Below are 56,990 nucleotides of genomic sequence, written 5' to 3'. Positions count from 1 at the left end.
TGGGGAAGTCGCGCGACTTCACATCCTGAATGTAGCGCTGCACCGCGTCGTGCATCAGGTCGCCCAGCTCGGCGTAGCGGCGCAGGAAGCGGGGTTTAAACTCCTTGGTGATGCCCAGCATATCGTGCACTACCAGCACCTGCCCGTCCACATCGGGACCAGCGCCGATGCCGATAACCGGAATAGTCAGCTTTTCGGCTACCTGCTTGGCCAAGGCTGAGGGAATTTTCTCCAGTACCAGCGCAAAACACCCGATTTCCTGCAGCAACAGGGCGTCCTCAATCAACTTCTGGGCTTCGGCTTCTTCCTTGGCCCGCACGGTGTAGGTGCCAAATTTATAAATACTTTGGGGAGTAAGCCCCAAGTGGCCCATTACAGGAATGCCGGCCGTCAGAATCCGGGTAATACTGTCTTTGATTTCAGCGCCGCCTTCCAGCTTGATACCGTGCCCGCCCGATTCCTTCATGATGCGGATGGCGGAGCGCAGCGCTTCGGAGGAGTTGCCTTGGTAGGAACCAAAGGGCATATCCACTACCACGAAGGCTCGCTTCACGGCCCGTACCACGCTCTGGGCGTGGTAAATCATCTGGTCGAGAGTGATGGGCAGGGTGGTTTCGTGGCCGGCCATGACGTTGGAGGCCGAGTCGCCGACGAGCAGCACATCCACGCCGGCCCCGTCCAGAATCTGGGCCATCGAGAAGTCGTAGGCGGTGAGCATGGATATTTTTTCGCCGCGTTGCTTCATGGCCAGCAACTGGTGCGTGGTCACGAGCTTGACTTCTTTGTGTTGGGACATGGTATTTAGGGACTTGGGGACTTAGGAACCTGGGGACTTGGATTTCGGATGGCTATCCGAGGTCCCGAACGTGAGGCCAAAGCTGCGGAATTTTTCAGAAAAGAACTCTGCAAGGCAACCTGAAGGCTGCTACACCCCAAGGCCCTAGTAATTCAGGAAGGTGCGGTTGCGGCTGAGCTTGAGGCTCTGCAACAGTGCCGACTTAGCTGCTATCGTCACGAAATAGCCCCGGGTAGCCCCAAAAGGTCGCCAGTTGCCGGTAATCTGCCAGCAGTGCAGGTCCTTGGTTATATCCAGGTTGGTGAAGGCCGGCGCCCGGTTGATGAAATCGTAGTTGGTGCTGAAGCCGAAGCGCAGGGTTTCGGTAAGCTTCACCGAGCCGTTCAGGTTGAGCGAAGCGGCCGTGTACGGGGCTTTGCGGGGCCGGGACCGAAGCTCAGGCAAGGGCCCCTGGTTGGCGTAGGAAGCCGTAAAGCTGGTATTCAACTCCCAGGGAATCGAGAAGTCCACGTAGTCCTCGTAGGGGTTGATGACGCGCGGGGAGCCCAACTGCGGGTCATTCACCGGGGCAGCGTCACGCGAGATGGTAGACTTCTTCTTGCCCTGGCTGGGGTTGAATTGGTAGGAGAGAGAAGCATTGGCCGTAGAGAGGCGGGCCAGCTTGATTTTCTTGTTGTTCTGCCACAGAAAATCATCCTTCAGCGTGCCGGTGGAGTCGCGCTGGTAGAATTCAAAGTTGGCGTTCAGGGTCACGTTCAGCTTGCGCGCTACCTGCGTGCGGAACGTGGACGACAGCGGAGCCAGCTTCAGGCGCTGGGCAGCAAAGTTGTAGCCCGTGCTGAAATCCAGGCCGTCAATCAGGCTCACCTTATTGAACGGCGTGTTGCCGGTGGTGTCGTTGGAGTTGCGCACTTTCATTTCTACGGCGTTCTGCAGCGAGAAGCTCAGCTGGCTGACTTCGGTAGAAGTAGGGTAGCCATAGAGGAAGCCGTTGTACTGAGGTAGCAGAAAGCCCTGATTATCAATATACGTCTGTCCCTCGGAATATAAGCGGCCGGTAGAGGGGTCGCGCAGGCCGGGGGTGGCAATGCGTTCCAGCCCCGAGTTGCGGGCCGAGCTGGTGGGAGTATAGTTGTAGATAAGGCTGGGCGTGATTTTGTGACGCAGCGCCTGAATTTTGTGCGTGCCTTTCCGCACGAGGGTACCATACAAGTTGGTGCTCATGCTGATGCCCGCGTTGTAGCTAGACAGGCGGTTGAAGCCCGCAATGGTATCTACCTGAATGGCGCGGGCCGTTTCGTTGTAAGAGTAATCCAGCTTCTTGAAATACCAGATTTCGTTGTAGGAAACCGTGGGGCTGAAGTTAAGGTGAGCGAAGTTGTAGCTACCCAGGCTGATGCCGAAATTGTGGCGCATGCCCGTTTGGGAGTTACGCAGCAGCTTATTGATATTGTTCAGCTTCACAGGCATCACAAACGCTGCCGAAGAGCCGCCCAGCAGCGGCACCGAGCCACCATTGATTTGGCGGGCGGCAATGTTGTTGGAAAGCTTGTTCTGGAAGGTCAGGTCGTAGGAAAACGCGAGCTGCTCGTAGATCTTTCGAGGTCTGATTTTGAGGATATCGTACACGTATTGCCGGGCCAGCTGCGCCGAAACGTCGGGCAGGGTGAAATCCATGGTACCGGTTTGCGTGTTCTGGCTCTGGCTCAGGTTGATGCTGTAGTTGATGGGCGCGTACCGGAGCTGCTTGGAGTAGGAAACCGTGGACTGGAACGCCGACGACAGGTAGTTGCGCGGGTTGTAAGAGTTCTGCCGGTAATAGGAGCCGTTGCTGCTGCTGATGTTAACGTTAGCCGAAAACCGCCCCCCGTTGGGCCGGGGTACCGGCGTGTGCGTCCAGAGCAGGGCGAAGGTTTTCGCCGAACGGGGTACGTTGTAGGTGGGGTTGGTATTGGCATCTGTAGTACCCAGCAACCGCTCGGTGGGCTGGGAACTGTAATTGAACGTGAACAGGCCCTGGTAGCGGTACCGGGTGATGTACTGCATTTCGGCCGTACCACGCCAGCCCCCAAACCGGTCAGCGTTGCCCGAGTAGATGTCGCCGGTGAGGCGTACACCAATGTGCTCGTTGGCGGCCCAGTAGTAGCCGCCGTTGCGTAGGAAAAAGCCCCGGTCGGCGGCCTGCCCAAACGTGGGGATGATGAGACCCGAAGAGCGGCGCTTGTTTTTGGGCGACGGGAAATACCCGAACAGAAAGCCCAGCGGCGTGGGAATATCCCCAATAACCAGGTTAAACGGGCCCGTAATTACACTCTGGCCCGGTATCACCTTCATCCTGGTGGCATTGATATAGAAATGGGGGTTCTCAAGGTTGCAGGTAGTGTAGCGCCCATGCACCCCGAACATCTCGTTCAGCTCGTTCTTCTTGATGGTTTCGGCGTGGATATAGCCTTCACCCTGCTGGGTTACCACGTCGGTGATGCGGCCCCGCTTGCTCTTGATATTATAGTCGATGCGGCCGGCCTGGTAGGTTTCGGCACCCTGCTTGAACACGGGCTTGTCCTGCACTTTGCCCGTGGAGTCAGCGGCGCCCTCGGCGGTTACCAGGTTTTTGCTGTAGTCAACGGTAATCAGGGCGGCTTTCAGGTTCATCTCGCCATAATCCACGTTGGCTTTGTCGTAGAGAATGGCGCGCTTGTTCTGCACCTCAAACCGGATGGAATCCTGCGCCTTATACTTGACGGTAGTTTCCACGGCTCCCTTGCGGCCCCCAGCGGCCACCCGCAACGAGTCGGGCGTGCCGGTTACCAGCCCAGTAGTGTCTCGTACGGGGCCAGCAGGAGCCGGCGGGTTCAGAATCTGGGGTTGCGGCCGCACATCGGCCGGCACATTGGTAGTGCGGGGGCGCTGTTGGGCGTGCAGCGGCCCAAGTACTCCTAGGGTGAGTACTAGCAGGCCAACAAGCCACCGCAAGGGCCAGAATGCACGTACAACAAGATGGAACACAGGCGCGGGTAAGGCCACGTAGTTTTTATCGTTTATTTTGTGGCGGTTTGCAAAGGTAGCGGGTCGCTGCCCCAACTAACGAACTCCGTGCGGAATATTGTCGCTCTGGGCGCGGCGGCCCTGTTTTCACTCGCCGGCTTTGCTTTTCCTCAACACTCGGAACCAGTTGCGGCTCCGATGCGGTATCGGCTACGTACAGTAGTGCTGGATGCGGGGCATGGCGGTAAGGATAGAGGCTGCGCCGGCGTGAAAGCCCGCGAAGCCGATGTAGCACTGAAAATTATATTGGCCCTGGGCCGGCAGATAGAAGAGAATATGCCGGACGTAAAGGTTGTATACACCCGCAAGACCGACGTATTTGTGGAGCTGGCCGACCGGGCTGGCATTGCCAACAAGAACAATGCCGACCTGTTTATTTCGGTGCATTGTAATGCCTCCGCGGCCTCGGCCAATGGTACCGAAGTGTGGACGATGGGCCCGCATAAAACCGACGCTAATTTGGCCGTGGCTAAGCGCGAAAACTCGGTAATTCTGCAGGAAGACAACTACCAGGAACGGTACAACGGCTTCGACCCGACCTCGCCCCAGAGTCATATTTTGTTTTCGCTCTACCAGAGCGCCCATATTGTAAATAGTATTCGGTTTGCCCAGAAGGTAGACCGGCAGCTGCGCACCACCGTGGGCCGACCTTCGCGCGGGGTGAAGCAGGCGGGTTTTCTGGTACTCTGGAAATCCACTATGCCAGCCGTGCTGATTGAGTCCGGCTTCCTGACCAACCGGCAGGAAGAGGAGTATCTGAACGATAAGACTAATCAGACGTATATGGCCTCGGGCATTTACCGGGCCTTCCGCGACTATAAAAATGAGCTGGAAGCAACCTCGGGCGAGTAGCCCCGCCGGGCTGTGCAACTCGGCCCCCGACTTTCTGACTCTCCCTCCAACTAACTGCTGACCCCCGTGTCGAAAGAAATCAAAGTAGCCTTGCTGGGTATTGTGGCGGTAGCCCTGCTCATCTTCGGCTTCAACTTCCTGAAAGGGAGCAACCTGCTGTCATCGGACCGCACCTACTACGCCAAGTACGACAACGTGGACGGCCTGAACGTGGGTAACCCCGTGGTGCTGAATGGTATTAAAGTAGGCCAAGTAAAAGAAATGACCCTGCTGCCCCAGGAAGGCAACCGCGTGAAAGTGGCCTTGGAACTGCAAAAAAGCGTAACCGTGGGCGACTCCACCGTGGCCAGCCTCAGTGGTTCGCTATTGGGCTCCAAAACCATTACCCTGTTTCTGGGCAAAGACAGCAAGGTGTACGACGGGGGCGAAACCCTGAAATCATACACCGTGGCCAGCATTACGGATGCCTTCCAGGCCAAAGCCCTGCCCGTGCTGGGTACCGTCGATTCGACCCTGATTAAGGTGAATGGTTTCCTGAACAAGGATGCCAAAGTGAGCCTGCAGGCTACGCTGCTCAATGCCCAGGGCAGCACTGAGGCGCTGAAAAACCTGCTACTGATGAACCAGCGCAATATCAACCAGATTACCACCAACATGGCCCGCCTCACGGCCGACCTGAACAAAACCAGCGCGAAGTTCGACCGGATTGCCGCCAATTTCTCCACCCTCAGCGACTCGCTGAAGGGCGCTCCGGTGGGCCCGGCCATGCGCAAGCTCAACGCCACCATGGGCGAGGCCCAGCAAACCATGACCACGCTGAACCGCTCTTTGTCGGACCAGCAAGGTTCACTGGGCAAGCTCCTGCGTGACTCCACGCTCTACAATAACCTCAACGCCACGGCCGCCAGCTCCAACGCCCTGCTTCAGGACCTGAAAGCCAACCCCAAAAACTACGTGCATTTTTCGGTATTCGGGGGCGGGGGTAAGGCCAAGAAGGAAACCGAAACCACTACCGTGAAGCCCAACGGCACCACCACCGAAACCGAAGTGAAAACCACTGTGAAGTAAGTAGCTCACGCTTCGGCTTCGCGCTACTTTCCTACCTTTGAATCCGCCCCACCCAGGGCGGATTTTTTTTGCCGCTTTCCCACCCACTCCCACCCATGAACCTCGAATTCAACAAGAACGAAGACAGCATTAAGCAACTCAACTTCCAGCTGAAAAAGCGGCTGGAGAAAGTGCAGCTCGGCGGCGGCGAAAAGCGCATTGCTGCCCATAAAGCCAAAGGCAAGCTCACGGCCCGGGAGCGGATTGAGTACCTGATTGACAAAGGCTCGGAAACCGTTGAAATCGGCGCCTTTGCCGGGGAGGGCATGTACCCGCAGGAAGGCGGCTGCCCCTCGGGCGGCGTGGTGGTAGTGATTGGCTACGTGCAGGGCCGGCAGTGCGTGATTGTGGCCAATGACGCCACGGTGAAGGCCGGCGCTTGGTTCCCGATTACGGCCAAAAAGAACCTGCGCGCTCAGGAAATCAGCATCGAAAACAAGCTGCCGATTATCTACCTCGTGGACTCGGCCGGGGTGTACCTGCCGATGCAGGACGAAATCTTTCCTGATAAGGAGCACTTCGGCCGCATCTTCCGCAACAACGCGGTGATGAGCAGCATGGGTATCGTGCAGCTGGCGGCCATCATGGGCCCCTGCGTGGCCGGCGGGGCCTACCTACCGATTATGTCCGACGAGGCCATGATTGTGGACGGCACCGGCTCGGTATTCCTGGCGGGCTCGTACCTGGTGAAGTCGGCTATTGGGGAAAGTATTGACAACGAAACGCTGGGCGGGGCCACCACCCACTCCGAAATTTCGGGTGTGACGGACTACAAGTTCAGCAGCGACGAGGAGTGCCTGGACCACATCCGCAACATTTTCGATAAGATGGGCGGGCAAGCTACGGCCGGTTTCTCGCGCAAAGCACCCCAGGCGCCGGCCAAGGATGAAAAGGAAATCTACGGCCTGCTGCCCTCGGACCGGGTGAAGCCCTATGACATGATGGACATCATCGAGCGGCTGGTCGATAACTCGGAGTTCGAGCCCTACAAGGACCTCTACGGACAGAGCCTGATTTGCGGGCTGGCCCGCATTGACGGCTGGGCGGTGGGCATTGTGGCCAACCAGCGCAAAATCGTGAAGACCAAGAAGGGGGCTATGCAGATGGGCGGCGTCATCTACTCCGACTCGGCAGACAAGGCGGCGCGCTTCATCATGAACTGCAACCAGAAGAAGATTCCGCTGGTGTTTCTGCACGACGTGTCGGGCTTCATGGTGGGCTCGCAGAGTGAGCACGGCGGCATCATCAAGGACGGAGCGAAGATGGTGAATGCTATGGCCAACTCCGTGGTGCCCAAGTTCTCGGTTATCGTGGGTAACAGCTACGGGGCCGGCAACTACGCCATGTGCGGCAAGGCTTACGACCCCCGCCTGATTGTGGCCTGGCCCACCGCTCAACTGGCCGTAATGAGCGGGGCCGCCGCGGCCAACACGCTGCTGCAGATTCAGGTGGCCGCCGCCGAGGGCAAGGGCGAAAAGCTGACGGATGAAGCCAAAAAGGAAATGTTCGACAACATCAAGGCCCGCTACGACGAGCAACTCTCACCCTACTACGCCGCCGCCCGCCTCTGGGTCGACGCCATTATCGACCCATTGGAAACCCGCAAACTGATTTCCCAGGGCATTTCAATGGCCAACCACGCGCCGATTGAAAAGGCGTATAATGTGGGGGTGATTCAGGTGTGAGAAAACGAACAGGCATCTAGTACTTATGGATATTGAAATGGGGCATGGCAAGACTGTTGTCATGAAAGCATTGCATCAAGCTGGTACTTATTCGGGTCTGCTCGAAGGGCTGCCAACTACTAGGATGAACAAGGAGATATTGCGCAGGGTAAAAGATTCTGCAAGAAGAATTTTCTATGCACAGGATATATTCCTGATAGAACCTGTGCAAAAATTACTCAAGCGGGAAAAATGGTATGTCTTCGGCAAACCGGCAATACTGCCTAAAATTCAATGTATTGCGGAGTTATATCATCCTCAACCAGCGAGAAACCACGATATGCATTTCTCTGCCCTAACCGTTATATGGTATCAGGATAGCTATGCATTACCTATCTATCCTGAAGTAGTAAGGAAATTAAAAGAACTGCCTTGGGATGACATAGCAGGCGATTTTGAGTACTAATTCGTTTGTTTAAATTAACGAATACTGAATCAAGGGCCCGTCGCACCAAACAGGAGCGGCGGGCCGTTATTTTTCCTGAAATAGGTAGGCGGAAAATTCAGCCGGGTGGCGTAATTCGCAGATATATTCCTAATCACCCTATGCGAGAGTATATTCTGCTACTAGCTCTGTGTACTGCGTCCGTTAATGGGCTGGCTCAGAGCTCTACTAAACCTGCTGAGGTAATGGTAGTCGGCTGCGACCATCTGACCCAAATTTACAAACCCGACAAGCCCGCCACCGATGTACTGACGCCCCAGGGACAGCAGCGTATCAGCCGCTTTACGGCCGCCATCGGCAAATACCGCCCCGATATGCTGGTGGTGGAAGCCCTTCCCGCGGAGCAGCCCCGCCTCGACAGCCTCTACGCCCTGTACCGCCAGGATAAGCTGGACCTGGCTGCTCTGCCCGGTGGCCGCAGTGAGATTTATCAGGTAGCCTTTCGGCTGGGTAAGCAGCTGCAACTCCCCAAAATTTACTGTGTGAATGCCCCGGGCGGTACGTCGCAGGGTATTTTGCGCACCGGCCAGAACATTGAGTTGTACCAGCAGGCCGGCGCGGAACTAAGTAAAGTGGCCGGTGCCAAGAGAGCCGCGTTGGAAGATGGCAGCCTGCCTCTGGACCGGTACCTGGCCGCCATCAACCAGCCGGAGCTGTACAACCTAGTGTACCGGCTGCGCTATGTGACGCCGGCCCGGGTAACGAACAGCCGCTTCACCAACCCCGACGCGGCCGTGGACACGGCCTTCGTAGACCCCCGGTACATTGGGGCGGAGCTGATTTCGGTGTTCAAGAACCGGGACTATAAAATCTATTCGAACATCGTCACGCAGGCTTTGCAAACCCGGCCGCAGCGGGTGCTGGCCTTATTTGGGGCTGCTCATATCGGCTCTTTGCAAAGTATCTTCGCCGCTGATCCGGAGTTTCGGGTGGTAGAGTCGCGGAAGTATCTGAAGAAGTAGGTGGCTTTGGAAGGAAACGAATTGAAAGAGCGTATCTTCTAGCACAGGTTTCTGTTCTTCAGCGTTCTTCTAAGCCCGGATGATATGCAACTGTCGGCCCGGATTACCAGCCAGTATCAACAGCACGAAGTACAAGTGCGCACCGATGAGGTAGTTAAAACCTTGACAGTTCCGGTGAAACCAACGGGGCTGGGCTCGGCCGTGAATGGGGGCGAGCTGTTGCTGCTGGCGCTGGCCACGTGTTGCTGCAATGATATATACCGTGAAGCCGCTAAACGGCAGATAACAGTCTCGGGAATAGAGGTAACCGTGAGCGGAGAGTTTGGGGCGGAAGGTGAGCCGGGCCGAAACTTTACGTACACTGCTACAGTGAAGGCTGATGCTTCCGCAGAAGAAGTTGCCGCGTTGATTCAGCACGTGGATAAGGTAGCGGAAGTGCACAATACGCTGCGGCAGGGCCTTCCCATTGTGCTGCAACCCTAACGGAGCTCCGCCATAAAACCAGAAGTTGCCGTATAGCCTCCGGATGTAAACCCGAAGACGATGGCAAAGAAGACAGTAGCGGAAATACTGGTAGATACCCTGGTAGCAGCCGGCGTGCGGCGCGTGTACGGCGTGGTGGGCGACTCGCTCAACGGCATTACCGACGAAATCAGGGGGCGCGACGATATTGAGTGGGTGCACGTGCGCAATGAAGAGGCCGGGGCCTTTGCTGCCGGCGCCGAAGCCCACCTCACCGGCTCCTTGGCCGTGTGTGCCGGTTCCTGCGGCCCCGGCAACACCCACCTCATCAACGGCCTCTACGACTGCCACCGCAGCCGCGTGCCGGTGCTGGCCATTGCGGCTCAGATTCCGAGTATCGAAATAGGGACCGGCTACTTTCAGGAAACCCACCCCGAAACCACTTTCAAGGAATGCAGCGCGTATTGCGAGCTGCTGGGCAACCCTGGCCAGGCCGTGCGCATGATAGAAGCCGCCGTGCAAACGGCTCTCACGCAGCGGGCCGTATCCGTGCTGGTAATTCCCGGCGACATCAACTTTGAGGAAACCGAAGCGCCCGAACCCCGGGTGCCGGCCCTGCGCAGCAAGGCCACGTTGGTGCCAGCCCTAGAGGATTTGCGCGCCGCCGCCGACCTGCTGAATACCGCTGATAAAGTGACCATTCTGGCCGGGGCTGGGTGCGCCCAGGCCCATGCCGAGCTGCTGCAGGTGGCCGAAGCCCTGGGTGCTCCCGTGGTGCACGCCCTGCGCGGCAAGGAGTACGTGGAGGGAAATAACCCTTACGACGTGGGCATGAGCGGGCTGCTAGGCTTCACCTCCGGCTACGCAGCTCTGATGGACGCCGATGCGTTGCTGATGCTGGGCACCGACTTCCCATACACGCAGTTTCTGCCCCAGGAAACCCGCACCGTACAAGTAGATCTGCGCGGGGAGCACATCGGCCGCCGCACCCGGGTGGAGGTGGGCTTGGTAGGTGACGTGTCGGCTACGCTGCAGGCCCTGCTGCCCATCCTCAACCACAAGCAGAACCGCCGCCACCTCGAGAAAGCCCTGGACCATTACCAAGAAGCCCGCCAGGATCTGGACGAGTTGGCCACTGGCGAGGCCGGCGACACCAGCATGCACCCGCAGTACGTGGCCCGGCTGCTGAACGAGCAGGCCGCCGAGGATGCCATCTTCACCTGCGACGTAGGCACGCCTACTATCTGGGCGGCCCGCTACCTGCGCATGAACGGCCGGCGGCGGCTGCTGGGCTCTTTCAACCACGGCAGCATGGCCAACGCCATGCCCCAGGCTCTGGGCGCGCAGCTGGCCAGCCCCGGCCGGCAGGTAATTGCCCTGGCCGGCGACGGAGGTTTTGCCATGCTGATGGGGGAGCTGCTGACGCTGAAACAGCTGAAAGTGCCCGCCAAAATCGTCATCTTCAACAACGCCAGCCTGGCCTTTGTGGAGTTGGAAATGAAGGCTGCCGGCCTGCTGGAATACGGTACTGAGTTGGACAACCCCAACTTTGCCGCTCTGGCTGAGGCCGCCGGCGTGCGGGGCATCCGCGTGACGGACCCCGCCGACCTGCCCGCCGCCATTGCCGCCATGCTGGCCCACCCCGGCCCGGTAGTGCTGGATGCCGTGGTAAAGCGCACCGAACTGTCGATGCCGCCCACCATTCAGGCCGCGCAGGTGAAAGGCTTCAGTCTCTACGCCCTCAAGGCCATCATGAGCGGCCGGGGTGATGAAGTGCTGGAACTGGCAAAAACCAACCTGCTGCGGTAAGGCAAGGAAACTAAACCGTCCTTCCAAGCATGTGGCGCATCAAGCCGGTGTCTGAGAAATTTCGCGTGCTGATGTTGCAATGGTACTGTCATTCCGAGCGCAGCCGAGGAATCTCGCGTGCTGATGTTGGATTACTCTTGCAACGTCAGCACGCGAGATTCCTCGGCTGCGCTCGGAATGACGGTTTAATTGCCTCCTAAGCGAACCGCCGGATGAACAAAAAACGCTCTGCAGGCTGTTATTTCCTGATACGTCTGCGGGCTAAGCCGCGCGGGTTGTGTTTATTTGCTTCTTCTGCTCAGCGCGGCCCCGGCCGCCCCTCTGCCGTTCTATGACCAACAAAGAAATCAAAGCCCTCATCTCCCTGCTCGACGACCCCGAAGTTGCCCCGCAGATTCAGGAGAAGATCCAGACGCTGGGCGAAACCATTATTCCGTTTCTGGAAGAAAGCTGGGAGGAAAGCCTCGACCCCCAGCAGCAGCAGCGCCTCGAAGACCTGATTCATCACCTGCAGTTTGAGGGCTTGCAGCAACGCCTGCGCGTGTGGCGCGACTCGGGCGGCGAGAACCTGCTGGAAGGCATGTGGCTGCTGAACTCTTACCAGTACCCCGACGCTGATTTTCAGGTGCTGAACCGGGCCATTGAGCAGCTGCGCTTTGAAGTGTGGACGCTGCTACAGCCCGAAATGCACCCCGCCGACCAGGTACAGGCGCTTAACCACGTGCTATTCCGCACCCATAAGTTTGCCGCCAACACCCAAAACTTCCACTCGCCGGCCAACTCCATGCTGCACCGGGTGCTGGAAACCCGCCGCGGCAATCCGCTCACACTCTGCGTGATTTATTTACTAGTGGCCCAGCGGCTGAAATTGCCGGTGTTTGGCGTGAACCTGCCCAACCTGTTTGTGCTCACGTACCGGCAAGAGCCGCCGCTGGAGTCGTTCTACATCAACTGCTACAACCGCGGGCTGGTGCTGTCGCGCACTGATATTGAGCATTACATTCACCAGCTCAACCTCACGCCCAACGAAATCTTCTTTGAGCCCTGCTCGCACCTGGATATTGTGCGCCGGGCCCTGCGCAACCTGCAACTGAGCTTCGAGAAGCTGCAGGAGCCCGCCAAAGCCGCCGAAGTAGGCCAATTGCTGGCCATTCTCACGGTTGAAATGGTAGCCGATAATTCTGACGCCTCCCCCGACGAGGAGTAGGCTGAAGAACTGAGAAAATAGAAATAAGCCGTCTGTCATTGCGAGGAGGCACGACGAAGCAATCCTTCCTTTTCAAGTCTGAAATCTTAATACGAAAAGCCCCTGACGCCAGCACGGACGTTAGGGGCTTTTTGAATAGGTCAGAATTGCGAGCTTAGAGCAGGAAAGATTGCTTCGTCGTGCTTCCTCGCAATGACAATTTTCTTACTGCTCAGTTCTCTACTTAAAACTTCTTAATCAGGCAGCCGGCGGCGCGTTTGTCGGCTGTGGCGGCGGGGCGGCCGGCCAGCAGGTTGTCCAGTACCTGCTCCACGTATTTTTCCTTCACGTAGGCCTCTACCTGCGGGTTATCGTCGATAGCACCCTTATAGCGCACGGCAAATCCGTCGCCCACGGGCTGCAATACCACGGCTTCGGGGGTTTTACTGGCTCCCAGCAGGTTGCTCACTTTCTGGCCTTCATCGGTGAGCAGCGGCAAGTCGGCTCCGGTGGTTTTTACTTTCAGCTTTTCAGCTTCGGCGGCGTCGGTGCTGGCTTCCAGGTTGATGGGGGCATTCACAAACAGGAACTGCACGCCCTTGGCGCTATACTCAGAGCTGAGGGCGCTGAGCCGACCTTGGTACAGCTTGGAAAATGCGCAGCTGGGGTTCAGGAAAACCACCACCACGGCTTTGTTGCCAGCGTAGCTTTTCAGGGCCACTTCGGCATTGGAGGCGTTTTTCAGGCTGAAATCGGCCACGGAGCGGCTGCCCTGGGCGCGGGCCACACTCACGGCAACCGTGCAAAACAGCAGGGCGGCGGCAGCAACAATAGAAATTCGGCGTAGAGACATGCGGAGCGGAGAACTGGTGAGTTGGTGGTACAGAGTGCGTATCACTACGCGAATGGATGCTACGGAATGCAGCGGCCGAAACCACTGCTGTTAGGCATTCTCTGTTTCACCGATTGTGTACGTGAGAATGTAGTCGGGTTGCGGGTGCAGGTAGTGAATCTGGTGTTGGCTGCGGGAGTTTTCGAGCAGCAGGTGTCCCGTCAGCACACCGGCCTCCCGCAGCTCAAACGGGCTGAGCAATAACTGCTCTTTGAACACCAGGCCCCGGCGGCTATGCAACTTGTACAGCGTTTCCTTGGCACTCCAATAGAGGCAATACTTCGTTGCGTTGCTGCCAGCGTCGGCTAACTCAGATTCCGCTAGAACCCGGGGAGCCAACTTTTTAGCTTTGGGACGGACCAGTTCAATATCTATGCCAACCGGCTCCTGAGTGGAGAGAACCGCCGCTACCCACTCCCCGGAGTGCGACAGGGAAATACCGTAGGCGGGCAATTCCTGAAAATAGGGCCGGCCGTTTTCATCGTTGTGCAGGGCCGCAGGGGCATCGTTCAGCTCCCGCAACAGGTGATGGGCCAGCACCCGCCCGGCCAGCCACTGCCGGGCGCGTAGCTCGTCGCGCCCCTGCGGGAAGCGGGCCAGGTAGTGCGGCTGGGCCGGCAGATGGTCCCAGAGCACCTCGGCCGGTTCGGTGAGGTGCCACAGGCCCAGTACAGCCGTTTGGGAAATAGGGGAGAGGGAGTGGAGAGGCAAGCGGTGAGCTGGTGAATGGTGATGGGTGAAGGTACGTAAGAACCAGTACCCCGGAGCGGTGCTCCGGCCCGCGCAAGTAGGCAGCGGCATTTCGGGGGGAATGAATAGGCACACGCGAGCCGGAGCACAACTGCGGTGTACAAGTTCTTGCGGTATCTTCGCCCGTTCTCACATTTGCCCATTCTCGCCTTGTCCACGCGTCCTCAGGTTCACAAACTAGCTTCCCTCACTGGCCACCGCGACTGTGTGTACGCCTTAGCCGGCGTGCAGGGGCAGCACACGGTATTTTCGTCGGGGGCGGATGGCTTGGTGGTGGCCTGGCAGGCCGATGCGCCCGAGCAGGATGGGGAGCTGATAGCCCGCGTCGAAAACTCCGTGTACGCGTTGCTGCACCTGCCGGAGCGCAACCTGCTGGTGCTGGGGCACAATTTTCAGGGGGTGCAGGTGCTGGAACTGAGTACCAAAACGCTGTTGCATGCCACGGCCCTGCCACCCGTAGCCATTTTTGATCTGGCGTATTCCGAGGCGCACAACCGTCTGTACGTGGCCCTGGCCGATGGCACGCTGGCCGTGCTGCGTGGCACCGATTTTACGGTGGAAAAACTGCTGCGCCTCTCCGATAAAAGCCTGCGCTGCCTGGCCCTGCACGCCCAGCGTGGGGAGTTGGCCGTGGGCGGCTCCGACCACCGGGTGCGCATCCTGGACGCCGCCACTCTGGAAATAAAGTACACGCTCGAGGGTGCCACCAACTCGGTATTCACCTGCGCCTACTCGCCCGATGGCCGCTACCTACTCACCGCCGGCCGCGACGCGCACCTGCGCATCTGGGACGTGGAAGCCGGTTACCAGGCGCACCGCAGCATTGTGGCCCACATGTTTACTATCAACCACCTGGCTTTCTCGCCCGATGCCCGCCTGCTGGCCACCTGCAGCATGGACAAGAGCATCAAGCTCTGGGACGCGGAAACCTGGCAGCTGCTGCGCGTGGTAGACAGGGCGCGGCATGCCGGCCACGGCACCTCCGTAAACAAGTTATTTTGGCCGGGCAGCGGGAAACGGCTAGTTTCGTGTAGCGACGACCGGAGCCTGGCGGTGTGGGAGCTTACTTAGCTGTTAGCTAATGGCTGTTTGCTGTTAGCGCTTGAATTTGACAACTAGGAAAGTAACCCGCACCTGTGCGGATGCGCGGTTGTGGCCGATTTTCCTATCAGTAGCCGTTGGCGGCCAACAGCCAACAGCTAACAGCTAACAGCAAAAATGAAAATTACCGCCCTCGATATTCGGCAGAAAACCTTTGAAAAAGCCTTTCGGGGGCTGGATAAGGATGAAGTACAGGCCTTTTTGCTGACCCTCTCGCAACAGTGGGAGCGGATGGGCGACGAAAACCGGGAGCTGCGCCTGAAGCTCGACCATGCCACTCAGGAGGTAAGCAAGATGCGGGAGGTGGAAACCAGCCTGTACCGCACCCTCAAAACCGCCGAGGACACCGGCAACAGCATTACCGAGCAGGCCCAGCGCGACGCCCAGCTCCGCATTCGTGAAGCCCAATTGCAAGCGGAGCAATTACTGGCCGATGCCCGCCAGAAAGCCCGTTCGGTGGTGGAAGAAGCTTACCAGCAGGCCGAGCGCACCGTAGCCGACATGCAGAAGGAGGTAAACGGCTTAGGTCAGGAGTGCCAGCGCCTGGAAAATCTGCTCGACGGCCTCACCCGTGACTTACACAATTTGGCTTCGGAAGCCCTGGATAAAGTGGAAAAAGCCCGCAGCCGGCCCAAAGCCAGCACGGCGGCCATCCTTTCGCGGGCGGCCAGCGTAAAAGTGAATCGGCCGCAGTCCGCGGACCAATCACCTAAACCTGACCCCGCCATGTACGTTTCCACTTCTGCTACTTCCTCGGCCGCTGCCGTAGCTGGCGGCGCTGCCGCTTTCCACGGAGGCTCATCGGCTGAGGCCGCAGAGCGCCGCCCTATTGGCTACAACCCCAAGCCCGGCCAGCAACCCGACCCCAACCAACCTGGGCGGCCCGAGCCCGAAATTGAGCGTCCCGGCGCCCCAATTCCCGGTGCACCCAACCCCGATATACAACCCGGTCAGCCAAGCCAGCCCGGCCAACCCGACCGCCCGGAAATTCCGCAGCCCGTGCCCCCCTCACACCCCGGCCAGTCGGACCAGCCCAGCATGCAAACCGCCAATCTAGGTGAGAAATCGTTCTTCGACGAAATCTAAACCGCGGATTTTGCGGATTGAGCAGATTTCACGGATTTTGTGAATATCCACTGTACGAAGCCTGCCTATTGGGGCGGGCTTCGTTTTTTTGTGCCCGCGCCAGGGCGTTCCTCCCTATTTCACCATTTTATTATTTCACCGCATGGGCCAGATTGCACTGGAAGGCATGGAGTTTTTCGCCTTTCACGGATACTACGACGAGGAACAGAAAATCGGTAACAAGTACGGCGTGGACCTCTACATCGACACGGACTTGCACGCGGCGGGACAGTCGGACCAACTGCGCGAAACGGTGAACTACGAGGTATTGTACCGGGTAGTAGCCGAAGAAATGCAGGCTCCGGCCCGGCTACTAGAGCACCTGGGCCACCGGGTGCTGGACCGGGTGTTGGAAGAGTTTCCCTACATCAACGGGGTGCGGGTGAGCGTGTCGAAATTCAATCCCCCGCTGGGCGGCATCTGCCACCGGGCCCGGGTTACGCTGGAGCGTCGGCGGTAATTCCGATACTGAGCAAAACCATCTTCGCCTGCTACGGGCACACGCCTGGGAGTATCCCAATGTGTGCCCGTAGCAGGCTTTTTTGTGCCTTTTAGTATTAGTAGACAAGAGGTTGAAATATTATACGAAAAAAATCGTAGATTAAACTTGTATCTACGACATGCTTCGTATATGTTTGATGTACGAACTGGTTCGTAGCGTTCTGGCTGGGCTTCTCCTGCGCGTGGGCAGAGGCTGGCAGGCAACGGTTGCGGGTGGTTCGGTAGTCATTCATTCAGTGCCTTAGGTTTTTCTTATGAGTAAATCATCCATTCCCAAACCCACCGAATCGGAGCTGGAAATCCTGCAGGTGCTCTGGCAGCACGGGCCCAGCACCGTTCGGTTCGTGAACGACGAGCTAAACCAGCGGCGGGAGGTAGGGTACACCACTTCGCTGAAGCTGCTGCAGCTGATGCTGGACAAAGGCCTGGTGCTGCGCGACGACAACAGCAAAACTCACGTGTACCGGGCTGCCGTGCGCGAGGAGGAAACTCAGGGCCTGCTGCTCGACCGGTTCGTGGATTCCACCTTTGGAGGCTCGGCCATGAAGCTGGTGATGCAGGCCCTGGGCAACCGCCGCACCTCCCGCGAGGAGCTGGCCCAAATCCGGCGCCTGCTCAACGACATTGAAATTCAGAACGACACCACTCCACCCTCAACCGACGACGCGCAATGAACTGGCTGGAAACCTTTTTGCCCCCCGCGCTGGTGCGCGCCCTGGGCTGGACGTTGGTGCACTCCCTCTGGCAGGGAGCCGTGGTAGCGTTGGCCCTGGCGGGCTTGCTGCTGCTGCTGCGCCAGCATAGCGCCGAAGTCCGCTACCGTACCTCGGCGGCGGCCTTGCTGGTGCTGCTCACGCTGGCCAGCATCACCTTTGCCCGGTACTACACCGCCGCGCCGCCTGCGGCTTCGTCGGCCACTGCCGGTTTCACGGTAGGCAATGATGCCGCCGTACGTGCCGATGGTAGTACGCCTACAACTGCCACGGTAGCTACGGCAACCGTGCAGGCGGCTCCGGTAGCCGTGGAGCCGGCCGCGCCTACCGGTCTGCAGGCCTGGCTTACCTACTTCGATAACAACCTGCCGGTGCTGGTAGCTGCCTGGCTACTGGGGTTGCTGGCCATGACGCTCCGCCTGCTTGGGGGGCTGGCCTATGTGCAGCGCCTGCGCCGTTACCGGGTGCAGCCCCTGGCCGAGGAGTGGCAGCAGCGCCTGCAGGCCCTGGCCGATAAAGCCAACCTGAAGCAGCCGGTGCAACTGCTGGAATCGGCGCTGGTGCGGGTGCCGGTAGTGGTGGGTCACCTGAGCCCCGTAATTCTGCTGCCGCTGGGCACCGTTTCGGGCCTCAGCGCGGCATATCTGGAGGCCATTCTGGCCCACGAGCTGGCCCATGTGCAGCGCCGCGACTACCTCATGAACCTGGTGCAATCGGTAGCCGAAACCCTGTTTTTCTACCACCCGGCCGTGTGGTTTATTACGGCCTGCCTGCGCACGGAGCGTGAAAACTGCTGCGACGATGCCGCCACTGCCCTGGTAGGCGGCAATGCCCTCACCGTAGCCCGCGCCCTGGCCGCGCTAGCCGAGCTGACCGCCGCCCCCGAACCCGCCGAAACCCGCCTGGCCATGTCGGCCCTGGGCCCCGATGGCTCGGTGCTGGGCCGCATCCGGCGGCTGGTGCAGGGCCGCACGGCCCCCACGTTCACGGAGGGCTTTATGGCCGCCTGCGTTGTATTGAGCGGTTTAGTGCTGCTGACCTCGGCCGTAGCCATGGCTGACCCCCGGCCCGCCAATTCCTCATCACTGGGCAGCACTTTGAAACAACTGCCCTTCCTGAACACGGAACCTGATACCACGCAGAAAAAATCGGTAAGCCTGGCACCCGGTGCCCCAGCTACACTGCCGCCCGTTGCCGGTGAGGATGATCTGGCCGCGCTTAACGCCCCCGTGGCTACCAGCCCGGAAGCAGCTCCTGCTACTTCCTTCAATCACACGTTTAGCTCCAACGAGGCTACCGATGCCGCGGGTGGCGACGATGACGAAGGCAAGAAGCGCAAGCGCGCCCGCCAGCAGGTGGTGGTAATGCAAGGGCCCGGCCGCAGCCGCCCCGGTACTGTAGTCATTGAGAAAGACAAAAAAGGCCGTATTACCAGCCTCACGGTAGATGGCCAGCCCGTGGAAACGGCCAGTACCGGCAAACAGAAAAGCAAAAAAGCCGCCAGCCAGGTAGAGGTGATTCAGTTGCCGGCCGGCCGGCAGGCCTGGGCCAGCGGCCGGAGCTTCAATTACAACTTCGACGACAAGTTTGCCCAAGGCTTCCGTTTCCAGGGGCCGGGGCTGAGCGCCGCCGATGTGGCCCGCATCAAGGCTGATGCCCAGCGCGCCACCGCCGACGCCCGCCGCCAGCTGCGCGAAAATCCGCAGTGGCGCGTGGAGATGAACCGTGGGGCCGATGTCTGGATGGATCAGGCCGCCAAGGGCCGCCTCCAGGGGCTGAAAAACCGTCTACAGGCGCTGCAGGGCGCTGAAAACTCGCTCCGTAGCACGCTCACCGATGAGGATCTGAATGAGGAGCAGCGCGCCCAGATTGAGGAACAGCTGGAGAATATCCGGGAGCAGCAGCAGGATGCCCGTGACGATTTCCGGGAAGACCTGCGCGACCGGATGGAGGATGCTGAGGACCGTAGCCGCAACGGTGGCAACGACGATGCAACCCGCCGCCGGCTGGAAGCCGAAATGCGCCGCCACGAGGCCGAGATGCGCCGACTGGAAGCCGATATGCGTCGACATGAGAGTGATATGCGCCGCAACGAAGCCGACTTGCGCCGCTCGGAGGCTGAACTACGCCGTTCCGATGCCGACCTGCGCCGCCGTGAGGGGCGGGACTCCGAAGAAGCCTTGCTGCGCGAGTTGCGCAAGGATGGCCTCATCAAAAGCTCCAACAACGTACAGATGAGCCTAAGCCCCACCAGCTTCACGGTGAATGGCAAAAAGCAGTCGGCCGCTATGCGCGACAAATACCTGAAGCTGGTTGAAAAGCAAACCGGCCGCAAGCTGACCAAGGGTTCATTTGTGATGAACCGTCAGACCTCTGGCAGCACGGTGGACTTCCGTGGCCCCGACGCCCCGGCCGCGCCGCCAACTCCTCCTGCTCCGCCAGCAGTGGGTGCTCCCGCTCCGCCGCCACCGCCCCGGGTTCCTCGCGCCCCCCGTGCCCCCCGCTTCAACTCCGACAACATCCGGGCTGAGCTGCGCAAGGATGGAGTAATTGGCGCCAACGAAAAGAGCTTCCAGTTTCAGCTGAACGACGAAGGCCTGATCGTCAATGGCAAAAAGCAGTCGGATGCTTTGGCTAATAAGTACCGCAAGCTGGTGGATGAATCGGACGGCAATGGCCGTAATACCCACCGCAACGTGCAGATTTCGATAAGTGAATAGCTGAGTGAAAGGCTACCATCGGCCGCCGCTGCAACGGCGGCCGATTTTTTTAGTGTGAAGTATTCGTGAACAGGCAACGGTTAGGGGCCGCGCTGCATCTATTGCAGCATTCCGGCCAGCACTGGCCGGCAAAACAGACCTCCGGTACTGGCACCACCCCACGTTTTCCGCCCCGGTTGCCGGGCAATTTCATCCCCTCTACCACCTTCTGCTTGTTGTACTTTTTCTCTCGTCGTTGCGTCGTGAACTGTTGTCGTGTGCTCCTGCTACTGGTTGGCTGGCTCTGGTTGGCTGGCGCAGCACAAGCCCAAACCACCCCCGAAACGCCCGGCAATGCCGCCGTGCCCGCTCCTAAGCGCCAGCTGCAGGCCGTGCGCATCACCGAAGCCATTAAGCTGGATGGCGACCTGAACGAGGCCGCCTGGCAGCAGGCGCCCATTGCCACCGACTTCATCCAGAACCGCCCCAACCCCGGCCCCCACGAAAAGCACAAAACTGAGGTGCGCATCCTCTATGATGATGCCAACCTGTACGTGGGTGCCCTCATGCACGACGTAAGCCAGGACTCGATTATGCGGGAGCTGTCGGGGCGCGACAACATGGGCAACACCGACTTCTTCGGGATTTTCCTGGATACCTACCACGATAAAATCAACGGCTACGGCTTCTTCGTGACTACCGGTGGCGTGCAGGCCGATGCCCGCTACTCCCCGGCCGGGGGCGAGGATTTCAACTGGAATGCCGTGTGGGATTCGCGCACTGCCCTGCGCGGCACCGATTGGGTGTGCGAAATGCGGATTCCGTACTCGGCCATCCGCTTCAGCAAAGCCCCCGAGCAGCTGTGGGGCGTGAACTTCATGCGCCAGCGCAAAAAGGAAAACCAGGGCTTTTTCTGGAATGAAGTGCGCCCCGCCGTGGATGGCTTCGTGAACCAGTGGGGCGAGCTACAAGGTATTAAGGATGTGCAGCCTCCGTTGCGCCTCTCGCTTACGCCCTACATATCGGCCTACGCCAACCACTACCCCTACAACGTGCAGGGCACCCGCAACACCAGCACCTCCTTCAACGGCGGGGCCGACGTGAAATGGGGCATCAACGAGAGCTTCACGTTGGATGCCACGCTGGTTCCCGACTTCGGGCAGGTGCAGAGCGACAACCAGGTGCTCAACCTCTCGCCGTTTGAGGTGCAATACAACGAAAACCGGCAGTTCTTCACTGAAGGCACCGAGCTGTTCAACAAAGGCGACCTGTTTTACTCCCGGCGGGTAGGGGCCCAGCCCATCGGGTTCTACAACGTGAGTGGGCAGCTGCGGGCCAGCGAAATGGGCCCCGACGGTAAGCGCCGGCCGGGCGAGGCCGTGGTGAGCAACCCCGGCGTAACGCGCCTGCTCAACGCCACCAAGGTATCGGGCCGCACCAAGAACGGCCTGGGTGTAGGCGTGTTCAACGCCCTCAGCAACGACGTGTACGCCACCGTGCGCGACTCGGTGGACGGGCGGGAGCGGGACGTGCTGACGCAGCCGTTCAGCAACTACAACATTGTGGTGCTCGACCAGTCGCTCAAGAATAACTCCTACGTCTCGCTCATTAACACCAACGTGACGCGCTGGGGTAGCACCTACGATGCCAACGTGACGGGTGGCCTGTTCCGCTTCGCCAACAAAAAGAACTCCTACGCCGTGGATGGGCGGGTGGTGTACTCGCGGCGGCGCGGCAACGTGTTCGGCTCGGAGGAGCGCATCGACGACCAGAACGGTTACAAGTACCAGATTGGCGTGAGCAAAATCAGCGGCAACTTCACCTGGCAGTTGGGGCAGGGCATCGAGTCGGACCACTACAACCCCAACGACCTGGGCATTCTGTTCGGCAACAACAACATTTCGCAGTACGCCAACATCAGCTACAACAAGTACAAGCCCTTCTGGAAGGTCAATAACTTCTACTCCTGGGCCAGCCTTAGCCACTCGTTGCTGTACAAGCCCACGCGCTACCAGAACGCCAACCTGGCCGCCGGCTGGAACACCACTTTCACCAAGAGCTTCCTGACCACGGGCATGAACTTCGACGTGAACCCCGTCACCCACGACTACTACGAGCCCCGCCAGTACCCGCTGGGTGACTACTATGTGCGGGTGCCGGTGAATGCCAACGTGGGCGGGTTCATCTCCACCGACTACCGCAAAAAACTGGCCTGGGATATGAATGCCGGCGTGCGGTGGTACGCCCAGGACGACCGGTTTGCGCGGCCCCGCCGCATGGGTTACGGCTTCAACGTGTCGCCCCGCTACCGTGTAAGCAACCAGCTCAACTTCCGCTACAGCTTCGACTGGAACCTGCGCCAAAACCAGGTGGGCTACGTGAATGGCGGCCTCGACGGCAGCTTGCCTGATGATGCCCGCTTCCGCGACGACCACCCCGGCGACGTGCTGCTGGGCGTGCGCCGCGTGCTCACAGTAACTAACACGGTATCGGGCGGCTATACGTTCAACAACCGCATGTCCCTGACGGTGCGGGTGCGCCACTACACCAGCACGGTGAACTACAGCGAGTTTGCCAGCCTGGGTAAGGATGGCAAGGAGCAGCCCGTGGACTACCGCCGCAACCGGGACAATACCTTCAACGCCTTCAACGTGGATGCCGTGTACTCCTGGTGGTTTGCGCCCGGCTCGCAGGTGAGCATTGTGTGGAAAAACGCCAGCTCCTCTTTCCTGGAAGCCAACGAGGCCACCCCGCTGTACTTTGATAACCTGAGCAACACCATCAACACGCCCCACAATAACAACGTAAGCGTGAAGGTGCTGTACTATTTGGATTACCTGATGCTGAAGCGCCGCTCGAAGGTGTAATAGTGGAAGCTTACTATACCAACGGCCCGGTCGCCTGTAGCGCGTACCGGGCCGTTGGTATAGTAAGGTTTCTGGTTCATCGGGAATTGACGAGCTTCTATCGATTGGAATTGGCTGCGAACCGGAGGCCGGAGAACTTAGGGTGGAAAATCAGACAACATCCTAACCCGGAAAGCCTTATGGAACGCAAGAGTTTTTTGAAGAGCCTGTTTGTAGGCGCTATTTCGGCTCCGGCGGTATTGGCGGCCTGCAGCAAAGACGACTCGGAGGCCGCCTCGCCCACCGGCAGCGGCAGCACCTCCGGTGGGACTACCTCGGGCGGTACCAGCTCGGGGAGCTGCACCGTGGCTCCCACTGAAACCGAAGGCCCTTTCCCCACGAAAGTACCTTCGTCGTACGTGCGCTCCGACATCCGGGACGACCGCACGGGCTACAAGCTAACGGCCACCATCACCATTACCAACAGCAACGCCAGCTGCGCCGCCCTGGCCGGGGCACTGGTGGATATCTGGCACTGCGACAAAGAGGGCAACTACTCGGAGTACGGGGGCTCGGGCATGCAGAGCACCAATTATCAGAGCGTACACTTCCTGCGCGGCCGCCAAACCACCAATGCCAGCGGACAGGTGCAGTTCACCACCATCTTTCCGGGCTGGTACTCGGGCCGCGCCACCCACATCCACGTGCACGTGTACTCGGCCACCGGCACCTCCCTGAAAGTAACCCAGATTGCCTTCCCCGAAGGCACTGGCACGGCCGTAGCCGCCGTAAACGGGTACAGCAAGGGCATGAGTGGCTATACCTATAATGCCCAGGACAACGTGTTCAGCGACGGGGTAACGCAGGAGCTGGCTACCGTAACCGGCAACACCACCGACGGCTTCCAGCTGAATATTTCCTTCGCCGTACCGGCGTAGCCTCTCCGCCACCTTTGGCCGTAAGGAGAACCCGCCCCGGCGCAAGTGACTGGGGCGGGTTCTGTTGTTAAGCTGATCTGTTCTGTATGGCTGAACGTATTATTACTCTGTGCTATCGAAAAATACTGGATGCCGCCGCCTCGCGCCCCTGGGATAAGCTGGTGTTTGAGGATACCTACAACGAGTTACGGCTGCAGGCCCAGACGTTTAACCCGGAGGGCCGCTACCGCACCTACGCTGAGCTGCTGCACCACGTGCCGGGGGCTGGGCAGCTGCCGTTTCTGGTAAGCGCCGTAGCCCGCGGCTACCTGCCCCAACTGGGCGGATTAATACCTGATGTGGTGGACAACCTGGGCCGGCATTTCCTGAAGTTCAGCCGGTTTCAGTTCGAAATCATCAACTCCGACCTACGGGACCGGAGCCGGCACCAGGTGGCCATCAACTTCTACTCCGATGCCCTGAACTGGCACGACACCATTGGCACCATGCTGCTGGTTTCGGAGGCAGGCGCAGCCCCTGAAAACGGGGAGCATCTGACGTACCTGGTGCCGGTGCAGCCTTACGTGAGCGTGTATTCCATTCAGCAACTACCCGCCTTATGATGCCACAAACGCCCGGCCGCATCTACCTGGCCGACCAGCATGGCACGCTTACCACGGCGCAATCAAGCCGCCGCAGCGTGTTTTCCTTTGGGCCTTATCAGGATGCACAACGCCCAGCCCTGGGCCGCCTGCTGGCCTTTAATGAGGAAACACTAAGCGGGGGCCAGCACCTGACGCTGCCCGCCGATCAGGCCGCCTACTGCCTGCTACTGCCTCTAACCGGAGAAATTGGTTGTGGCGACGCGCTCAGTCAGGAACTGGTTCAGGTGGAACAGGTGTGGGTAGGACTAGTGCCAAACGGGCATCAGCTGGTGCTCAGCAACCCCTACACCGATGTGGCCGTGAGCTTCCTGCACATGTGGCTGGCCGCTGATACTGCCTCCGCTCAACCCCGCGCTGACGTCATCGAGTACACATTTCAACAGCTGGAAAACGGCCTAGCCTACTTAGTAAGCCCCGCTGATCAACAGTGGCCGTTTGCCCTGAGTCTGGGCCGTTTTATGGGGCGACAGGAGGATGTGTATCGGCTGCACAACGCGGATTCCTCATTCTTTACCTACGTGCTGGCCGGGGCTTTTGAGGTAGAAGGCCGTCTGCTGCATCCCAAAGATGGTCTTGCACTTTGGCAGGTGCAGGAGGTAGAGCTGGAAGCCCTCAGCAACAATGCTTTGGTAGTAATGCTGGAAGTGTGTCAGTAGCGCGCAGCTCTGCTTCGCGCACGAGCCGCAGGCGAGTTCCGGCGCGCGATGCCTCTGTAGGGCAGTTCCGGTTACTCGCTCCGCTCGTGCGCGAAGCAGAGCTGCGCGCTACAGCCTCAGCAACTCCTCGGCAGCCCCGAAGGCCGATTTACTCCCGTTCATCACCTGCCGCCGTAGTTCGGGCAAGCGGCTGGCAATTTCGGGGCGGGCGTAGAACTGGGCTTCTAGGGCCTCCCGGATGGTTTCGTGGAGCCAGTGTAGGTTTTGCTCCTGGCGGCGCTGCTGGAAGTAGCCGTTGGCCTGGGCGTGCTGTACGTATTGCTCCACCACCTGCCACACTTCGGGCACGCCCGCGCCGGTGAGGGCCGAGCTGGTGGTGACTACCGGGCTCCACCGGGAGGCAGCCAGCGGGAACAGGTGCAGGGCGTTCTGGTACTCGGCTCGGGCCCGGCGGGCAGCCTGCTCATTGCCACCGTCGGCTTTGGTGATGGTCACGGCATCGGCCATTTCCATGATGCCTTTTTTGATGCCCTGCAGCTCGTCGCCGGCCCCGGCCAGCATCAGCAGCAGGAAGAAATCCACCATACCATGTACGGCGGTTTCGCTCTGGCCCACGCCCACGGTTTCCACGAAAATAACATCGTGGCCGGCGGCTTCGCAGAGGGCCAGGGCCTCGCGGGTGCTGCGCGTAACCCCGCCCAGGCTGCGGCCGGCGGGGCTGGGCCGGATGAACGCCTGCGGGTGGGCAGCCAGCTCATTCATGCGGGTTTTGTCGCCGAGGATGCTGCCCCCGCTGCGCTGGCTGCTGGGGTCCACGGCCAATACCGCTAGGCGCTTGCCCTGCTCACGCACCAGGTGCAGGCCCAGGGCCTCAATGAACGTGCTTTTGCCTACACCCGGCACGCCCGTAATACCCAGCCGTACCGAGCGGCCTGCGTGCGGGAGCACGGCGTCCAGCACCTGCCGGGCCAGGGTCTGGTCGGAAGGCAGGGTGCTTTCTACCAGCGTAATAGCCCGGCTGAGCATGATGCGGTTGCCGGCCAGCACGCCGTCGATGTACTCAGCAGGGGAAAAGCGTTTGGGCACGAAACGTACATAAATGGGCCGGCGCGCGTAGCTTGCGGCGCTGCACCCGGAAAGCAGTATTTTACGGTAAGACCGGGCCCGCAGGCCGCCGCTTACCGCTGCAAGCTACAGCTTACCTCAAATTTCTGCCATGACTATCTCCCGATTTGCCGCTGCCCTGACGGCGCTGGTGCTTGGAAGCACCGCCCCACTCTACGCGCAGAACGAGCTGAGCAATTTCACGGCCACCGGCCGGGGCGGGGTGGCTACCACCTTCGCCTCCGATTACCAGGCCATCGGTATCAACCCCGCCAACCTGGGGCGGGTAGGCGGGGCTACGGTGGCCTTCACCATTGGCGAAGTAGGAGCGGGGGCCGCCTCCCAGTCGCTCACGCGGCAGCAGCTCCGCCGGTTTATTACGGATGTTAACCAGCAGCTCACGGCCGCCGAGAAGCAGGCATTGGCTACGGCCTTCAACTCCAACAATGCGCTCAACTTCAACGCTGATGCCACTACCCTGGCCCTGGCCGTGCAGCTGCCCGTCATCGGGGGCATTGCCATCAGCAACCGGGTGCGCACGGCCGGGCACGTGGGGCTGAATAAAAACGCCGCCGATATTCTGTTTCTGGGCAAAGACGCGCCCATTTACACCAGCACGGCGGCGGGCAACGTGCCGCTGGTGACGGAGGCGCTGGCCGGCACCGAAATGCAGTTCTCGGTGCTGAATGAATACAATATTGCCTGGGGTACCCGCCTGGTGGATTTGCCGCTGTTTCAACTGTCGGCCGGGGCAGGGTACCGCTATATTCAAGGTGTTGGCATTGTGGATGTGCGCGTGCAGCCCGGCGACCTGAAGGCCTACAGCTCCATGTCGCCGGTATTTGATATTGACTACGGCAGCCTGGCGAATAATCCTAGCTTCAACCTGCGCACCGGCGGCGGCCTTAACCCCGTGGGCAAGGGGCACGGCTTCGATGTAGGCGTGGCCGCCGAGGTGGGCAAAGCCGTGCGCCTGGGCCTGGCCGTGACGGACATGGGCAGTATGACGTGGACCGGCAACCTGCTCACGGCCAACGACCAGAAGCTGAAGCGGCTGAAATCGAGCGGGGTGGGCAGTTACAACTTCATCAAGGAAGCCGCCGAAATATTTGCCTCCGGCTCCGACAGCCTGTTCCAGTACCAAACCAGCCAAGACCGCCGCGCCGACTTACCTACCAAGCTGCGGGCCGGAGCCGGGGTGCGGCTGAGCGAATATTTCGAAGTAGGGTTGGACGCAACTATGCCGCTCAACGCAGTGGCCGGCAACATTCCCTCTACCTTCGTGGGGGCCGGCATCGACTACAAACCGGTAAAATGGCTGCGCCTGAGCAGCGGCGTTACGGGCGGGGCGGGCTACGGCTTCAGCATACCGCTGGGCTTCACGCTGGTTACGTCGTTCTACGAAGCCGGCATCAGCACCCGCGACGTAGCTGGCCTCGTTACCTCTGAGCACCCGTACCTGTCGGCCGCCGGCGGTTTCCTGCGGTTCAAGCTGGGTGGGAAAAGTCAGTAGAAGGTGAAATAATAAGTTGGCGAGGGGAGAAGCCGTCATTGCGAGTACGAAGGACGAAGCAATCCGTCCTTTTCAGGGGGCAAAACCTTGAGAAGCAGAAAGCCCCTGACGTCCGTGCTGACGTCAGGGGCTTTTGAATAGGTTAGGAAATGCGCGCTACGTCAAGGAAGGATTGCTTCTGACACTGGCTTGATGCGCCACATGCCTCCCAATGACGGTTCCGTTTTCCTCTATTTTCCCGGCTCGGTAATAAAGTTGGGCAGGCCGAGTTTGCTGCGGCGTCCCCCGAGCTTGAGGCCGTCATCCACGTACTTGGCGGCCTCAGAGTTGGGGTTCTGAATAACGCCCAGGAACATATTGTCCTCGCGGGCCACGTAGATGTTGCCGTCGGGGGCGCGCTGCAGGGTGCCCACTTTGCGGTTGGCCGATTTGCCGATGACGGTGGCTTTGCCGGTCTTCAGGTCGAACTGGTACACTTGGGCCTGGCCGCCTCCTTCGCCGTTGCTGGAGCCATAGAGCTTTGAGCCATCGGGGGAGAATTCTACCCCGTAAGCCTCAGGGTAAGGGGCAAAGGCCTTTACGTTTTTCACCTGCCCTGTGGTGCGGTCAAAGTCGAAAACCTCGTACTTATTGGCCTCCCGCCATAGGGCCACGGCCAGCTTGCGGCCATCGGGCGAGAACTTCATGGCCCCAATGGCGTTGCGGCCCGGGCCGGCGTGCATGCTGCCCACGTTGCTCATGATGGGCTTGCTCTCTACGCCGTCGGGCGTTACCAAGTAACTTACGAAGGCGTTGGAATTCCAGCGGTGAGCCACCACCCATACGTCGCGGCCGTTCTGGTGACGCACGGCGGCCAGCTTCTCGGCCACGGGGGTAATCAGCAGGGCATTTACGCGGGGTACGTCGCCGAGGCCGTTTTCCCGGGTCATATCCACCACCGAATAGCGCAGACCGTTGGAGCCGCCCTGGGCACCCACCGTAAACACGTAAAACACGTTGCCGGAGCCGGGGTCGGGCACGATGAGGGCGCTCTGGGTGCTGGAGTTGGAGCCCATCAGCTTGCGGCCGTTGGGCATCACCTGGTGCTGGCGGTTGAATACAAACTCCCCGTTGGTGTAGAACAGCAGCTGGCCCTGCTGGTTGGTGGCCACGGCCGAGCCCTCGTAAGTAGTCATTTTGCTGGTGAGCAGTGGAGTAGGCGCGCCGCCTCCGGCCGGGAACTGGAGCCCGGCCTGCTGGCCAAACAGCCAGATGGATTGCTCCCGTTGGGCTGAGGCCAAACCTGGCAGCAACAGCATCAGCAACAAGGGCAGGAAAGAAAGTCGTTTCATACGGAAATGAACAGGGCAGAAAGCGTTATGGCCACCCTATAACGCAATTCCGTGCCAGAAATGATGCGCCAGCACTATGCGAGCTGGTTTATACGTCGAACTCGCCCGCCAGCAGCCGCGGAATCAGGGGACGGATGATGTTGTAGCTGGCGCCCCACAGCGGGTGCCCGCCAGCTAGCCGGTAAAACGGTATTCGGCGCGGGCCGGGCCAGCCTGGCAACTCCCAAGTCTCTTCGGTGTGGTTGGCCGCATCAGCCAGGTAGTGAAGCGGGATTTCCAGCACTTCATCTACCTCGGCGGTTTGCCACTGCCACACGGCCGGCCGCCGGATGCGGCCCAGAAACGGGCTAATACGGAAGCCGCTGAGCACCGGCACGGTAGGCAGGGCGGCCAGAATTTCCACGTCGTTGGGCGGGAGGTGTACCTCCTCAAAGGCTTCCCGCAGGGCTGTGGCCTGCAAATCAGCATCCTGGGGCTCCGGTTTACCGCCGGGGAAAGCCAGCTGGCCTCCGTGCACGCCAAAAGCGGCCCGGCGCACCATCACCACCTGTAGCTCGCCGGCCCCGTCGCGGAATACGGGTACTAGCACCGCGGAGTCGCGGAGAATTTTCGGAATCAGAAATTCGGGCATAATGCAACAGCGCCGCCGCGGATTTGCCCGCAGCGGCGCTGGAAAGGTACGGCAGCGCGCAGATTTGCCCGCCCGATACTGGTGCCCGAGGTTAGTAAAGGTAACCCAGAGCGGCCCGGTCGTTGGAGTTGAATGGCCGGCTCTGGCCCGAGCCAATGCAGGCCAGCATCCAGGAGTTGGGGTCGGCGTCGGCGGGCGTGCCCGGAATCAGGATAGCGCCCACCGTGCTAGCACCTTCGTTGCTGGTGGAGCCGCCGCAGCTGTAGCTCCGGTCCATGTAGTCGGTGTGACGGAAGCCAATGCAGTGGCCAATTTCGTGGGCCAGAATGGTAGCCAGGTAGCCCGTAACCGGGTTGGTGCCAATGGCGCGCGAGTTCACCTTCACTTGGTTATAGGGCGCGCCACCCGAGGGGAAACCAGCCGAGGCCAGGTAGCTGCCGCTGGCCTTCACAATGCTGATTGCACCGCCCGATGATACCCGCTGGAAGGTGAGTTGCAGGTTTTGGGCGTTGTAGCGGGCCAGGGCCTCATCCAGGCCGGCCACGTAGGAACTGGGCAGCTGGTTGGAAATACTCACGGTAATTACCCGGGGCAGGCCGGTTACCAGGTTGGTGGTGCGGTACTGCTCATCCTTGCCCACGCGCAGCAGCTGCACCGAAGCCGGCTGGCTCAGCTGCTCCGGCGACAACCGAATGTCTCCTTCCACTACATAGCTGCCATCATCGTCGCGCGTTACGTTGGCGGCGCTGAAGCCTTGCTGCCGAATCTGCGTCAGCGCCTCGGCACTGATATCGGTGTTCTTATTTACAACTGCTTCTTTTTCGGAGCAGCCGCTTAATACTGGCAGCGCCGCAACGCCTGCTAGCAGGAAGTAAGAGGTAAGTTTCATACGGTTGTGGTTGTGGTGAATGGATTGATTAATGTATTAAATAAAGTTTTTGTGTTGATATTTTAATTAAATTTTAATTCGCGAAAAGCAGACGAAAGCGAGTTACAGTGCCTCGTATTGCCCTTCAGCACTAATAGCAATAGCGGGTACCTCATGCGTGCGCTCAAATACCTCATACCCGGGGGCTAGTTGTTGCCAGAATGCTAGATGCGGGCTGGTCATGCGCCGGGCCAAGTTGTCGGCCGTCAGCTCAAACGGGAAAATGTGTACCGGAATACTCGTCTGGCCCGCACTGCGGGCCTCCACGGCCAGCACGTAGAGCTCCTGAATACCAGCATCCGTGATAGGCAGGCAGCCAATGGTTTCGTTGGAGCCGTGGATAAAAATGTCGTTGCCGGGGTCCAGCAGGCCGGCGCGGTGCTGGTCGGCCGCGTTGGGGTAGTCGAGGCCCAGGGACAGGAAGTACTTGCTGTCGGGGTTGAAGCGGTTGATGGTATAAAAGCCCTCCGGAATCTGCCCGTCGCCGGCCTGCCGCTTAGGGCCCAGTGTACCCGAAGTACCGGCCAGCCCAAACGTACGCAGCAGTACAAACTGCCCCCGGCTCTGGTTCCGCCCCCACACTTCTACCCGCCGGCCAATTTTAAAGGCCCTGACGAATAGCTCTAGTTTATCGGGGGCTAAGCCATTACGCCGTATCAACGCATGCACTGCGGCCTCATTGGCGGCGTAGGCAGTGCGTACCCGCGGAAATAGTAGCTGATTAGCTCGAAACGAGGGGTTGGGCTCGGCTCGACGGGCCGTGGAGCGGGCCACCAGCGCTACCAGTAAAGCGCCCGCCACCAGCAGAAATACACGCATAAAAGTAAGGAGAGAGGCCAGTACCGATACCAGCGGCCAGCTAACGGCCTCGCCACAGCTGTTAGTATAGAATAAACTTTATATAGTGGAAACGCCAAGGTTATCGTTCCGACCAGCTTTTGCGTAGGGAGCAACTATGCCTCCAGCCTCTGCCCGGCCTGCTACCTACCAGCCCGACCCGCTTGGGGCGGATTTTGAACAGCTTCCGCTTCCGCAGCCCCCCGACTACGAAGGCCCCGTGCAGGCCGTGCTAGTGCGCTGTCGGCTGCCCATCACCGCTCAGGGACGAGCCGTGCTGTACGTACATGGCTTCAACGACTACTTCTTCCAGCGCGAAATGGCCGAGCAGTACACTGCCCACGGCTACCGGTTTTTCGCCCTCGATTTGCGCAAATACGGCCGGGCGCTGCTGCCCAAGCAGCGGCCCAACAACGTGCGCAGCCTCACCGAGTACTTCGCCGACCTGGATGCGGCTTTGGTGGAGTTGCAGACGGAAGGGTATTCGGAGGTGATACTCAGCGGCCATTCCACTGGTGGGCTCATTACGGGGGTGTACCTGGCCCAGCGGCAGCCTCCGGCGGTACGGGCGCTGGTGCTGAACAGTCCGTTTCTGGAGTTGCATCAGTCGTGGCTGCGGCGGCATGTGGCGGTGCCAGTGGCCACGGCGCTGGGAGCCCGCTGGCCCAACCTGCCATTGCCCGCCGGCCTGCCCGATACCTACGGACAAAGCCTGCACCGGGCGTACCGGGGCCACTGGGACTATGAGCTTGCCTGGAAGCCCAACCATGTATTTCCGGTGAATGCCGGTTGGCTGCGGGCCATCCGGCAAGGGCAAAAGCAGGTACGCCGAGGGCTGCACTTGCCCGTGCCCGTGCTGGTGCTGCACTCCGACCGCACTGCCACCGGCCGCAATTGGCACGAGGATTTTCAGCGCACGGATATTGTGCTGGACGTTGACCATATTCGCAAGCTAGCCCCGCGTCTGGGGCCGCAGGTTACACTGCAAAGCATTTCCGGTGCCGTGCACGATGTTTTCCTATCGGCGCCGGCGGTGCGGGCTGAAGCCTACGAGCGACTATTTGCATGGCTTGCCGTGGCGGTAGAAACTCCTGAAAGTGTAATTCCGCACGTATGAAAGCTGTCCGTTACTTCCTATTGGTGCTTGCGTTAGGATGCGCGTATGCCGCGCAGGCACAAACTAGCACATCCCTGGCCGCCACCCTGCGCGCCAGCAAATGGCAGAAGCGGGTTCTGCTGCTGTGTGCCCCTACGCCGGACGATGCCGACCTGGTTCGGCAACGGCAGCTGCTAGGCCCGGTGCGGGGCCAGCTGAATTCCCGGGACTTGCTGGTGCGGGAAATCATCTTCAGCCAGCTCTCTACTACCGACACCCGCTACCTGTGGGAGCAACTGAACGTGCAGCCCGGCCGGTTTGCGGTACTGCTTATTGGCAAAGACGGCGGCGTAAAACGGCGCGAAACAACCCCGCTCCCAACCGCCCAGCTATTTTCAACTATTGACGCCATGCCCATGCGCCAGCAGGAAATGCGTCGGGCGGAGCAGTAGCCTCGTCCATTTGGTTGCCAGTGCTTAGATAGACGCTAATCATATGAAAAGGCAGCCCACGGAAGACAGTTAGTCGAGCTTACCTCAACCACGCGTATTCCTCAAAAGGAATAAGTAACTACTTTTGCGGGCTACGCGACTACCTCTCTTATGCACCCCGACTCTACCCGCATTCGTCTTCAACCCGCCAACACGCAGCGTATCCCGTTCTGGGGGCAGCTTTTTCTGGGCCTGCTCTGGATAGCTTACACGGTGGCCCTGATTGTGACGGGCGAGGGCAAAAGCGACATGAATTTCCTGCACTACGTATTTCTGGCGTTCAGCTTGGTATACCTGGGCTACGTGCTGGTGCATAACGCGCCGGTGTTCGGCACGCAGAGCTACCTGGAGTTCACGCCCGCCTATATTGTGCACAAAGACGGCCTGTTCCGGCCGAAGCAGGCCTTCCCCGCCGAGGAAATTGCGGGTCTGGAGCTGGTGCCCCAGCAGCTGCGCGTGCAGCTGAAAGAAGGCAGCACGTATGCTCTGAGCCTGCGCCAGGTGAAAGGTGCCAAGCGCAAGCGCATCCTCCGCGAGCAAGTACGGGGCTTCGCTGCCAAGCACGGCATTGCCCTGCGTGACGCTCAGTAATACGTTTTCCACCATAAGCAACGGGCCCCGTACCTGCCAGTCAGGTACGGGGCCCGTTGCTTATGTGCATGCAGAGCGGGTTACTTACCCGCAAACTTCTTGCGCAATTCCACAATCGTGCTGCGGAAGGATTTGTCGGAGTCAATCAAGTCCGAAACCGTTTGTACCGAGTGAATTACAGTGCTATGGTCACGGCCACCGAAGTGGTGGCCGATGCTTTTCAAGGAGTGCGTGGTGTGCTCTTTGGCAAAGTACATGGCCACCTGCCGGGCCGTTACCACTTCCTTCTTGCGGGTTTTGGCCTTGAGCAGGTCCAATGATACCCCGAAGTATTCGGCGCAGGTTTTCTGAATGAAGTCCAGATTTACCTCAGCCTCCACCTCTTCAATGATGTGGCGCAGGGCCTGCTTGGCCATTTCCAGGTCAATCTCGCGGCGGTTGAGGCTTGATTGGGCCACCAGCGAAATCAGCACGCCTTCCAACTCCCGCACGTTGGTATTCACCGAGTGGGCCAGGTACTCCACTACCTGCGGCGGAATGTCGATGCCATCCTGCTGCATCTTGTTCTGGATGATGGCCATGCGCGTCTCAAAGTCGGGGCTTTGCAGGTCGGCGGTCAGCCCCCACTTAAAGCGCGACAACAGCCGGTCCTCCAACCCCACTAAATCACGCGGGGGGCGGTCGGAGGTCATCACAATCTGCTTACCGGCCTGGTGCAGATGATTGAAGATGTGGAAGAACATCTCCTGAGTCTTGTCCTTACCCGACAGAAACTGCACGTCGTCCAGAATCAGGATATCCACCAACAGGTAGAAGTTGGCGAAGTCCTGCACCTGGTTGGAGCGCAAGCTCTCGATAAACTGGTTCGTGAACTTCTCCGCCGACACGTACAGCACGAATTTCTCGTGGTTGGTGGCTTTGATGTGGTTACCGATGGCCTGCACCAGGTGCGTTTTGCCCAGCCCCACACCGCCGTAAATCATGAGCGGGTTGAAGCTGGTAGTACCCGGCTTGTTGGCCACGGCGAGACCGGCTGAACGGGCCAGGCGGTTACAGTCGCCCTCAATGTAGTTCTCGAAGGTGTACGTCGTATTCAGCTGCGACTTCAGGTAGTCACGCTCAATGGTCTTGCTGGCCTCGAAGGGGTTGCGCAGGGTAGGAGGGGCCGGAGCCGGCGCCACGGCGGCGGCAGCCACGTTGCGAGCCGATGCCGTGAGGGCGCTGGCCGCCATAGCCGTAGCCGCGGGCGTGGCCGAGGCCGCCGGACCGGCTACCTTGCGGGCCGTGGGCAAGTTGAGTGTGCGCGGCTTCTGCTGGGCATTGCCTTGGTCCACCACAATACTATACTCCAGCCGGCCCTCGGGACCTAGCTCTTGGTGGATGGCTCGTTTCAGCTCCTCCACGTAATGCTCCTCCAGAAACTCGTAGAAGTACGTGCTGGGGACCTGAATCAATAAAATGTTATTGTGCAGCTGCACCGGCACGATGGGTTGGAACCACGTGCGGAAACTCTGCTCACCAATCGTTGCCTTAATGACACGAAGACAGTTGGCCCATACGGTTCGACAATCCTTGTGCATCAATTAGATAGGGCAAAAGCAACGGGTGCGCGGGTGAGGGAATAACAGGTCGGCCGCGGGCCTGAGAAGGACCGTTTTTCGAAGGGGGAGACAAAAATGTGGAAAACTCCTGAGACAAAAAAAACTTCTGGCTCTTGCATTTTTCACGCTTTTACCACTTGCTACGTTGAGCAGAGTCAGGATTTTCCCAACGGTTACGGGTAAGACAATGGTATGTATACCTGACAAAAATTGGGACGGTTCATACAACAACAAGCTCCGGCCTAGGATGGCTTACCACCCGGGCCGGAGCCAGCACATTGCAAAACCAGAATGCCTGGGAACCTATGCCTCGCGCACGGGCACTACCGTGGCAGCCGCTACCGAGGGGCGACGGGTACTGTGCTCAAACGAATAATCGAGGCGGCCCAGGTTGATGCCCGACCAGCCCACCTGATTAATAAGCGTTTGGTGGCCATTGGGGCTGGCAATGGGCTCGGGAGCTTCTAGGAAGGTGTGGGTATGCCCACCCAGAATCAGGTCAATGCCACTCACCTGCGCAGCCAACTTCCGGTCGTCAATTTTGGCCGATTCGTATTTATAGCCAAGGTGCGAAAGGCAGATAACCAGGTCGCACTTCTCAGCACCGCGCAGCTTGGTTACCATGTCTTTGGCCACGGCTACGGGGTCGAGGTACTTGGTGGCACCGAAGTTCTTATCGGCTACCAGCCCGGCCATTTCAATGCCCAGCCCGAACACCCCAATGCGGATGCCCTGCTTCTCAAACACCTTATACGGCTGGAATTTGCCGGCCAGAATAGTGCCCGCGAAGTCGTAGTTGGCAATCAGGAAGGGGAAGGTGGCGTTGGGGAGCTGCTTCTGCAGGCCTTCCAGGCCGTTGTCAAAGTCGTGGTTGCCGAGGGTGCTGGCGTCGTACGCCATCTGGCTCATGAGCTTATACTCCAGCTCTCCCTGGAAGAAGTTGAAGTAGGGCGTGCCCTGCCAGATATCGCCGGAGTCCAGCAGCAGTACGTTGGGCTCCTGCTTCCGGATTTGCTCAATGAGCGTAGCGCGCCGGGCCATGCCGCCCATGCCCGCCCACTGGGCCGCATTGTCGGGGAAGGGCTCAATGCGGGAGTGCATGTCGTTGGTGTGCAGAATGGTGAGGCGCACGGCCTTTTTATCGGCGGCCAGGGCGGGCACGGCAGCCGCACCCAGCAGGCCCAGCGAAGCGGCCCCCAGGCCAGAGTATTTCAGAAATTCGCGACGGTCCACAGTTGGAATGTGTTGAATGTGATGGAATGAGAGAAATGCGAAAAAAGGATTAGAGAATAAGCGAAGACGTTACGGCGAAATTCTATTCCGCCCATTGTTCCTCATTCCCCTCACATTTCTCACATTAGATTTTTACCCGGCCTTCTACTTTGGCCTCAATGGGTTTGCCCTGCTTGGTTTGCTCCTGGATGTACTCGGCAATGGCGGAACGCAGCAGCACGCTGGTGTGGCGGGGTTTGATAGGTTTAAAGAACACCATGTTGTCGCCGCCGCCGGCCAGGTAGTCGGAAATAGCTACGGTGTAGGTGCGCGAAGCATCGAAGGGCTTGCCGTTAATCATAATGTTCTGGGGCTTACCATCAGCCGAAACCGAGTAAGTAGCGCCCGAAACCGCCATTTTAATGCGGGCCGAGTAATCGAACAGCTGCTGCACCACCGGGCCAGGCGTATCGAGTACTACCAGTTCGTTCTCGAACGGCATCAGCTCAAACACGGAGCCCATGGTAACGGCCCCAGCCGGAATAGGAGCCCGCAGCCCCCCGTTCGACATCACACCTAAATCAATAGGAGTGCCTAGTTCCCGGCTGGCCCGCACGCGCTGAATGTCGCCCACAAAGTTGGCCAACGGCGACTCGCCGCTGTTTTTGGTGATGGCCACTGGGGCTTGGCCTAGTACCTGGGTCATCTGCTCGGTTACGCGCTGGCGGTACGGGGCAATGGTAGCGGCGGCCTGGGCATTATCGGCAATGGCTTTACCCACCGGCTGGGCCGTGACGGGAGCCAGCTGGGGCTTAGCCACGTAGGCTCCGCGCTGGCAGGCCGGAGCCAAAGCCACTGCGGCCAGCAGGCCCATCGCGGCTACACGGGAACGAAAAAACTGCATGTGTTCAGGAAAAGAAGGACAGCAAACCACAAAGATACACCGACCCGGCTGGAGTTTGGGTGAAGCGCTGCTACCGTGCCAAAACCAGACCGCCCCCGGAAACGGCAGGGGCTTCCGGGGGCGGTTGACAGGCGTTCATTTGCGCTATTTCGTCAGGTCGTAGCTGAGCAGCACATAGGTGCGGTTTACGCGGCTACCAAAGCCTACGCCATCATTAAACCCATCTGAGCGCTCATAGCGGGCTTCAAGTGAGATGTTTCGCTTGCCCGTACGAGCTGTCGACAGGCCTATGCCGCCTATTATCCCCTGTTCCAGCGTACGGGTGGCGGGAATTACCGGATGCCATTTAGAGTCATCCAGTATGAACGTCGTATTGGGGTAAATATTTCGCATCTCATTATTTACAGTCAGCAAGTAACTGAAGCTGTAACCAACCTGTGCAAATGGCCGCAGAAGCCCCTTGGGGTAGGTATAGCGGAGTAGCAGCGGAACCCGGATACTGCTCATGTTTCCGCGGTACTGAGAGTAATTGCCGGATGCGTTGGGCGAAGTAGTAAACAGCGCATACTTCTGCTTTTCGTACAGTGCTTCTATGCGGGTAGATAAATTTTTGTTCAATCCTACTAAGCGAAGCTGCAGCGCTATACCAAATGCTGGCTGGATGCTTCCGGCCAGATTTACCGTTGTGGTTGTGGAGTAGCCAACTCGCTCATCATTCATAATCAAGCGGCTATATTCTCCTCCAGCTACCAGTGCCAGCTGTACATGGTTCTGGCGCGAAGTGGCGGCCGGCATAACGGATGGGCCGCCGGTACACTCGTTGTAGCGCTTCACAATCCGGATGAGGCCGGCTTGGTCAAAGCGTACGGTATTGATGGACGGCTGCACGGATGGGCAGGACCGGAACCCAGCCGCCAGCGTGTATTTGTACTCGTCGAGGCTGCGCTGCACGGTGTTGTTCTTTTCCATCACCATGCGTCGCACTAACTCTTTGGGCTGACCATCGGCCATTTGCAGGTAGAAGTGGTCATTGCTCCGCTCGTCGCGCAGGAAAAGCAAGCTAGCCGGGCCGCGCACAATCACCTCCAGAAACGAGGGCCGGGCTACCGTGTCGTAACGCGCCTCGGTGAGGTTGGAGAGCTGGGCCGAGTCCGTGAGGGCAACAACAGCCGCCTGATAGATTTGGCCCCCGGTAAATCCATACCCCCTAATCTGCCGGGGGCGGTACTCGGTGGCGGCGGCCTCGGGCGAAGGACGGAAGCGCACCATGCGGGCATTGCGCTGAGCACCGCGGGCATCGACCTGGCCGCGCAACGTGTCGCCGCTGAGCGGTACTATGTAGCCGGCGCGGAAATCGGCCTGGGCAGAAGCGAAAAGGGGTACAGCCAATAAGGCTGCCAGTAGTAAACGTTTCACTGAATAAGCGTACTGATATGATGAATGAAGTGAGCGTGAGAGGCGGGGGCACAAGTGCTGCCACCGCGTAGCGTTTTCGCAACGGAACGTGCTCAAACGCCAAAAAAAGTGGGCTGAATGGGGCAGGGAACGTATCTGGCCAGGGTTGGGAGTTATTCCGCGGGCTTCCTGACCGGTTAGTTGGATAGCGGACTGGTCACTTAAATTAAAAGCAGATGCGCAGGGAAAAACGCTGTAAATAAGTTGTAGCCTCGTCCTTCGGGACGAACCAGGACGATAAAGGTACTGATATAGCGGAGCTTCCGCAAAATGGCATTACCCGCCCGAACTGGTATCTTTAGCCCGCCCCTGGGGGCTGTTCCACCCATTCCCACCCGCCGTACCATGGCCGATTCGCCGCGCCCTGCGCCTGTTTCGTTTTCTGAATTCGCTCCCGTCTCCACCGCCCAGTGGCAGGAGCGCATCACCCGCGACCTGAAGGGCAAAGACCCGGCCGCGCTTATCTGGACCACGCCCGATGGCTTTGCGGTGCAGCCCTTTTATCACCGGGAGGCTTTACAGGCCCTGGGTGGCGTGCCGCAGCCGCAGGTACACGCGGCCACTCCCTGGCGGAATGTGCCCACTTACGTGGTGCCAGCACTGGAAAGAGGACACGGGGTTATTCGACGGGCCGTGGATGCCCTGCACCGCGGGGCTAACGGTGCCCATTTCGTGCTGGGACTATCTGAGGGCTTCGACCTCGAACACCTGTACCAGCTGTTGCCGCCCGACGCGTATGTAGGCTACACCGTGCGGGGCGGGGCCCCGGCGTTTACGCGGCGGTTGGCAAGTCTGAACACGGCTCCCCGAGGCTTTCTGGTGTCGGACCCGGTTACGCGTCACGCCCCCGACATGGCCGCGCAACTGGAAGATTTGCGCGCAGCCATTAGCGCAGCTCAAGCCTGGCCCGAATTCAGAGCGCTTGGCCTGGACGTGGCGTTCTATGGCAACCGAGGGGCCACGGCCACTCAACAGATAGCCTTTGCCCTCAGCACGGCGGCCTTCTACCTGAGCGAGCTGCCTACCAATAACCTATCGTTGGAAACGGTAGCAGCGGCCCTGCACCTGCACGTAGCCGTGGGGCCCAACTACTTCTTTGAAATTGCCAAGCTCCGGGCCCTGCGCCGGTTGTGGGCTACCTTGCTGCACGCTTACGGCTTGCTGGCTGAGGCCGCCCAGCAGCTCACTATTTTCACCAGCACCGCTACTTGGAGCCAGACCACCCTCGACCCACATACCAACCTGCTGCGCACCACCACGGAGGCCATGAGTGCCGTGCTGGGCGGGGCCGATGCCGTGAGCGTGGGCACTTTCGACAGTCTGTTTCACGCGCCCAACGAGTTTGCCGAGCGCCTGGCCCGCAACCTGCCGGTGCTGTTGCGCGAGGAAGCATACCTCGACCGGGTACAGGACCCTGCGGCCGGTTCCTACTACGTGGAAACCCTCACCGACCAATTGGCCCGGGAAGCCTGGGCACTGTTCCAGAAAATTCAGGCCCAGGGCGGGCTGCCGGCTGCTACCGGGTTTGTGATGCAGGAGCTGCACACCGCGGCGCAGGCCCAGTTCCGGCGCATTGCCACCGGGGAGCAGGTGGTAGTGGGTACCAACAAGTTTCAGAACCCGCAGGAGAAGTTCGACTATAACCCCAAACGTTTGCTGCGCAGCCGGGACTTCGACAGCACCCGCGCCTCATACCCCACCGAGGTGCTGCGCCTGGCTACGGCCCTGCACTTTGAGCGTCGCGAGAAACGCAAGAAACGGGCGGCCTTGGTATTGCTAGGCACTCACACTAACCAGATTATCCTGGAATCCTTCCTGCGCACGTTGCCGGAGCAGGAGCGCCCGGAACTGCGCGACGCCCATCCGGAAGGTACCCTATCAGTCCTGTTTTCCTCGCCTGAGGAAGCTACGCTGATGTACGCTACGCCTGAGCAGTTTGGGCGCCTAGCCCGGGCCATCAGCCACATTCCCATCGACGAGCCCAACTTTATTCCGCCGGCCCTGCTCACCGCCGACTTGGCTACCATGCAGGAGGCCACGCACATCTTTGGCCTAAAGGAATTTAGCGTGCAAGGCTACAGCACGGAGGATGTGCTGGCCCGCTTGCAAGGCAAGAAATGAGTTGTCAGTTACGAGTTGCCCGTTGCCGGTTCCTTTTACAGAAAACTGCCGCAACCGACAACTCTATTGGCTGACAACTGGCAACTCACAACTATCAACTGAAATGAAGCCCGACTTCTCTACCATAGCCTATGACGCGGCCCAACTGCCCGCGCCAGCCACCGAGCCTACCGAAACCATCACGCCGGAGGGTATTGCCTTAAAGTCGTTTTACACGGCCCAGGACGTGCAGCACCTCGACCACCTCGGCTTCGGGGCGGGGCAGGCGCCGTATCTGCGTGGGCCGTACAGCACCATGTACGTGCAGAACCCCTGGACCATCCGGCAGTACGCGGGTTTTAGCACGGCCGAGGAAAGCAACGCCTTCTACCGCCGCAACCTAGCGGGTGGGCAGAAGGGCCTGTCGGTGGCATTCGACCTGGCTACCCACCGGGGCTACGACTCCGACCACCCTCGCGTGGTGGGCGACGTGGGCAAGGCCGGCGTGGCCATCGACTCGGTGGAGGACATGAAGGTGCTCTTCGACCAGATTCCGCTGGATCAGATGTCGGTGAGTATGACTATGAACGGGGCCGTGCTGCCAATTCTGGCGTTTTACATTGTGGCGGCTGAGGAGCAGGGTGTAACGCCGGATAAGCTGGCGGGCACTATTCAGAACGATATTCTGAAGGAGTTCATGGTGCGCAATACCTACATCTACCCGCCCCAGCCGAGCATGCGCATCATTGCGGATATCTTCAGCTTCACGGCCCAGAAGATGCCCAAGTTCAACAGCATCAGCATCTCGGGCTACCACATGCAGGAGGCCGGGGCCACCGCCGACCTGGAGCTGGCCTATACCCTGGCCGACGGGCTGGAATACGTGCGGGCCGGCCTAGCGGCGGGCATGAAGATTGACGATTTCGCGCCCCGCCTGTCGTTCTTCTGGGCCATTGGCATGAACCACTTCATGGAAATTGCCAAGATGCGGGCCGGTCGGTTGCTCTGGGCCAAGCTCATTCAGCAGTTCGAGCCCCAGAACCCCAAAAGCCTGGCCTTGCGCACGCACTGCCAGACTTCGGGCTACTCCCTCACCGAGCAGGACCCCTTCAACAACGTGGCCCGCACCGCCATTGAGGCCATGGCCGCGGCCCTAGGCGGCACCCAGAGTCTACACACCAACGCCCTCGACGAGGCCATTGCCCTGCCTACCGACTTCTCGGCCCGCATCGCCCGCAACACCCAGCTCTACATCCAGCACGAAACCGACATTACCCGCGTGGTGGACCCCTGGGGCGGCTCCTACTACGTGGAAACCCTCACCCACGAGCTGGCCGATAAAGCCTGGGCCCTGATTCAGGAAGTGGAGGAGTTGGGCGGCATGGCCAAGGCCATTGAAACCGGCCTACCCAAAATGCGCATTGAGGAAGCCGCGGCCCGCAAGCAGGCCCGCATCGACTCGGGCAAGGAAACGGTGGTGGGCGTGAACAAGTACCGCGTAAACGAGGCCACCGACATTGAGGTGCTCGACATCGACAACGCCGCCGTGCGCGAGTCGCAAATCACCCGCCTGAACACCATTAAAGCCTCCCGTGACACGGCCGCCGTGCAGCAGGCCCTGGAAGCCCTCACGGCCGCTGCGCGAGTTTCTGGTTCCGAGTCTCTGGTTTCTAGTTCAGATGCTACGGCTGATTCTTCCGTTTCTGCTGCTGAACCAGCAACCAGCAACCAGCAACCAGAAACTAATTTACTGGCGCTGGCTGTAGATGCGGCCCGGCTGCGCGCTACGCTGGGCGAGATTTCGGATGCGCTGGAGAAAGTGTACGGCCGCCACCAGGCCACCATTCGGGCTATTTCGGGCGTGTATTCCCAGGAAATGAACTACGACGAGGAGTTTGCCAAGGCCCGCCAGCTGGCCGATGCGTTTGCCCAGCGCGAAGGCCGCCGCCCCCGCATGATGGTAGCCAAAATGGGCCAGGACGGCCACGACCGGGGCTCCAAGGTCATTGCCACCTCCTTCGCCGACGTGGGCTTCGACGTGGACATTGCGCCCCTGTTCCAGACGCCCGCCGAAGTAGCCCGCCAGGCCGCCGAGAACGACGTGCACGTGGTGGGCGTGAGCAGCCTCGCCGCCGGCCACAAAACCCTGATTCCGCAGCTACTCCGGGAGCTGCAGCAGCTCGGCCGCGAGGATATCCTCGTCATTGCCGGCGGCGTCATCCCGGCCCAGGACTACCAGTTCCTCTACGATGCCGGCGTGGCCGGCGTGTACGGCCCCGGGACGGTTATTGCCGTAGCCGCACAGGAGATTTTGGGGAAGTTGGGGGAGTAAACCGAGAGTTATGGACAGCCACGTACGCTACGGCCACTTTCACTTTCCGCGCGTCGTAGCGTTAAAGTGCCCTGTTTGTTGTGGGCAGACATTGGCAACCAACATTGACTGTCCTGCTGATTACGAGCACTTTTTAGACATTTCTCTATTTCGCGACTTATGGAAAGTCAGTTGCTCGAACTGCAGCCTGCGTCGAGAGGAGGGGTGGGATGCACTGAAAGCTTATGAGCTTTGGTATAAACTCTTTTTAAGAGAAGAAGAAGTCTGGGCTTGGAACAGACAACATCTGAGTTTCATAATCCAACGCCTGGAGAAGAAGGTGGATAAAACCCATCCTTGGTTCTATTTTGAATCTTATCTTCCGAAAACCTGGCTAACCAAGTTGAGCAAAGAGCCATATATAAATAAGCTCAAGGCCTTACTAGGATAATCTTTTAAACTCAGCCTCGCTCAATACAATGCGCATTCACGACATCGACCAAGAAGACGCCGACATTGACTACTTCGCTACTGATGCGGCCGGGCACATTGTGCACGTCGCGTCCGGGGGCGGGGTGCTGCCGGAATCGGTGGCGGCGGATGAGGAGGCGTTGCTGGAGCTGCACCAGTATTTCCTGACGCGGCCGGAAACCGATTCGGCGGTGGCGGCCGCGCCGGCCCTGGCCCAGGACGGGGCCTACCCGGGTGCCGCCCGCTACGCCCGGCGTGGGCTGTTCTCCTTCGCCAAAACCCGCCTGCACGAGCGCGCCGATACCTGCTACTACGCGGTGGCCCGTCCCCTGCAGCCCCTTACTCTGGCCGAGCTACCGCCGCCACTGGCGGAGCTGCTGCGCCGCACCCGGCTGCCCGGTTCCGTAGCCGAGCTGGAAACGCTGGACATAGCCGGCATAGCCTGAAACTGAAACCGGCCCGCTGCAGCAGCGGGCCGGTTTCAGTTTCAGGCTATGCGTGATAACCGGACAAGTAGGGAAGAACGATAGGGTTAGCTCAGTGTAATGGTGCTGTCGGTGCCAATGGCCTCGGCGAAGTGCTGGTCGTGGGAAATGAGCAAAATGGTGCCGCCAAAGCTTTTTACTGCTTCGGTAAGCACCTGCTGGCTGCGGAGGTCCAGGTTGTTGGTGGGCTCGTCGAGGATAAGTACATCGGGGGCGTTGTTGCGCACGGTGAGGCAGCACAGTAGCAGCTTCATTTTCTCGCCCCCACTGAGGCCGCCGCTTTTTCGGTCCCACACCTCCCTGCCAAACTGCTGGTAGTGCAGCACGGTTTTCAGCTCGTGCTCCAGCAGGCCCCGGGAGTTGAAGCGCTGCACCTGCTCAAACACCGTCAGCGCATTATCCAGCAGGGAATACTCCTGGTCGATGTAGAAGTAGTCGAACTCAGCCACGAACAACTGCCCTACGGTGGGCCGCAGGCTGCCGGTCATAATGTTGAGCAAGGTAGTTTTGCCGCGGCCGTTGTTGCCCGCAATGCGCACCCGCGCCCCAGAGCGCACCTGAAACGTGAGCGGCTGCGGCCACAGTGGCGGGCCATCGTAGGAGAAATTAATGGCCGTGGCTTCCATCAGCACCTTCCCCCGGTGCAGGTCCGATTTACCCAGGTCCAGCTTTAGCGCCTGCTGCTCTAGTTGGGTTCGGAGGTGGTGCAGGTCGGTGGTGAGGCTGTTGATTTTGTCCTGCTGCACCTCTTTCAGCTGAGCCGAGCTTTGCTGGGCTTTGCTTTTGAGACCCCCGGCCACAATACGGGGCAGGGCTTTTTTGAGGCCCTGGGCTTTGCCGCGGGCTTCCTGCTTGTGGCGCTGCTCTGCCACATCCCGGGCCTTCTGCTGGGTATGGTGCAGGGTTTTTTGCTTTTCATCGAGCTGGTGTTGCAGGGCCGCAAGCTGCTGGTTTTTTTGCTCCCGGTAGAAGTCGTAGTTACCACCGTACACCTCTAAGGCCGTGGGCGTAAGCTCCAGCGTGAGGTCAACCAGGTTCAGCAAGGCTCGGTCGTGGCTGACCACCAGCACGGTGGCCGGGCTGCGCCGGATAAACTCGTAGAGCAAGGCCCGGCTGGCGGCGTCGAGGTGGTTGGAGGGCTCATCCAGAAGCAAGCTTTGGGCCGCGTGCACCTGCGCCCCCGCCAGAAACACCTTGGTTTTTTCGCCCCCACTCAGCAGGTGCATCGGCTGATGCAGGGCCACGTGCCGCAACTCCCAGAAATCGAGTGCTGCCTGTACCCGGTCCTCCATTTCCCAATCATCATCCAGTCGGGTAAAGTTTTCCGCTGAGGCATCACCGGCCAGAATAGCGTGCAGGGCGTGTAGTTTCTCCGCCACCCCCAGAGCCTGGGCTACCGAGTACGCATCATACTGGCCCAGGTGTTGGGGCACGTAATAGGGGGCCTCGGGAATAACAACCTCACCGGCTGAAGCCGGGAGTCGGCCGGCCAGCACCTGTAACAATGTTGACTTTCCCGCTCCATTATTGCCCACTATGGAGGCCTTGCCACCCGTCGGCACCGCAAGCTGGAGGTTCTGGAATAATACCTCTTTATCAGGGTGAATATAGGTCAGCGACTTGGCTAGAATACTCATATAGAACTTCGGGTAAAGGTGGAAAATCCGCACCCATCCCGCAGGTAAGCCGGGCGCGGTTATGAGGTGCCCCACGATGCTAGCGCGCCTATTGCCTCACTTTTTTAGCCAGTAACCCACTACTCCGCAGCCTGCTACGCAGGGTGCGCAACCACCCGTAAGTGCGCGTAAAGCACTGCTACACAACAGCCGCATCTGCCAGCAACGCCGACGTACGCTAAAGGCCAGCTACTTAGGTAGCCGGCAAGCATGAGGGAGGAAAAGAGAGACTAGAACCTGCTGTAGATTGGGCAAGCTGCCATTGCAACGGCGGAGCTTGTGCTAGCGGCGCAGGATGGACGCATGGATTACATCTGCAATGAGGGTTGGCCGCGCCGGTTGGCGCAGGCTGATAACTGGACTTTTCAAGCACCAGCCTTCCTCACTGATGAGGTAAGCAAGCTGGTACGCCATTATCGAGGGTTCCTCAGAGAATTTCCATTGGAGTAGATGCGTGTATTCCAGCGCAAAGATAAAACTATCAACTAATAGAGGGTGCGACAAAGCGCTATTCCCACCACCGCAGCTGTGGCAGGGGCTGGCCGAGCGTGACGGGCTGGCCCAGCTCGGGGGTGGTGATGGGTAGTTGGTGCAGGGCTGCGGCGGCGGTGGCACGGCGCACGGGCTCGTTCCAGGCGTGGTGGGCTTCGGTGAAGGCGCCCCAGTGCACCGGCTGCATGGCGCGGGCCCGCACATCCAGGGCGGCCTGCACGCTTTGCTCGGGCATCATGTGTATCTGGGCCCAGTTGGCGTCGTACTGCCCGCACTCCATCAGGGCCAGGTCGAAGGGTCCGTGCTGGCGGCCGATTTGCTGGAAATGCTGGCCGTAGCCTCCGTCGCCGCTGTAGAACACGCGGTGGGTGGGTGTTTTGAGCACCCAGGAACTCCAGGAAGTGGAGTTGCGGTTGGTGAGGCCCCGGCCCGAAAAGTGGCGGGCCGGCGTGCTGATGATGGTGAGGCCCGGCAGCCGCACCGAGTCCTGCCAATCCAGTTCCTGCACTTTCTCAGGCGCCACGCCCCAGGCCAGCAGGTGTGCCCCCACGCCCAGCGGCACGTAGAAGTGGGCCACCTTGTCCTTCAGCCGGCGGATGGTCTGGTAGTCGAGGTGGTCATAGTGGTCGTGGGAGATGAGCACGGCATCAATGGCCGGGAGCTGCTCGGTGGTAATGGCCAGGCTGGGGTTGTAGCGCTTGGGCGTTACGAGGGGCAGTGGCCCCATCTTCACGCTCAGCATGGGGTCGAGGAGGACATTTTTGCCCCCGATTTTCACCAGGCTGGCCGAGTGCCCAAACCACGTCACGCGCACCAGTTCGGGCGTTTTGCGGGTGATGCTGCTGGAATCGAGCGGCTGGGTGGGTAGTGGTGCCGCCGGGGAGGCATTGGGCACTTTGGTGAACAGGAAGCGCCACAGTACCGAAAACGTGCTGCCGCCCGTCATCACCTCCGTGGGCTCCAGGTTGTGAAACTCCCCGTCGTGGTAGCGGCCGGTGCGGGCGTAGGCGGCGCGCTGGGCCTTGGTGGGCTTGCCGCCCAGCTCGGGACTGAGGTTCGCAAACGCAACACCGGCTACTACCAGCACGGCAACCAGCACCAACACCAGCCGGCCCGTTATCTTCAGAAATCTGCGCATCAACTCGACGTGTAAAGCCCAGCCGACGGAGCTGGTTGTTCAGGTAGTCGAAATGATACGGGAAATATTGGAGGCAGATGGCTTACCAGTAGTAAAACAAGACCGTCATTCCTCGGCTGCGCTCGAAATGACGGTCTGCTTGATCAGGAACGGGCAAATAGCTTAGCCCCGGCCGTTGAAGTCGCGGCGTTCGGGGCCACCGCGCCGCTGGTCACCCTGGCGGTTTTGGAACTGGCGCATGCGCTCCTGGCGCTTGGCTTCCAGCTGGGCATACTGCTTCTTGGACAGCACGTCTTTCAGCTTTTTATCGGTGCCTTCGTGGATGCGCTTGAACTCGTCGCGCTGTTGGCTACGGTCCTGGCCGGAGCGGCTGCGCAGGGCCTGCATCTGCTGCTGTTGCTCCAGGAAGATTTTCTCCACTTTGGATTTCTGCTTGCTGCTCAGGTCCAGGTCTTTGGCCATCTGGTCGAGGCGCTGCTGGCGGCGCTGGCCATCCTGGCGCTGATTTTGGCGGCCCCGGCGGCCGTCTTTGTCACGGTGGTCATCCTGGCGCTGCTCCTGCCCGAACGAGGCAGCGGCGGCAAACGAGGTTTCGGAAGCGGAGGCAATTAGACCGAGAAGCAGGGCGAGGCTCAACAAGTGCTTTTTCATGGGTAGTTGAATTGGAAAGTGAAAGTCGAAGAGAAGTGAGTATCAGAACTTTCCGTTCTGGTCTCCCTGTATTCAAACCCAGTGCCGCAGACGGCCCGCTGCGGGCCGAAATCCAGCAAGCCCGCAGAAAAACCGACCAACCCCCGCATTTCTTCGCCCACGCCCTCCATCATCAATCCGGCGCGGGGCTTTACTTTGCCGCTGCCGTATCAATAGCCCTATTTCTTTTCCCTATGACACCTGCCACCACCCAACTGCAGCTACTCGGCCACGCCAGTTTCCGCATCACCACGCCCGAGGGCCGCACTATTCTGCTGGACCCCTGGCTAAGCAACAACCCCTACGTGCCCGAGAACCTGCGCCAGCCCGAGCGCGCCGACCTCATCCTGCTCACCCACGGCCACGACGACCACATGGACGCCGAGCTGCCGGCCCTGCTGGCCCGCACCGGGGCTACAATAGCCGCACCTGCCCCCGTGCGGTTTTACCTGCAGGAGCAGGGCGTGCCGGCCGCTCAGTGCGAGGCTATGAACGTGGGCGGCAGCATTGATGTGCTGGACCTGCGCCTGACGATGACAATAGCGCACCATGCCGCCCACGTGGACCGCCCCGACGGCACTACCACTCACCAGCACGAGGGCGTCGGCTTTATCCTGCGGTTCTCGGATGGTACGGTACTGTACGCCGCCGGCGACACGGCCTTGTTCGGGGATATGCGCCTGCTGGCGGAGCTGTACCAGCCCAGCGTGGCCCTGTTGCCCATCGGCGACCGGTACACGATGGGCCCGCTCGAAGCTGCCCATGCCGCCCGACTGCTGGGCGTGCGCCACGTGGTACCGTTTCATTACGGCACGTTCCCCTCGTTGGTAGGCACACCCGAGCAGCTGCGGCAGCAGTTGGGGCCGAACCAAACCATAACCGTGCATACGCTGCAGCCCGGCGAAACCCTAACGATAGGCGAGCTACGCTAGGGCACGGCGCAGAGTGGGCGGCTTGCGTATAACGAAGCCACACCCACCTGATTTTCGCATATGACTGCCGACACTTTCTCCACCGGCCCGGCCGGCGTGTACGCCCACATTGAGCACCAAGGCCAGCGTGTAACCGTGGTAAAACTGCAGGAGGCCTACCTCGCCGAAGCTAGTGCGCTAGAACCCCAGCTTCGGGCAGCGCTTGAGCTTGCCGCTAATGAATTGCTGTTGGTATTGCCCACAGAAGGCGCACCGTTACTCAGCCAGGGCCCGGCCGAGCAAGTCTATAACGACTTCCTCTCCACTAACACCGCCGCCGTGGTAGAACAACGCTGGCTGCCCTTGGAAAAGCGGTAACAAGAACAGATATAGAAGCACGTCATTCCGAGTGAAGACGAGGAATCTCGCGTGCTGATGTTGCAGGAGTAACCCTGACGTCAGCACGCGAGATTCCTCGGACCCTGGCTTGATGCGCCACATGCTCGGAATGACGGGCTGCATTCAGTAAAGCCAATTATTCCTAGGGCAGAAGTTGCAAGGCCGTTTCGTTGCCTTGCTGGATGGCCAGGTCGCGGGCGGTGAGGCCGCGCACGTCGCGCAGGGACGTATCGGCACCGGCTTGGAGCAGCAGGGGCACAATGTTGTGGCGGCCGAACAGGGTGGCGAACATGAGAGCAGTGCCGTCGTTGCCGTTGCGGGCGTTCAGGTCGGCGCCGTTATCAATGAGGAGTTGGGCAATTTCGGGGTAGCCCTTGAAGGCCACGCCCATCAGGGCCGTGTTGCCGCTGGCATCGTGCAGGTTGGGGTTGGCCCCGGCTTCCAGCAGCAGGCGGGTGGCGTCAATGTGATTGTCGTAGGCTGCCAGAACGAGGGCCGTGAAGCCGCGCCCATCCTGGGCGTTTACGTCCACGCCTTCCTGCAGCAGGCGTTGCAGGGTGGCCACGTCGCCCTGGCGGGCAGCGTTGAAGAAGAGGTCCTCGGGGCGGGATGAAGTGAAATCCATGAGTTGATTGGCTGGGGAATACAGGGTAAGCGCTCTGCCTGGGCAGTACGCAGTCGACCTGAAATGGATAGTCTGGCAGACAAAATAGCGGCCGTGGAGTTATACAACTTCATTCATTCCATTCAGGTTATTTCCCATGGATTTACAGCTCACCAATAAAACCGCCCTCGTTACGGGCTCTACGGCCGGTATTGGCTTGGCTATTGCCCGCCGCCTAGCCGCCGAAGGCGCTGAGGTTATCCTCACCGGCCGCACCGAAGCGCGCATCAACGAAGCCCGCGCCGCTATTCTGCAGGAGACGCCCAATGCCAAACTGCGCGGCGTGCCCGTCGATTTTGGCCGGGCCGAGCAGGTACAATATCTGCTGAATGAGGTGCCCACGGTGGATATTCTGGTAAACAACATAGGCATCTTCGAGCCCAAGCCCTTCGCCGATATTACCGACGAGGATTGGCTGCACTTCTTCGAGGTGAATGTGCTGAGCGGGGTGCGCCTCTCGCGCCAGTATTTCCCGCAGATGCTGGAAAAGAAATGGGGCCGCATCCTGTTCATCTCCAGCGAATCGGGCTTGCAGATTCCGCAGGAAATGATTCACTACGGCACCACCAAAACGTCCCAGCTGGCCGTGGCTCGGGGCCTGGCCGAACTCACGGCCGGCACCGAGGTAACTGTCAATTCGGTGCTGCCCGGCCCCACGGCCTCCGAGGGCGTAGAGGAGTTTCTGCAGAAACTGGCCGGCGACGGCAAAACCCGGGAGGAAGCCGAGCACGAGTTCTTCCGCGACGCTCGGCCCTCGTCCTTACTCAAGCGCTTCATCACCCCCGACGAAATTGCCAACATGGTAGCCTACCTCGCCAGCCCGCTGGCCGTGGCTACCAACGGGGCCTCCGTGCGAGTGGATGGGGGCGTTATCCGCAGCATCGGGTAATCAACGCACCACGTAAATAAAACAGCCCTTAGAATGACAACTTAATCGTCATTCTAAGGGCTGTTTCGGTGTATACGCGGCGGGTTATTTCAGCTTGGCCGATGCTAGCTCCATTTCCGGCACGGCCTTCAATAGCACCGAAATAGGGCAGTTTTCCTTTGCCTTTTCGGCGTACTGCTGGAATTCTTCCTGGGAAATGCCCTCCACTTCACCTTCGGTACTGAGGCTGATTTTTACCACTTTCGGTACGTCGCCCGAGGTGTCCAGCGTCACTTTCGATTCGGTGTGGAGCTGCTTTACCTGCTTGCCATCTTTGCTCAGAATGCTGTTCAGGAACATGGTGTAGCAGCCGGCGTGGGCTGCGCCAATCAGCTCCTCGGGGTTCGTGCCTTTCTGGCCCTCGAACCGGGCGCCTACCGAGTACGGGGCTTTTACGGTGCCGCTCTGGGTAGAAATTTCGCCGCTGCCTTTGATGTCGCCGTTCCAAACGGCCGTGCCACGTTGGTTAATCATGGGATGAAAGAAGTAGGGTTGAGTTAGTAGAACGATAATACGATTAGGAGGCGGGAAAGGATGAACTGCACGGCCTCTGGCGGAAGAAGTACGGAAGTGTACCTTTGAAAAGCTGCTGGCTTGGGCCGGCTGGTGCCGCTCTGTTCCTGTTTTTTTCCTCATTTCACCGCCCATGGGCCTGAAATCAACCCTGAGCCGCCCCTTGGCTGCTTACATTGCCCGGAAGTACGCCCGCTGGCAGCACGACCCTATCGGCACGCAGCAGCGAGTATTGCGGGAGTTGCTGACGAAAGGTGCTGGTACATCCTTTGGGCAAGCACACCACCTAGGAGGCGTGCGCACAGCCCAGGATTTTGCCTGGCAGGTGCCCGTGCGCGACTACGAGGCCCTGAAGCCCTGGTTTGAGCGAGTGAAGCAGGGGGAAGCCAACGTGCTCTGGCCCGGCAAGCCGTTGTACTTGGCCAAAACCAGCGGCACTACCTCTGGGGCTAAGTACATCCCACTAACTAAGGATAGTATTCCTAACCACATCAACGGGGCCCGGGATGCCTTGCTTCACTACGTTCACCGCACTGGTAATAGTCGGTTTCTGGATGGCAAGCTGATGTTTCTATCGGGTAGTCCGGAGCTGGAAACGGTGGGCGGTATCCACACTGGCCGGCTTTCGGGCATCGTCAATCACCACGTGCCGGCCTATTTGCGCCGCAACCAACTGCCCAGCTACGCTACCAATGTTATCGAGGATTGGGAAACCAAGCTCGACCGGATTGTGGATGAAACCCTGAACCAGCCGATGACGCTGATTTCGGGTATCCCGCCCTGGGTGCAGATGTATTTCGACCGGATTGTGGAGCGCACCGGCCGGCCGGTAGGGGAGGTGTTCCCCGGCTTCGACTTGTTCGTGTACGGGGGCGTCAACTTCGAGCCTTACCGCAAAAAGCTGCTCGAAACTATTGGCCGCCCTGTGGATAGCGTGGAGCTGTTTCCGGCCTCCGAGGGTTTTCTGGCTTTCCAGGATGAGCCCGGCAACTCTGGCTTGCTGCTGCTGCTGAATGCGGGCATTTACTATGAGTTTGTGCCAGCCGAGCGGTTTTTTGAGAAGAACCCGCCACGCTGCACCCTGGCCGAGGTGGAGTTGGACCGCCAGTACGCCCTGGTGCTCAGCAGCAATGCCGGCCTCTGGGGCTACTCCCTCGGCGACACGGTGCGGTTTGTGAGCCGTTACCCCTTCCGAGTAGTTGTAACGGGCCGTATCAAACACTTTTTGTCGGCTTTTGGGGAGCATGTGATAGGGGAGGAAGTAGAGCAAACCCTACGCGAAGCCATGCGCCAGCACCCCGAGGTGGAAGTGGTGGAATTCACCGTGGCCCCCCAGGTCAGCGACGACCCCGCTGTGCCTTCCCGTCACCAATGGCTGATAGAATTCGCCCGTCCACCCCACAATGTCGCCGCCTTCTCCGCCGCCCTCGACGCAGGCTTGCGCCAGCGCAACGTGTACTACGACGACCTGCTGGCTGGCAACATCCTGGCCCCGTTGCAGCTCACACCGCTGCCGGCCGGGACTTTCCAGCGCTACATGAAAAGCCAGGGCAAGCTCGGCGGCCAAAACAAAGTGCCCCGCCTCAGCAACGACCGGACGCTGGCTGAGGGGCTGTTAGGTAGTTGGCTATGAATAGGATAAACGTTGTTATGTTAGTAGCAATAGGCATTCTAACGTGCTTGTTAGCCGCTGTATTCTTTCTAGGTACTCCAGAACAGCATGCCCAATTGCTACAGCGTAGCTGGTGGTCAACTTTCCTGGGGCGGTGGTATGGCTTTAGCGCGCTAGGCTTATGCATATCTGCAGTATGGTGGCTTGTCAATAGTCTGTTGTGGTGGGTAAAAACAGCATATACCACAACGCTTAGTCGTGCTGCTTACATTTAGCTCTTGGCCCAATTATAGGGTCTTTATTAGGAACAATTGCCTTCTGCTAGCACTAGAAGAATGCGCCTCGCTTTCGACCTCGACAACACGCTCATCCGCAACAACTATCTGTTTCCGCTAGCGCCACCCCGCTGGCCGCTGCTGGCGCGGGTGTTTGGGGGCGAGGGGTTGCGCCGAGGTATTGCGGAAGCGGCCAGTTTTTGCCGGGCGCAGGGTTGGGAAGTGTGGGTATACACTACCTCGTACCGTAGTGCATGGTATATCCGCCGGCTGTTCTGGCTGCACGGCATCCGGCTGGACGGGGTGGTAAACCAGCAGCGGCACAACCAGCACGTTCGGGCGCGTTGTACCAAGCACCCGCCTACTTTCGGTATCGACCTGCTGATTGATGATTCCGAAGGCGTGCGGCTGGAAGGCGAACGGCACGGCTTCCAGGTGCTGGTAGTGCAGCCGGAAAATACAGACTGGGTAACGGCCGTGCAGGCGGCCATGCAACGCCACCAACAAGAAAACGCGGCGGAAACGCAGAAAACGTAATTTGGCCCCGTCTCCATCCTTTCCTATGCGCCTACTCTTTCTCGTCCTGCTGAGTGCCCTGCTCTGGTGCCAGCCTGTCGCCGCTCAAAAAGCTACTCAGCCCTTGCGAGTAGCCACCTATAACCTGCGTCTCAACGTGGCTAGTGACGGCATAAATGCCTGGCCCAACCGCAAGGAAATGGTTAAAAACCTGGCACGCTACCACAACTTCGATGTGTTTGGTACCCAGGAGGGCTTCCGGGGCCAGCTCAATGATGTAGCTGAATTGACGGATTATAGCTTCGTGGGCCACGGTCGTGACGACGGTAAGGAAGCCGGGGAGCACTCGGCCATCTTCTACCGGAAAAATCGCCTACAACTGCTGCAATCCGGCGACTTCTGGCTGAGCCAGACGCCCAATCAACCTTCCAAAGGCTGGGATGCCAAGTGCTGCAACCGCATCTGCAGCTGGGCCAAGTTCCGGGACTTGGCCACTAAAAAAGAGCTGTTCTTCTTCAGCGTCCACTTCGACCACGAGGGCGTGGAGGCCCGCCGCCAGTCGGGCCTGTTGATGGTGCAGAAGGTCAAGGAAATTGCTAAAACCACCCCGGTTATCTGCGTCGGCGACTTCAACTCCACCCCCGAAACCGAGCAAATCCGGACGATGCAAACGCTACTCCAGGATGCCTTCCACATCACTCGGCAGCCGCCCTATGGCCCGGTGGGCACGTTCAACGGCTTCAAGCTCGACGCTCCCTTGGCCGACCGTATTGACTACATCTTCGTGAGCCGGCAGTTCACCGTACTGGATTACGCCGTCCTCACCGATTCCATGCGCGGCCTTTACCCTTCCGACCATTTTCCGGTAGTGGTGAACGTAGTGCAACAGTAATGAAAATGCAGCTATATGCTACAAGGAAGTATTCTGATTAGGGCCAGCCTCGATGAGTATGATTACGATTGGTGTGATTTTGAGGTGGTTGTAACCAAAGGCCAGTCTGAAACGCAAGTCCGCTTTGGAGGTGCTGTAGATACTTGGAGAGAGTTTGGATTGGCTCTACAGTCTTTTCCCTCTAAAACCAATGATTATAGATTGTTCGAATCAGGGCTAGGAAGTTTACATGAAGAAAAGCTCATCCTAAAAGCATATTGCTACGACAGTCTCGGGCATACTGCTTTAACCGTGAATATTGACCGCCAAGAAGAGCCGCCTGCCGATTTTCGTATTCACTTCTCCATTCCTGCCGAGGTAGCCTCCCTTAACCAGTTGGGCCGAATGCTGGCGAACTGGGAAGTGAAGGATAACGCCGAAATTTATTGGGAAGCCCAAACCAGCTAATGCTCAAACCCCAACTCCACGTCCTCTGCCTGGCCTACGTGCAGGAGCGCATCGATGCCTGCCAGGCTGCCATTCGGGCCGCGCAGGAGTCAGCCAACTCCGAAACCAAGAGCAGCGCCGGCGACAAGTACGAAACCGGCCGCGCCATGGCCCAGAACGAGCGGGACCGAAACGCCATCCAGCTCCAGCAGGCCCAGCAGCTCCAGGGCGAGCTGCAGCGCATCAACCCCGCCCTGCCCTGCGACACCGTGCGGCCTGGCGCACTGGTGCACACCAGTATGGGCACGTTCTACCTCGGCATCAGTGCCGGCAAGCTTACTGTGGAAGGGCAGGACTATTTCGCCGTATCGGCTGCCGCACCCGTAGCCGCTGCTTTGGCCGGCAAGCGGGCCGGGGAGTCGGCCGTGTTCAACGGCAAGTTGGTGCGGATTGAGGAAATTCAGTAACATTTGGGTAATTATTTCGCCAGCCCAATCACTTCTGGCTTATCCAATCCGATGAGTTTACAGGAACTATACACAACTTTAAGTCAGCGCCGGCGGCCGGAAGATGTTGCCGAGATGCTTCTGCCGCTTCTGGAGCACCGACTAAACCGTGGCCAGTTAGCTATACTTCAACGGGCTGCCAACCATTCGCTGCGCCGGAGCTTCTGGCAACACACGGCCATGAGCCAGGTTTTCCGGGCACCGGTAGGGGCCGAAAAGCAGGTGCGCAAAGCGGCCGAGTTATTCAAGACGGAAATAAACGGAGCCCTCCGCTACGTTGCCAGCTCGGAAGTGGAAGCGGTGTTGCGTCAGCTCAGTCCCTTGATCAGCAAGGAACCGGGACAGAATGATTATCTCAACCACCGGCTGGATCGTACTGGCCGGAAAGCGGCTGGCCTGGACATATCGAAAAGACAGTATAATAAGCTGTTTCGCAGTCTTCGCCACATCGAACACAAGCTGCAAAAAATGCAGGCGGAAGCATATAAGGCGGAGATGGAGCAGTTAGCCAAACATGGGTTGGCGCACCAGATTTCCTACGAGGAGTTTGCACGGGATGAGGCCACTGCGGCGTTCATTGCCTACTACACAGCGCGCTGCAACCTGCGAAGCGAATTCACCATTTCGGGACAGCAACGCCCGTTTGACGAAGTGGCCGAAATGCTGTTGCAGCGGTGTTATGAGCCTGCACGCAAGGGCTTAGCCCAGTGGCTGACACCGGTACCGCCGATTCCGAAAGCTACTACCAACTGGTGGGCCCTGGCCCAGGTGTATCCTGCTCCTGGCGTGCTGGCTCAGCTTTCTGCTGCCCGGCAAGGAGAATTGCTGGGGCAGTGGACTACCATTCTGCGCAGCCTGGCAACGTACCTTAAGCAAGTATGGGAGGCAAATTCATTTGCCCGCCACACGATGGTAGTGAAGCGCGGAGACGATTCGTCTACCTGGAATGCTGCCGCTGGAGCCTGGAATAAGGCGCGCGACAACTGGATTAACCTGCTGTACGCCTTGGGAATGGAATTTGTGCTGGAGGACATGTGC

Annotated in this window: 51 protein-coding genes (2 of these 51 running past the window's edge); 33 read left to right on the top strand and 18 right to left on the bottom strand. The window is 59.5% G+C overall.

Annotated features, from left to right (window positions below):
• Window positions 1-796: the 5' portion of a 3-methyl-2-oxobutanoate hydroxymethyltransferase gene (panB, locus tag LF252_RS12255; RefSeq protein ID WP_226269885.1), read on the bottom strand. Its footprint begins 20 nt before the window's first position; 796 of the gene's 816 nt are visible here — the first part of the coding sequence; the start codon lies at window positions 794-796; its stop codon lies beyond the left edge, outside the window.
• A 144-nt stretch (window positions 797-940) separates the two neighbouring features.
• The gene (locus LF252_RS12250) at window positions 941-3,769 is read right to left on the bottom strand and encodes a putative LPS assembly protein LptD (RefSeq protein WP_226269884.1); all 2,829 of its coding nucleotides are present in this window, start codon (window positions 3,767-3,769) and stop codon (window positions 941-943) included.
• A 210-nt stretch (window positions 3,770-3,979) separates the two neighbouring features.
• Here LF252_RS12250 and LF252_RS12245 point away from each other — a divergent pair, with 210 nt between their 5' ends.
• From LF252_RS12245 to LF252_RS12210, 8 genes are all read left to right on the top strand, one after another.
• On the top strand, window positions 3,980-4,693 hold the full coding sequence (locus tag LF252_RS12245; protein ID WP_226269883.1) for an N-acetylmuramoyl-L-alanine amidase family protein: 714 nt from the start codon (window positions 3,980-3,982) through the stop codon (window positions 4,691-4,693).
• A gap of 66 nt (window positions 4,694-4,759) precedes the next feature.
• The gene (locus tag LF252_RS12240) at window positions 4,760-5,761 is read left to right on the top strand and encodes an MlaD family protein (protein WP_226269882.1); all 1,002 of its coding nucleotides are present in this window, start codon (window positions 4,760-4,762) and stop codon (window positions 5,759-5,761) included.
• Between the two features lie 95 nt (window positions 5,762-5,856).
• Window positions 5,857-7,485 (top strand): acyl-CoA carboxylase subunit beta, encoded by a 1,629-nt coding sequence (locus LF252_RS12235; protein ID WP_226269881.1) that lies wholly within the window; start codon window positions 5,857-5,859, stop codon window positions 7,483-7,485.
• A gap of 25 nt (window positions 7,486-7,510) precedes the next feature.
• Complete coding sequence (locus LF252_RS12230) at window positions 7,511-7,930, top strand: hypothetical protein (RefSeq protein ID WP_226269880.1); 420 nt, start codon at window positions 7,511-7,513, stop codon at window positions 7,928-7,930.
• 140 nt (window positions 7,931-8,070) lie between these two features.
• Window positions 8,071-8,931: a DUF5694 domain-containing protein gene (locus LF252_RS12225; protein WP_226269879.1), complete on the top strand. Its 861-nt coding sequence runs from the start codon at window positions 8,071-8,073 to the stop codon at window positions 8,929-8,931.
• 84 nt (window positions 8,932-9,015) lie between these two features.
• Window positions 9,016-9,414 (top strand): OsmC family protein, encoded by a 399-nt coding sequence (locus tag LF252_RS12220; protein WP_226269878.1) that lies wholly within the window; start codon window positions 9,016-9,018, stop codon window positions 9,412-9,414.
• Window positions 9,415-9,474: 60 nt separating this feature from the next.
• Window positions 9,475-11,202, top strand: a complete 1,728-nt coding sequence (poxB, locus tag LF252_RS12215; RefSeq protein WP_226269877.1) for a ubiquinone-dependent pyruvate dehydrogenase — start codon at window positions 9,475-9,477, stop codon at window positions 11,200-11,202.
• Window positions 11,203-11,533: 331 nt separating this feature from the next.
• Window positions 11,534-12,409: a transglutaminase-like domain-containing protein gene (locus LF252_RS12210; RefSeq protein ID WP_226269876.1), complete on the top strand. Its 876-nt coding sequence runs from the start codon at window positions 11,534-11,536 to the stop codon at window positions 12,407-12,409.
• A gap of 223 nt (window positions 12,410-12,632) precedes the next feature.
• On the opposite strand, the gene LF252_RS12205 is transcribed toward LF252_RS12210, so the two are convergent.
• Window positions 12,633-13,241 carry a redoxin domain-containing protein gene (locus LF252_RS12205; RefSeq protein ID WP_226269875.1) on the bottom strand — a complete coding sequence of 203 codons (609 nt, stop codon included), beginning with the start codon at window positions 13,239-13,241 and terminating at the stop codon, window positions 12,633-12,635.
• A gap of 90 nt (window positions 13,242-13,331) precedes the next feature.
• Window positions 13,332-13,991 (bottom strand): 4'-phosphopantetheinyl transferase family protein, encoded by a 660-nt coding sequence (locus tag LF252_RS12200; protein WP_226269874.1) that lies wholly within the window; start codon window positions 13,989-13,991, stop codon window positions 13,332-13,334.
• Window positions 13,992-14,180: 189 nt separating this feature from the next.
• Between LF252_RS12200 and LF252_RS12195 the strand changes: the two genes are divergently transcribed.
• The 9 genes from LF252_RS12195 (at window position 14,181) to LF252_RS12155 (ending at window position 25,253) form a co-directional block, all read left to right on the top strand.
• Entirely contained in the window at window positions 14,181-15,101 is a 921-nt protein-coding gene (locus LF252_RS12195; RefSeq protein ID WP_226269873.1) for a WD40 repeat domain-containing protein, read from the top strand.
• Between the two features lie 147 nt (window positions 15,102-15,248).
• Complete coding sequence (locus tag LF252_RS12190; protein WP_226269872.1) at window positions 15,249-16,217, top strand: DivIVA domain-containing protein; 969 nt, start codon at window positions 15,249-15,251, stop codon at window positions 16,215-16,217.
• Window positions 16,218-16,359: 142 nt separating this feature from the next.
• Complete coding sequence (folB, locus tag LF252_RS12185; protein ID WP_226269871.1) at window positions 16,360-16,716, top strand: dihydroneopterin aldolase; 357 nt, start codon at window positions 16,360-16,362, stop codon at window positions 16,714-16,716.
• Window positions 16,717-17,011: 295 nt separating this feature from the next.
• Window positions 17,012-17,431, top strand: a complete 420-nt coding sequence (locus LF252_RS12180) for a BlaI/MecI/CopY family transcriptional regulator (RefSeq protein ID WP_226269870.1) — start codon at window positions 17,012-17,014, stop codon at window positions 17,429-17,431.
• Entirely contained in the window at window positions 17,428-20,190 is a 2,763-nt protein-coding gene (locus LF252_RS12175) for a M56 family metallopeptidase (RefSeq protein ID WP_226269869.1), read from the top strand. The genes LF252_RS12180 and LF252_RS12175 overlap by 4 nt, the downstream gene beginning before the upstream one ends.
• Before the next feature lie 257 nt (window positions 20,191-20,447).
• Window positions 20,448-23,036, top strand: coding sequence for a DUF5916 domain-containing protein (locus LF252_RS12170; RefSeq protein ID WP_226269868.1), 2,589 nt, complete (start codon window positions 20,448-20,450; stop codon window positions 23,034-23,036).
• 179 nt (window positions 23,037-23,215) lie between these two features.
• Entirely contained in the window at window positions 23,216-23,953 is a 738-nt protein-coding gene (locus LF252_RS12165; protein WP_226269867.1) for a dioxygenase family protein, read from the top strand.
• Between the two features lie 86 nt (window positions 23,954-24,039).
• The gene (locus LF252_RS12160) at window positions 24,040-24,555 is read left to right on the top strand and encodes a hypothetical protein (protein WP_226269866.1); all 516 of its coding nucleotides are present in this window, start codon (window positions 24,040-24,042) and stop codon (window positions 24,553-24,555) included.
• Window positions 24,552-25,253, top strand: a complete 702-nt coding sequence (locus LF252_RS12155) for a pirin family protein (protein ID WP_226269865.1) — start codon at window positions 24,552-24,554, stop codon at window positions 25,251-25,253. The genes LF252_RS12160 and LF252_RS12155 overlap by 4 nt, the downstream gene beginning before the upstream one ends.
• 108 nt (window positions 25,254-25,361) lie before the next feature.
• Here LF252_RS12155 and meaB read toward each other — a convergent pair whose 3' ends face one another.
• Complete coding sequence (gene meaB, locus LF252_RS12150) at window positions 25,362-26,339, bottom strand: methylmalonyl Co-A mutase-associated GTPase MeaB (protein WP_226269864.1); 978 nt, start codon at window positions 26,337-26,339, stop codon at window positions 25,362-25,364.
• Between the two features lie 130 nt (window positions 26,340-26,469).
• Here meaB and LF252_RS12145 point away from each other — a divergent pair, with 130 nt between their 5' ends.
• Window positions 26,470-27,870, top strand: coding sequence for a DUF5723 family protein (locus tag LF252_RS12145; RefSeq protein WP_226269863.1), 1,401 nt, complete (start codon window positions 26,470-26,472; stop codon window positions 27,868-27,870).
• 230 nt (window positions 27,871-28,100) lie between these two features.
• On the opposite strand, the gene LF252_RS12140 is transcribed toward LF252_RS12145, so the two are convergent.
• From LF252_RS12140 to LF252_RS12125, 4 genes are all read right to left on the bottom strand, one after another.
• Window positions 28,101-29,201, bottom strand: a complete 1,101-nt coding sequence (locus LF252_RS12140; protein WP_226269862.1) for a TolB family protein — start codon at window positions 29,199-29,201, stop codon at window positions 28,101-28,103.
• A gap of 88 nt (window positions 29,202-29,289) precedes the next feature.
• Window positions 29,290-29,832, bottom strand: a complete 543-nt coding sequence (locus LF252_RS12135) for an NUDIX hydrolase (protein WP_226269861.1) — start codon at window positions 29,830-29,832, stop codon at window positions 29,290-29,292.
• Window positions 29,833-29,923: 91 nt separating this feature from the next.
• On the bottom strand, window positions 29,924-30,721 hold the full coding sequence (locus tag LF252_RS12130; RefSeq protein ID WP_226269860.1) for a M57 family metalloprotease: 798 nt from the start codon (window positions 30,719-30,721) through the stop codon (window positions 29,924-29,926).
• Between the two features lie 102 nt (window positions 30,722-30,823).
• Complete coding sequence (locus LF252_RS12125; RefSeq protein WP_226269859.1) at window positions 30,824-31,579, bottom strand: L,D-transpeptidase family protein; 756 nt, start codon at window positions 31,577-31,579, stop codon at window positions 30,824-30,826.
• Window positions 31,580-31,715: 136 nt separating this feature from the next.
• On the opposite strand from LF252_RS12125, the gene LF252_RS12120 reads away from it, so the two are divergent.
• From LF252_RS12120 to LF252_RS12110, 3 genes are all read left to right on the top strand, one after another.
• Complete coding sequence (locus LF252_RS12120; RefSeq protein WP_226269858.1) at window positions 31,716-32,714, top strand: alpha/beta hydrolase; 999 nt, start codon at window positions 31,716-31,718, stop codon at window positions 32,712-32,714.
• Window positions 32,711-33,145: a DUF4174 domain-containing protein gene (locus LF252_RS12115; protein ID WP_226269857.1), complete on the top strand. Its 435-nt coding sequence runs from the start codon at window positions 32,711-32,713 to the stop codon at window positions 33,143-33,145. Before LF252_RS12120 ends, LF252_RS12115 begins: the two co-directional genes overlap by 4 nt.
• A 150-nt stretch (window positions 33,146-33,295) precedes the next feature.
• Window positions 33,296-33,775 carry a hypothetical protein gene (locus LF252_RS12110; protein ID WP_226269856.1) on the top strand — a complete coding sequence of 160 codons (480 nt, stop codon included), beginning with the start codon at window positions 33,296-33,298 and terminating at the stop codon, window positions 33,773-33,775.
• An 80-nt stretch (window positions 33,776-33,855) separates the two neighbouring features.
• Here the strand turns inward: LF252_RS12110 and dnaA are convergent, their stop codons facing one another.
• From dnaA to LF252_RS12090, 4 genes are all read right to left on the bottom strand, one after another.
• The gene (gene dnaA / locus LF252_RS12105) at window positions 33,856-35,355 is read right to left on the bottom strand and encodes a chromosomal replication initiator protein DnaA (protein WP_226269855.1); all 1,500 of its coding nucleotides are present in this window, start codon (window positions 35,353-35,355) and stop codon (window positions 33,856-33,858) included.
• Between the two features lie 324 nt (window positions 35,356-35,679).
• Window positions 35,680-36,609 (bottom strand): bifunctional metallophosphatase/5'-nucleotidase, encoded by a 930-nt coding sequence (locus tag LF252_RS12100; RefSeq protein ID WP_226269854.1) that lies wholly within the window; start codon window positions 36,607-36,609, stop codon window positions 35,680-35,682.
• Window positions 36,610-36,733: 124 nt separating this feature from the next.
• On the bottom strand, window positions 36,734-37,492 hold the full coding sequence (locus LF252_RS12095) for a 5'-nucleotidase C-terminal domain-containing protein (protein ID WP_226269853.1): 759 nt from the start codon (window positions 37,490-37,492) through the stop codon (window positions 36,734-36,736).
• A 144-nt stretch (window positions 37,493-37,636) separates the two neighbouring features.
• A complete protein-coding gene (locus LF252_RS12090; RefSeq protein ID WP_226269852.1) occupies window positions 37,637-38,881 on the bottom strand; it encodes a porin family protein in 1,245 nt (414 codons plus the stop codon).
• Window positions 38,882-39,292: 411 nt separating this feature from the next.
• Here LF252_RS12090 and LF252_RS12085 point away from each other — a divergent pair, with 411 nt between their 5' ends.
• The 3 genes from LF252_RS12085 to LF252_RS12075 all read left to right on the top strand — a co-directional run bounded on the left by LF252_RS12085 (window position 39,293) and on the right by LF252_RS12075 (window position 44,275).
• Window positions 39,293-41,068 carry a methylmalonyl-CoA mutase family protein gene (locus LF252_RS12085; RefSeq protein WP_226269851.1) on the top strand — a complete coding sequence of 592 codons (1,776 nt, stop codon included), beginning with the start codon at window positions 39,293-39,295 and terminating at the stop codon, window positions 41,066-41,068.
• A 103-nt stretch (window positions 41,069-41,171) separates the two neighbouring features.
• A complete protein-coding gene (scpA, locus tag LF252_RS12080; RefSeq protein WP_226269850.1) occupies window positions 41,172-43,379 on the top strand; it encodes a methylmalonyl-CoA mutase in 2,208 nt (735 codons plus the stop codon).
• A gap of 458 nt (window positions 43,380-43,837) precedes the next feature.
• Window positions 43,838-44,275, top strand: coding sequence for a hypothetical protein (locus LF252_RS12075; RefSeq protein WP_226269849.1), 438 nt, complete (start codon window positions 43,838-43,840; stop codon window positions 44,273-44,275).
• A gap of 86 nt (window positions 44,276-44,361) precedes the next feature.
• On the opposite strand, the gene LF252_RS12070 is transcribed toward LF252_RS12075, so the two are convergent.
• The 3 genes from LF252_RS12070 to LF252_RS12060 all read right to left on the bottom strand — a co-directional run bounded on the left by LF252_RS12070 (window position 44,362) and on the right by LF252_RS12060 (window position 48,271).
• On the bottom strand, window positions 44,362-45,951 hold the full coding sequence (locus LF252_RS12070; protein WP_226269848.1) for an ABC-F family ATP-binding cassette domain-containing protein: 1,590 nt from the start codon (window positions 45,949-45,951) through the stop codon (window positions 44,362-44,364).
• A gap of 547 nt (window positions 45,952-46,498) precedes the next feature.
• The gene (locus LF252_RS12065; protein WP_226269847.1) at window positions 46,499-47,620 is read right to left on the bottom strand and encodes an MBL fold metallo-hydrolase; all 1,122 of its coding nucleotides are present in this window, start codon (window positions 47,618-47,620) and stop codon (window positions 46,499-46,501) included.
• A gap of 162 nt (window positions 47,621-47,782) precedes the next feature.
• Window positions 47,783-48,271, bottom strand: coding sequence for a hypothetical protein (locus LF252_RS12060; protein ID WP_226269846.1), 489 nt, complete (start codon window positions 48,269-48,271; stop codon window positions 47,783-47,785).
• Between the two features lie 233 nt (window positions 48,272-48,504).
• Here LF252_RS12060 and LF252_RS12055 point away from each other — a divergent pair, with 233 nt between their 5' ends.
• Together LF252_RS12055 and LF252_RS12050 are read left to right on the top strand one after the other, a co-directional pair.
• The gene (locus tag LF252_RS12055; RefSeq protein ID WP_226269845.1) at window positions 48,505-49,242 is read left to right on the top strand and encodes a metal-dependent hydrolase; all 738 of its coding nucleotides are present in this window, start codon (window positions 48,505-48,507) and stop codon (window positions 49,240-49,242) included.
• Between the two features lie 60 nt (window positions 49,243-49,302).
• The gene (locus tag LF252_RS12050) at window positions 49,303-49,599 is read left to right on the top strand and encodes a hypothetical protein (RefSeq protein WP_226269844.1); all 297 of its coding nucleotides are present in this window, start codon (window positions 49,303-49,305) and stop codon (window positions 49,597-49,599) included.
• A 163-nt stretch (window positions 49,600-49,762) separates the two neighbouring features.
• On the opposite strand, the gene LF252_RS12045 is transcribed toward LF252_RS12050, so the two are convergent.
• Window positions 49,763-50,245 carry an ankyrin repeat domain-containing protein gene (locus LF252_RS12045; protein ID WP_226269843.1) on the bottom strand — a complete coding sequence of 161 codons (483 nt, stop codon included), beginning with the start codon at window positions 50,243-50,245 and terminating at the stop codon, window positions 49,763-49,765.
• A gap of 136 nt (window positions 50,246-50,381) precedes the next feature.
• On the opposite strand from LF252_RS12045, the gene LF252_RS12040 reads away from it, so the two are divergent.
• Window positions 50,382-51,173, top strand: a complete 792-nt coding sequence (locus LF252_RS12040) for an SDR family NAD(P)-dependent oxidoreductase (RefSeq protein WP_226269842.1) — start codon at window positions 50,382-50,384, stop codon at window positions 51,171-51,173.
• 84 nt (window positions 51,174-51,257) lie between these two features.
• On the opposite strand, the gene LF252_RS12035 is transcribed toward LF252_RS12040, so the two are convergent.
• Window positions 51,258-51,686 carry an OsmC family peroxiredoxin gene (locus LF252_RS12035; RefSeq protein WP_226269841.1) on the bottom strand — a complete coding sequence of 143 codons (429 nt, stop codon included), beginning with the start codon at window positions 51,684-51,686 and terminating at the stop codon, window positions 51,258-51,260.
• A 172-nt stretch (window positions 51,687-51,858) separates the two neighbouring features.
• On the opposite strand from LF252_RS12035, the gene LF252_RS12030 reads away from it, so the two are divergent.
• From LF252_RS12030 to LF252_RS12005, 6 genes are all read left to right on the top strand, one after another.
• A complete protein-coding gene (locus tag LF252_RS12030) occupies window positions 51,859-53,358 on the top strand; it encodes a GH3 auxin-responsive promoter family protein (RefSeq protein ID WP_226269840.1) in 1,500 nt (499 codons plus the stop codon).
• Window positions 53,359-53,672: 314 nt separating this feature from the next.
• Window positions 53,673-54,149, top strand: coding sequence for a hypothetical protein (locus tag LF252_RS12025; protein ID WP_226269839.1), 477 nt, complete (start codon window positions 53,673-53,675; stop codon window positions 54,147-54,149).
• 25 nt (window positions 54,150-54,174) lie between these two features.
• The gene (locus tag LF252_RS12020) at window positions 54,175-55,020 is read left to right on the top strand and encodes an endonuclease/exonuclease/phosphatase family protein (RefSeq protein ID WP_226269838.1); all 846 of its coding nucleotides are present in this window, start codon (window positions 54,175-54,177) and stop codon (window positions 55,018-55,020) included.
• A 15-nt stretch (window positions 55,021-55,035) separates the two neighbouring features.
• Entirely contained in the window at window positions 55,036-55,467 is a 432-nt protein-coding gene (locus tag LF252_RS12015) for a hypothetical protein (RefSeq protein WP_226269837.1), read from the top strand.
• Entirely contained in the window at window positions 55,467-55,913 is a 447-nt protein-coding gene (locus LF252_RS12010) for a 3-oxoacyl-ACP synthase (RefSeq protein ID WP_226269836.1), read from the top strand. Before LF252_RS12015 ends, LF252_RS12010 begins: the two co-directional genes overlap by 1 nt.
• Window positions 55,914-56,132: 219 nt before the next feature.
• Window positions 56,133-56,990, top strand: partial view of a hypothetical protein gene (locus tag LF252_RS12005; RefSeq protein ID WP_226269835.1) — the 5' portion only. Its footprint extends 333 nt past the window's final position; 858 of the gene's 1,191 nt are visible here — the first part of the coding sequence; the start codon lies at window positions 56,133-56,135; the stop codon falls past the right edge of the window.

This window comes from Hymenobacter pini, from assembly GCF_020421205.1.
Lineage (GTDB): Bacteria > Bacteroidota > Bacteroidia > Cytophagales > Hymenobacteraceae > Hymenobacter > Hymenobacter pini.
Note: the sequence above shows the minus strand (reverse complement) of the source record. Positions and strands in the feature narration are given on the sequence as shown.

What these genes read in the sequence shown, in the direction of transcription:
- LF252_RS12245 (WP_226269883.1), top strand. Translation starts at nt 3,980, where the DNA reads ATGCGGTATCGGCTACGTACAGTAGTGCTGGATGCGGGGCATGGCGGT.
- LF252_RS12235 (WP_226269881.1), top strand. Translation starts at nt 5,857, where the DNA reads ATGAACCTCGAATTCAACAAGAACGAAGACAGCATTAAGCAACTCAAC.
- LF252_RS12230 (WP_226269880.1), top strand. Translation starts at nt 7,511, where the DNA reads ATGGATATTGAAATGGGGCATGGCAAGACTGTTGTCATGAAAGCATTG.
- LF252_RS12225 (WP_226269879.1), top strand. Translation starts at nt 8,071, where the DNA reads ATGCGAGAGTATATTCTGCTACTAGCTCTGTGTACTGCGTCCGTTAAT.
- LF252_RS12220 (WP_226269878.1), top strand. Translation starts at nt 9,016, where the DNA reads ATGCAACTGTCGGCCCGGATTACCAGCCAGTATCAACAGCACGAAGTA.
- poxB (WP_226269877.1), top strand. Translation starts at nt 9,475, where the DNA reads ATGGCAAAGAAGACAGTAGCGGAAATACTGGTAGATACCCTGGTAGCA.
- LF252_RS12210 (WP_226269876.1), top strand. Translation starts at nt 11,534, where the DNA reads ATGACCAACAAAGAAATCAAAGCCCTCATCTCCCTGCTCGACGACCCC.
- LF252_RS12205 (WP_226269875.1), bottom strand. Translation starts at nt 13,241, where the DNA reads ATGTCTCTACGCCGAATTTCTATTGTTGCTGCCGCCGCCCTGCTGTTT.
- LF252_RS12190 (WP_226269872.1), top strand. Translation starts at nt 15,249, where the DNA reads ATGAAAATTACCGCCCTCGATATTCGGCAGAAAACCTTTGAAAAAGCC.
- folB (WP_226269871.1), top strand. Translation starts at nt 16,360, where the DNA reads ATGGGCCAGATTGCACTGGAAGGCATGGAGTTTTTCGCCTTTCACGGA.
- LF252_RS12180 (WP_226269870.1), top strand. Translation starts at nt 17,012, where the DNA reads ATGAGTAAATCATCCATTCCCAAACCCACCGAATCGGAGCTGGAAATC.
- LF252_RS12175 (WP_226269869.1), top strand. Translation starts at nt 17,428, where the DNA reads ATGAACTGGCTGGAAACCTTTTTGCCCCCCGCGCTGGTGCGCGCCCTG.
- LF252_RS12165 (WP_226269867.1), top strand. Translation starts at nt 23,216, where the DNA reads ATGGAACGCAAGAGTTTTTTGAAGAGCCTGTTTGTAGGCGCTATTTCG.
- LF252_RS12160 (WP_226269866.1), top strand. Translation starts at nt 24,040, where the DNA reads ATGGCTGAACGTATTATTACTCTGTGCTATCGAAAAATACTGGATGCC.
- LF252_RS12155 (WP_226269865.1), top strand. Translation starts at nt 24,552, where the DNA reads ATGATGCCACAAACGCCCGGCCGCATCTACCTGGCCGACCAGCATGGC.
- LF252_RS12145 (WP_226269863.1), top strand. Translation starts at nt 26,470, where the DNA reads ATGACTATCTCCCGATTTGCCGCTGCCCTGACGGCGCTGGTGCTTGGA.
- LF252_RS12140 (WP_226269862.1), bottom strand. Translation starts at nt 29,201, where the DNA reads ATGAAACGACTTTCTTTCCTGCCCTTGTTGCTGATGCTGTTGCTGCCA.
- LF252_RS12135 (WP_226269861.1), bottom strand. Translation starts at nt 29,832, where the DNA reads ATGCCCGAATTTCTGATTCCGAAAATTCTCCGCGACTCCGCGGTGCTA.
- LF252_RS12130 (WP_226269860.1), bottom strand. Translation starts at nt 30,721, where the DNA reads ATGAAACTTACCTCTTACTTCCTGCTAGCAGGCGTTGCGGCGCTGCCA.
- LF252_RS12125 (WP_226269859.1), bottom strand. Translation starts at nt 31,579, where the DNA reads ATGCGTGTATTTCTGCTGGTGGCGGGCGCTTTACTGGTAGCGCTGGTG.
- LF252_RS12120 (WP_226269858.1), top strand. Translation starts at nt 31,716, where the DNA reads ATGCCTCCAGCCTCTGCCCGGCCTGCTACCTACCAGCCCGACCCGCTT.
- LF252_RS12115 (WP_226269857.1), top strand. Translation starts at nt 32,711, where the DNA reads ATGAAAGCTGTCCGTTACTTCCTATTGGTGCTTGCGTTAGGATGCGCG.
- LF252_RS12110 (WP_226269856.1), top strand. Translation starts at nt 33,296, where the DNA reads ATGCACCCCGACTCTACCCGCATTCGTCTTCAACCCGCCAACACGCAG.
- dnaA (WP_226269855.1), bottom strand. Translation starts at nt 35,355, where the DNA reads ATGCACAAGGATTGTCGAACCGTATGGGCCAACTGTCTTCGTGTCATT.
- LF252_RS12095 (WP_226269853.1), bottom strand. Translation starts at nt 37,492, where the DNA reads ATGCAGTTTTTTCGTTCCCGTGTAGCCGCGATGGGCCTGCTGGCCGCA.
- LF252_RS12085 (WP_226269851.1), top strand. Translation starts at nt 39,293, where the DNA reads ATGGCCGATTCGCCGCGCCCTGCGCCTGTTTCGTTTTCTGAATTCGCT.
- scpA (WP_226269850.1), top strand. Translation starts at nt 41,172, where the DNA reads ATGAAGCCCGACTTCTCTACCATAGCCTATGACGCGGCCCAACTGCCC.
- LF252_RS12075 (WP_226269849.1), top strand. Translation starts at nt 43,838, where the DNA reads ATGCGCATTCACGACATCGACCAAGAAGACGCCGACATTGACTACTTC.
- LF252_RS12070 (WP_226269848.1), bottom strand. Translation starts at nt 45,951, where the DNA reads ATGAGTATTCTAGCCAAGTCGCTGACCTATATTCACCCTGATAAAGAG.
- LF252_RS12065 (WP_226269847.1), bottom strand. Translation starts at nt 47,620, where the DNA reads ATGCGCAGATTTCTGAAGATAACGGGCCGGCTGGTGTTGGTGCTGGTT.
- LF252_RS12060 (WP_226269846.1), bottom strand. Translation starts at nt 48,271, where the DNA reads ATGAAAAAGCACTTGTTGAGCCTCGCCCTGCTTCTCGGTCTAATTGCC.
- LF252_RS12055 (WP_226269845.1), top strand. Translation starts at nt 48,505, where the DNA reads ATGACACCTGCCACCACCCAACTGCAGCTACTCGGCCACGCCAGTTTC.
- LF252_RS12050 (WP_226269844.1), top strand. Translation starts at nt 49,303, where the DNA reads ATGACTGCCGACACTTTCTCCACCGGCCCGGCCGGCGTGTACGCCCAC.
- LF252_RS12045 (WP_226269843.1), bottom strand. Translation starts at nt 50,245, where the DNA reads ATGGATTTCACTTCATCCCGCCCCGAGGACCTCTTCTTCAACGCTGCC.
- LF252_RS12040 (WP_226269842.1), top strand. Translation starts at nt 50,382, where the DNA reads ATGGATTTACAGCTCACCAATAAAACCGCCCTCGTTACGGGCTCTACG.
- LF252_RS12035 (WP_226269841.1), bottom strand. Translation starts at nt 51,686, where the DNA reads ATGATTAACCAACGTGGCACGGCCGTTTGGAACGGCGACATCAAAGGC.
- LF252_RS12030 (WP_226269840.1), top strand. Translation starts at nt 51,859, where the DNA reads ATGGGCCTGAAATCAACCCTGAGCCGCCCCTTGGCTGCTTACATTGCC.
- LF252_RS12025 (WP_226269839.1), top strand. Translation starts at nt 53,673, where the DNA reads ATGCGCCTCGCTTTCGACCTCGACAACACGCTCATCCGCAACAACTAT.
- LF252_RS12020 (WP_226269838.1), top strand. Translation starts at nt 54,175, where the DNA reads ATGCGCCTACTCTTTCTCGTCCTGCTGAGTGCCCTGCTCTGGTGCCAG.
- LF252_RS12015 (WP_226269837.1), top strand. Translation starts at nt 55,036, where the DNA reads ATGCTACAAGGAAGTATTCTGATTAGGGCCAGCCTCGATGAGTATGAT.
- LF252_RS12010 (WP_226269836.1), top strand. Translation starts at nt 55,467, where the DNA reads ATGCTCAAACCCCAACTCCACGTCCTCTGCCTGGCCTACGTGCAGGAG.